This window comes from Microvirga zambiensis WSM3693, assembly GCF_016735695.1.
GTDB lineage: Bacteria > Pseudomonadota > Alphaproteobacteria > Rhizobiales > Beijerinckiaceae > Microvirga > Microvirga zambiensis.
The window spans coordinates 112,617-153,230 of record NZ_JAERQD010000009.1 but is presented as its reverse complement, the minus strand read 5'-3'; the positions used below and the strand labels follow the sequence as shown (position 1 = coordinate 153,230).

The window sequence follows — 40,614 nt, the reverse complement described above, 5'->3', positions numbered from 1 at the left end:
CCGCCGTCGGCAGCGACGACAACGACTTCTTCGTGGCGCGCGCAAAGCTGAACTTCAAGTTCGGCACCTACTAAGCGTTCACCACCACTCATAGAAAAGGCCCGGAGCATTCCGGGCCTTTTTTCTTTGATCGCAGTGTAAACCTGCGCGATTTTCAAAGCTGGAAAAGAAAAAGGCCGCGACCGTCCTGCGAGAGGATCTTTGGTCGCGGCCCCGGCCCGTGTTTGCCCCCACGGGAAGCTAAGCCAGACTCCGAAAACGTGACCTCAATGAGGCGTGGGCTTGGCTGTAATAATTTTTGAAAATTCTTTGGAACCTACTTCGGCGATCGGCGTTTATAGGGATCTCCGGTCTTTTTGCCCCTACGGCCGGACACCTTCGAGCACCCGAACGGGTGCTCTTTCTTTTTGAACTTATTGCCTTTTCCGGTCTCTTTCGAATCGCTGACAAGCTTGAGCATAGGAACAGCGTCTCTCCCGTTCAAGGCGCCGAAGCTTGGCCGCTCTTGCATCCCTGCAAAGCCGGCTTGCCGAATAACAGAGCGTATCAGTCATACTTGCGCTCGTCCGCGATGACCTTGCCGTCGTTGGGCAACGTCCCTGGAGCCGCAAAAGCGATCGTGCCTTTCAGTTTGGCGATGCTGTGAAGCGTCGCCCCGACTGCGGAAGCGAGTGCATCGCTCGGCGCGGTGGCCTCTGCATTGAGCGTCATCACATCCGTCTCGCCGTCGCGGGTGACGACGAGGCGCAGGCGGCCGAGTTCAGGGTGACGCCGGCCGATCTCGGCGACCTGCTCCGGTCTCACGAACATGCCCTTGATCTTCGTGGCCTGATCCGCGCGTCCCATCCAACCCTTGATGCGCATGTTGGTTCGTCCGCAGGCGCTCCTGCCCGCCATCGCCGCCGTGAGATCGCCTAACGCGAGACGGATGAAGGGATGATGCGGATCGAGCGTCGTCACGACGATTTCTCCAACCTCGCCTTCCGGCACCGGATCGCCCGTGCCGGGACGAACGATCTCGACGATGATGTCCTCGTTGACGACGAGGCCGTCGCGGGCGGCCGTCTCATAGGCGATGAAGCCGAGATCTGCGGTGGCATAGGCCTGATAGGCTTCGATGCCCTTTGCAGAGAATTCCTCCTGCAGCGATTTCGGGAACGCGGCGCCGGACACGAGCGCCCGCCTGATCGATGAAACGTCTCTGCCTGCAGCTGCGGCACCGTCGAGCAGGATCTTGAGGAAATCCGGCGTGCCGCAATAGGCGACCGGACGATAGGCCTCGATCAGCTCGAATTGCTGCTCCGTGTTGCCGGGACCCGCCGGGATGACAGCGCAGCCGAGAGCGCGCGCTCCGGAATCCATGATGAACCCGCCTGGCGTCAGGTGATAGCTGAAAGTGTTGAGCACCACGTCGCCCCGCCGGAAGCCGGCGGCATAGAGGCCGCGCGCGGAACGCCAGGGATCGGACGCCGCCGATTCCGGCTCGAAGATCGGACCGGGCGAGGTGAAGAGGCGGCCGAACGAGCCCGGCACATCGGAAACGAAACCTCCGAAGGGCAGGGCGGCCTTTTGCAAAGCCGGCAATTCGGCCTTGCGCAGCACGGGCAGCGTCGAGAGTGCGTCACGGTTCGTGATATCCGCAGGATCGATGCCTTTCAACCGTTCGGCATAGGCGGGCGCTCTGGCCGCATGCCGCAGGATGTCCTGCAGGCGCGTGAAAAGAGCGGCTTCGCGCTGGGCGGGATCGCGGGATTCGAGATCGTCGTAGTGATCTGCCAAGAGCCTGCCCTCGCTGAAAGGTTGTTTGCCTCGAGCCTGTCGTCGGCCGGATCCGGGCCCGACGACAGGCGAAAGATGGCGTGCTTCTGCGTCGCGGCAAGAGAATCAGATGCCGGCGCGAAGCGTGTTCGAACGGGATCCTTGCAGCGGGTCGGGTCCAAACCGGTTCGCACCCACCGTTCCTCGCTGGCAGAAGAACACGATCAGGACGATGATGCCGATCACCGGGACGAGGCTGATCAGGAGCCACCAGCCCGACTTGTCCGTGTCGTGCAGGCGTCGTATGCCGGCAGCGACGCTGGGAAGGATGAGCGCCAGTGTGGCGATCAGGTAAAAGACCGGCGTGTCGCCGAAGACGGCTGCATCCAATACGCTCGCCACGATGTTGACGGCCGCCGTGAACAGAAAGAAATACCAGTACTCGGAGCGCTGCGCGCGCCCCGAGAACGTCGCGTATTTGTTGAGACAGGTTTTGACCGCTTGTCCGAAGTCCATTGATTGCCCCCATGAAGAAACCGCGTGAGTCGTCGCGCGCTCACGGGTTTCGACGGTAGAAAATGTTATTATGAAGCGTCAAGTGCATCTCGGTGCACCGCACCCTCATGCCAGCCATCGCTTGCGGCGCTTGTAGCTTTTCACGGCACGGAACGACTTGCGGTCGCCCTCCGACACGCCGAGATAGAACTCCTTCACGTCCTCGTTCTCGCGCAGCATCTGTGCGGGCCCGTCCATCACCACGCGTCCCGTCTCCAGGATGTAGCCGTAGGTGGCGTATTTGAGCGCCATGTTGGTGTTCTGCTCCGCAAGCAGGAAGGACACGCCCTCCGTCGCGTTGAGCTTGTGCACGATCTCGAAGATCTCCTCCACGATCTGCGGCGCCAATCCCATGGACGGCTCGTCCAGCAGGATCATGGAAGGCTTCGACATCATCGCCCGGCCGATGGCGCACATCTGCTGCTCGCCGCCTGACGTGTAGCCCGCCATCGATGTGCGCCGCTGCTTGAGGCGCGGGAAGTATTCGTAGATCGCCTCGATGTCGCGGCGGATGGCGGCATTGCCGTCGCGGCGCGTGAAGGCTCCGGTGAGCAGGTTCTCCTCGATGGTGAGATGGCCGAAGCAGTGGCGGCCTTCGAGAACCTGGATGCAGCCGCGCCGCACCAGCTCGTTGGGCGAGAGCTTGTCGACGCGCTCGCCGTTGAACTCGATCGATCCCTTAGTGACCTCGCCGCGTTCGGCGCGCAGCAGGTTGGAGATCGCTTTCAGGGTAGTGGTCTTGCCGGCGCCGTTCGCGCCGAGCAGAGCGACGATGCCGCCCTTGGGCACATTGAGCGACACGCCCTTCAGCACGAGGATCACGTGGTCGTAGACGACCTCGATGTTGTTGACCGTGAGGACGGTTGCGGGGGCGGGTTGAAGGGCGGCGGTCATCAAATCCTCCCAGCCCTCTCCCCTTCGCGGGAGAGGGTGGCGAACGGAGTGAGCCGGGAGAGGGGCTGTGCTCGACGTCAAACGCCCCCTCTCCCGACCTGCTTTGCAGGTCACCCTCTCCCGCACACAAGTCGGGTGCTCCCGACTTGTGCACCTATCATGCCGATCCCGGGAACACCCGGGATCGGTGGGGAGAGGGTTTAGGTTGCGCTTAAATCAGCTCGCCTTGTCGCAGGCCTCGCTCCGCTTGGGCCAACCGGCGTTCTTCTCGGCATAGTCCTTCGCGGCCGCATCGAGCTGGCCCTTAACCCGGTCGGTCATCGGCTCGATGGGATTCGAGATCTTCACCCATTTCGTGCCGTCCCATTCCTGCATGAAGGCGGCGCGGTGGCCGTTATGGTCCGCGCAGGAGAGGACGAGCTGGTCGGTGAAGCCCTCGAGCCCGAGCGCCTTCAGGCGTGCCGGATCGAGCTTGATGTTCTCCATGCCGCGGCGCACGTCCTCGCCGGTCACGACCTTCTTGCCCGTGAGCTTCTGGGCCTGGGCAATGCCCTCCGCGATCAGCAGCGAGTTGTAGATGCCGCGGTTGTAGAGGAGTTCGCCGACCTTGTCCTTGGGCGCCTTCGACAGGCCCTTGTCGACCACGTGCTTCTGGATGTCCTGGATGGCAGGGAAGTTCGCGCCCACCGCATGCCAGTTGAGCATCTTGAATCCCTTGGCGCCGGCGCCGCCGGCTCGGGCGTCGTCCTCACCGGGCCACCAGACCGAGTAGAACTTGTCGATCGGATAGCCCGAGCGCACGGCTTCCTTCACGGCCGCGCCGTTCATCGAGCCCCAGCCCCACATGATCATGTAGTCGGGCCGGTCGCGGCGGGCGCTGAGCCATTGCGAGGACTGGTTCTGCATGTCCTGCGCGGCGACCGGATAGAGCGCCACCTCGAAGCCGAGTTCCTTCGACAGTTCCTGGAGCAGCGGGATCGGCTCCTTGCCGAAGCTGGCATCGAGATGCAGGAAGCCGATCTTCTTGCCCTTCAGCTTGTCGAGGCCGCCTTCCTTCTCGCCGATATACTTGATGAGCATCGACATGCCGTCCCAATAGGTGGCCGGCGGATTGAAGACCCAGGGGAAGATGTCGCCGCGGGCCGAGGCCGAGAGGCCGTAGGCCATGGACAGGATCGGGATCTTGTCGACGGAAGCGCGCGGGATCAGCGGCAGGGTGATGCCGGTCGACCATGGATTGACGACGACGGGGTTCTTGCCCTTCACCGCTTCATAGCATTCGACGCCCTTCTTGGTGTCGTAGCCGGTCTCGCATTCCTCGAGAACGAGCTTGACGCCGCCGATGCCGCCGTCGCGTTCGTTGAGCATGCGCAGGTAATCGTGCATGCCGTCGGCGATGGGGGTGCCGGATCCGGCGAAGGGGCCGGTGCGGTAGGTGAAGAGGGGCACATAGACGGAGTCCTGCGCAAAGGCAGGTAGCGCCATGCCGGCGAGCATCGTCGCAGCGGCTAATCCAAGACCTAACTTTCGAAACGACATTTCTTCGTTTCCTCCCGTTGCATCGGCCGAGGCCGAATTCTTGTTTCGTGTCTCGTCTCCTTGCGGTCCGCCGTCAGTAGGGGAACGGCCAGACCAGGAGCTTCTGCTTGCCGATCTGCCAGAGCCGCGCGAGGCCGTGCGGTTCGACGATCAGGAAAAAGATGATGAGCGCGCCCACGATCATGAAGCGGAGATGCTCGATGACGTCGGCGGCGACCGAGATTCCGAAGGGCTCGAACATGGCCGGCAGCACGATGCCGAGCACGATCGGCAGGATGAAGATGAGCGCCGCGCCGAAGAACGAGCCGATCAGGCTGCCCAATCCGCCGATGATCACCATGAACAGGATGAAGAAGGACTGGTTGATGTTGAACACGTCGTATTCCGCGCCGCCATACCAGAGGAAGACGAGGAGCGCGCCGGCGACGCCGCAGTAATAGGAAGAGACCGCGAAGGCCAGAAGCTTGGTCTGCAGCGGACGGATGCCCATGAGCTCGGCCGCGAGATCCATGTCGCGGATGGCGATCCACATGCGCCCGATGCGGCCATGGACGAGGTTCGAGGCGATCCAGGTGAGCACGATCACGATGGTCAGCACCACGAGATAGCGCGTCTGCGGCGTGGCGTTCGGACCGATGATCGGGATGCCGAAGAGCGTGCGAAGCGGCGCATCGAGGGCGCCGGAGACGTTGTAGTTGACCAGCCACGGAATGCGGATGAAGCACCATTGCAGGAAGAACTGCGCCGCAAGCGTCGCGACCGCGAGATAGAAGCCCTTGATGCGCAGGGACGGCAGGCCGAAGAGAGCCCCGATGGCGGCGGAGAAGAAGCCGGAGACGAAGATCCAGACGATCACGTTCACGCCCGGAAATGCCGTCATCAGCTTGTAGCAGGCATAGGCGCCCACGCCCATGAAGGCGCCCGTGCCGAGCGACAGCAGACCCGTATAGCCGGTGAGGATGTTGAGCCCGATGGCGGCGAGCGAGAACACCAGGAACGGAATCATCACCGCCTGCAACAGGAAGCTGTTGCCGAGGAAGGCGAGCGCGTAGGCGCCGAGAATGATGATTGCGAGGCCGATCCGGTCCTCGCGCAGGGGGAAGATCGCGCTGTCCGCAACGTAAGTCGTCTTGAACTGGCCGGCCTCGCGGTAGAGCACTGAGGAGGTCTCCCTAAATCCGTTCGATGATCTTTTCGCCGAACAGACCCTGCGGCCTGTAGAGCAGGAAGAGGAGGGCGATCACATAGGCGAGCCAGGTCTCGACACCGCCGCCGACGAGCGGACCCCAGTAGAACTCGCCGATCTTCTCGCCGATGCCGATGATCAGTCCGCCGATGATGGCGCCGGGGATCGAGGTGAAGCCGCCGAGGATGAGGACCGGAAGCGCCTTCAGCGCGATGATCTGGAGCGAGAAGGAAACGCCGGAGCGCGCGCCCCACATGATGCCGGCGACCAGCGCCACGATGCCGGCGGCGAACCATACGATCACCCAGATCTGGTTGAGCGAGATGCCGACCGAGAGCGCTGCCTTGTGGCTGTCGGCCACGGCGCGGAGCGCCCGGCCGATGCGGGTCTTGGAGAAGAAAACGGCCAAAAGGCCGATCATGATCGATGCGATGATGGCCGCGGCGATGTCGAGATGCTGGAAGCGGATCGAGCCGCCGAAGGCATCGATCTCCGTCGTGCCCTGCGGCAGGAAGAGCTGGTCCGTTATCATCTCGCGCGGACTGCCGCCGAAGATCAGCTCACCGAAGCCGATGAGAAAGTATGTCAGCCCGAAGGTCGCCATGAAGAGGATGATGTCGGGCTGGTTGACGAGGGGCCGCAGCACCACGCGCTCCACCACCATGGCGAGCACCAGCATGGCGAGGGCGGCGAGGATGAGCGCGAGGAAGGCCGGCACGCCCTTCTCGTAGAGGCCAACCAGGATCAGGGCCGCGAACACGACCATGATCCCTTGCGCGAAATTGAACACGCCGGAGGCCTTGAAGATCAGCACGAAGCCGAGGGCGATCAATGCATAGAGCACGCCGGAGACGAGGCCTTCCCAGAGAGTCTGGATCAGCAGATCGGGCGCCTCGACCATGAAGAGGAAGGGTTCGATGAAGACCTTGAAGAGCATGTCGATCATCGCGTCCTCAATGCGCCACGCCGAGATAGGCATCGATCACGCGCTGGTCGCCCTTGACCGCGGCCGGTGTGCCGTCGGCGATCTTGCGGCCGTATTCCAGCACCACGACCCGGTCGGAGAGGTCCATCACCACGCCCATGTCGTGCTCGATGAGGGCGATGGTGGTGCCGTATTGCTGGTTCACCTCGAGGATGAAGCGCGACATGTCTTCCTTTTCTTCCAGGTTCATGCCGGCCATGGGCTCGTCGAGCAGCAGCAGCTCCGGCTCCATGGCAAGCGCGCGCCCGAGCTCGACCCGCTTCTGCAGGCCGTAGGGGAGGCGGCCAACGGGGGTCTTCCTGATGTGCTGGATCTCGAGGAAGTCGATGATCTCCTCGACGAAGCGGCGATGCTCGACCTCCTCCTTCATGGCCGGGCCGTGGCGGAAGAGCTGCCAGAAGAAGTTCGAATGCATCTTGATCGAGCGGCCGGCCATGATGTTGTCCAGCGTCGACATGCTCTTGAACAAAGCGACGTTCTGGAACGTGCGGGCGATGCCGCCGCGCGCCGCCACATAGGGGCGCATCTTCGGCCGCTTCACGCCTTTGAAGGTGATGCGTCCTTCCGTCGGATAATAGAAGCCGTTGATGCAGTTGAGCATCGAGGTCTTGCCGGCGCCATTCGGCCCGATGATGGCGCGGATCTCGCTCTTGCGGATGTCGAAGGACACATCGGTCAGCGCCTTCACGCCGCCGAAGCCGAGAGACACGTTGTCGACGGCAAGCAGTACGTCGCCCTTGGCGAGCAGGGGATTATCGGGCGCTCTCATGAGTGGGCTCCCCAAATCCCTCCCCCCTTGTGGGGGAGGGTAGGGAGGGGGGTAGCGCGCGAGGCGCGCCTCGCGAAGCGAAGATCGTCTAGTAGACTGGCGCTAGACATATGACCGGCGGTGGATCCGTACCCCCCTCTCCATCTCTCCCCCACAAGGGGGGAGAGGGCTATGTCGTGGTTCGAGCGTGAGATAAAAACAATCATTCTGCGGCCTCCAGAACGTGCCCGGATGCCGATGCCGGATGAACCTTCATATCCCTGATCTTCACCCGCGCGGAGATCACGCCCTTGCGCCCGTCCTCGAAGGTGACTTCGGTCGAGATGTCGGCCTCTGACGAGCCATCGTAGAGCGCCTGGATGAGTGGCGCGTAGCGCTCCGCAATGAAGCCTCGGCGGACCTTCTGCGTGCGCGTCAACTCGCCATCGTCGGCATCGAGCTCCTTGTGCAGGATGAGAAAGCGCTTGATCTGCGCGCCGCCCATGCGCGGCTCCGCGGCGACCGAGCGGTTCACCTCGTCCACATGCTTCTCGATCATGTCATAGACGAGCGGATGGCCCGCCAGCTCTTGGTAGGAGGCATAGGTGACGCCGTTGCGCTCGGCCCAGTTGCTCACCGCCACGAGGTCGATGTTGATGAAGGCGGCGACATGGTCGCGCCCATCGCCGAAGCAGACCGCTTCCTTGATGTTGGGGTAGAACTTCAGCTTGTTCTCGACGTATTTCGGCGGGAACAGCGCGCCGTCGCGCATCTTGCCCACGTCCTTCGCCCGATCGATGATCTTCAAATGGCCGCTCGCGTCGAAGAAACCGGCGTCGCCGGAATGCACGAAGCCGTCCGGCGTCTTCGTCTCCGCGGTCTTCTCGTCATCCTTGTAATAGCCCACGAACACGCCGGGCGAGCGATAGAGAACCTCGCCGTTGTCGGCGATGCGGATCTCGACCTGTGGTGCGGGGCGGCCGACCGTGTCGGCGCGGATCTCGCCGTTCGGCTGCATGGTGATGTAGACGGAAGCCTCCGTCTGCCCGTAGAGCTGCTTCAGGTTCACGCCGATGGAGCGGTAGAAGCGGAAGATCTCCGGCCCGATGGCCTCGCCCGCCGTATAGCCGACCTTGACCCGGGTCATGCCGAAGCGATTGCGCAAAGGCGCATAGACGAGCACGTTGCCGACCTGCCAGAGGAGGCGGTCCCACAGGCCGACGCCGGGCTCCTTGTTCAGGATCTTCTCGCCGACCTTGTTGGCATGGTTGATGAAGGTGTGGAACATGCGCCGCTTGAGAGCCCCCGCATCCTCGATGCGCACCATGGTGAGCGTCAGCATGCTCTCGAAGATACGCGGCGGCGCGAAGACGTATGTCGCACCGATCTCGCGCCGGTCCTCCGCCACGGTTTCCGGGCTCTCCGGGCAATTCACGCACAGGCCGGCGAGAAACGCCTGTGCATAGGAGAAGATGTGGTCGCCGACCCAGGCGATCGGCAGGTAGGCCATGATCTCGTCGGTCTCGTCGAGCCTGTCGAAATCGCAGCCGATCTCGGCAGCGGCGATCACCGCGTCGGATGTCAGCATCACGCCCTTCGGGCGTCCGGTCGTGCCGGAGGTGTAGAGGATGATGGCGAGATCTGCGCCCTTGCCGTCCTGCAGCGCGCGCTCGATGTCTTCAGCCTCGTGCGGCTCGGTGAGACGCGCGCGGCCTTCCTCGACGACGGACTGGATCGAATGCAGGCGGCTGTGATCGTAGTCGCGCAGGCCCTTCTGTTCGTCGTAGAGAACATGCTTGAGCTGCGGCAGCTGCTCCGACACGGAGAGGATCTTGTCGACCTGCTCCTGGTCCTGCACGGCCGCGTGGGTCACCTCGGCATGATTGAGCACATAGGCCATCTCATCCGCGACCGAATCCGCGTAGACCGGAATCGGGATCGCGCCGAGCCATTGGGCTGCGGCTATGGTCCAGTAGAGATAGGGACGGTTGTAGCCGACGATGGCGATCTTGCCGCCGCGCTCCAGGCCGAGGGATCGCAGGCCGCTCGCATAGGCGCGGACGATCTCGTGCACCTCACCCCAGGTCCAGGATTGCCAGATGCCGAGATCCTTGTGCCGAAACGCGGTACGGTTCGCTCGGGTACGCGCGTTGCGCACCAGGAGCTTGGGAAATGTGTCCGCGCGCGCATCCGCAGCCGTCGTCAACGGCATTCCTCCCTGACACCCGCGCGCCGTGGCAGCGCGGTCTGGCTCCGTTCCCTCTGACGCATGATCGATGTCATGCGTCCCTGCCGATCTGACCCGGCAGTGCCCTTTTCGGGCTCGTTTGAAGGTATTCTGTCGTGCCGGTCAGGGGACGGCAAGGTGCCGTCACCCGCTACCATGGGCTAATAGTCGGGCGACGGAGGAACGCAGCGAATCCTAAGGCACGGCCGTGTGGGATGCCGGTTCGATTTCGTCGGGTTTGACGAGGTGCTCGATGCCGACCGTGTTCTTGATCCGATACAGGGGAGCATCGTCTTCTTCCGAGACGAGGCAGATGATGCAATAGGTGCGGTGGTCCCCGTGGCTCGAGGTAGATCTCGCGATCCGAACGAGCTGTCCGATATGGAATGCCTCTTTCACCGGCTCCTCCAAGACCCTGGGATGCGATGAACGGAAACTCGATGGCAGCAGGCCCATCAGGAATCTTGCCTGCCGACCGTCAAGCTTGATCGTTCTCCCCGACCCCTTCCGGGTTGCGGCTCGGATGAAGAAGGACGCCTGAGGCGAAACGATGGCATTGATCGTCTCTTCCCGGCGCTACGGCACAATGCCGCTCCTCGGTCCGAGGGTATTGGCAGGAGAATACGAACCGCCTCGGGGCGCATTAACATGCGATAATTCGCCTGCAACCTCAGCCAAGCGCGATGACGTGGAAGAAGCTGCCGGTGACCTGCCTGTTGCGATGGCCGGCGGAGCCAAGGTCGTTGCCCTCCGCATCCGTGATCGTGGCGAAGGCTGCCCCGGGTGATGTGTCGCTGGAGACCACCGAGGCGTAGTGGAACTCATGGCCGACGAGGCATTGTCCCGCTGCGCCCAGCATGCCGCCTTCGGCAAGACGTGCGACCCGGTAGCCGAGATGCATCCGGCGTTTGGCATAGCTCGTCTCGACCGGCAGGAGGCCGGCCATGGGATGCACGACCCCGTCGCCGTCCTCGAGAGAGCGGCCGAGCACCATGTAGCCTCCACATTCGCCATGAACAGGCTTCGCCTCAGCGAAGCTTCGCAGCCCGGCGAGGAAGCGCTCCGCAGCAGCGATGCGGCCGGCATGCAGCTCCGGATAACCGCCCGGCAGCCAGCAGGCATCGCAATCGGCGGGCGGAGGTTCGTCGGCCAGGGGAGAGAAGGGGACGATTTCGGCACCGGCCGCGCGCCAGCCGGCGAGCACATGCGGGTAGACGAAGGAGAAGGCGCGGTCGGCGGCGAGCGCGATGCGGTGTCCCGGCGGCGGCAGGGACTTGGCCCCGCCATCCGAATCGAGGCGCGTGGGACCGGCGAGAGCCATGAGCCGGTCGAGGTCGATGGCGCTTTCCACCGCATCGGCGAGGCGCTCGAGTCTGCTGTCGAGCTCCTCGGTCTCGCCGGCCTGGACGAGGCCGAGATGGCGCTCGGGCAGGGTCAGGTCGGCGTTGCGCATCAGCGCACCGAGCACCGGCAGCCCGATGCGGGCCATGCCGTCCTCCACCAGCCTGCGGTGGCGCTCGCTCGCGACCTTGTTCAGGATCACGCCGGCGATGTCGATGCGCGGGTCGAAGCGGGCGCAGCCGAGCGCTACCGCCGCGGCCGATTGCGCATGGCCGGAGACGTCGAGCACGAGAACCACCGGCCAGCCGAAGAGGGCAGCGATGTCGGCGCTGGCCCCCGTGCGGCCGCTCTCCTGGCGGATGCCGTCGAAGAGGCCCATGGAGCCTTCCGCGACGACGAGGCCGGCCGAGCGGGCAGCCTCCGAGACGATGGCGCCGAGGAGAGGGCGGCTCATGGCGAAGCTGTCAAGGTTGAAGCTTGGGAACCCGGTTGCCGCCGCATGGAAGGCGGGATCGATATAGTCCGGACCGCATTTCATGCCACGAATGCTCATTCCACGTCGAGCGAGCGCCCGCTGAAGGCCGAGCACGATTGTCGTCTTGCCCGATCCCGAGCGCGGCGCGGCGACGAGGAGGCCGGGACCGAGGCTCACTGGGCCGCCTCGCTGCCGAATTCGAGCAGATGATTGGCGATGGCTGAGCGGAACGCGGCGATGGCGCCGATGGCGACGATGGCCGGGGATCGGATGAGGCCCTCTTCCGCGAGCTTCGGCAGGGTCGCGAGCGTGGCCTCGATCACGCATTCCTTCGAAGTCGTGGCGCCATGCACGGCCAAGGCCGGCGTGTCGCCGGAAAGCCCGCCCTCCATGAGGCCCTTCACGATCGAGGGGAGGCTCGACACGGCCATGTAGAGCACGATGGGAGCGCCGGTGCGGGCAAGCGACGCCCATTCGATCTCGGCGTCAGGCGCGGCATGGCCGGTGGCGAGGATCACCGCATGGTTCGTCTTGCGGATCGTCGCCGGAACGCCATGGATGGCGAGCGAAGCAAGCCCGCTCGACACGCCGGGGATGATGCGGAAGGGAATGCCGGCGTCCGAGAGGGCAAGAGCTTCCTCGCCGCCGCGCCCGAAGATGAAGGGATCGCCGCCTTTGAGCCGCAACACCCGTTTGCCCTCGCGGGCGAGCCGGATCAGCCGCTCGCAGATATCCCTTTGAATGGCCGAGGGCTTGCCTCCGCGCTTGCCGGCAAATTCGAGCAGAGCACCCTCGCGGGCAAAGGACAGCACCGCCGGGTCGACGAGGGCGTCGTAGACGATCACATCCGCTGTAGCGAGAGCGTTCAAGGCATGGATCGTGAGCAGGCCGGGATCGCCTGGGCCGGCGCCCACGAGCCAGACCGTGCCCGGAGCGAAGGGAGGCGAGAGGCGGGACAGGGCGGTCATGCGGATCTCCGGTCGTGACCGGCTATCCCGGGATTGCTATCGGAATTCATGGGGACGTTGTAAGAGGGCGCATGGACGAGAGTAAACCCGCCGGACCGTTGCGCCGTGGCTGGACCACGGGCGCCTGCGCGACGGCGGCGGCCAAGGCGGCGTATCTGGGCTGGCAGACCGGCGGCTTTCCCGACCTCGTCGAGATCGCCCTTCCTGGCGGTGCAAGGCCGGCCTTCTCCCTCGCCATCCACGAGTTTTGCGAGGGCGGCGCGCGGGCCGGAATCGTCAAGGATGCAGGCGACGATCCGGATGTGACCCATGGCGCCCTGGTGATCGCCACGATCCGCTCCGGGGTGCCCGGATCCGGCGTGACCTTCCGGGCCGGCGAGGGCGTCGGCACGGTTACCCGCGCCGGGCTCCCCCTGCCGCCGGGCGAACCCGCCATCAATCCGGCCCCCCGCCAGATGATCCGCGACAACCTGGAGGAGGTCGCCCGCAACGTCGGTGGACCGATAGATATCGAGGTCGAGATTTCCATCCCGGGCGGCGAGGCGATTGCGCAGAAGACGCTCAATCCGCGTCTCGGCATCCTCGGCGGGTTGTCGATCCTCGGCACCACCGGCGTGGTGGTTCCCTATTCCTGCTCGGCCTGGATCCACAGCATCTATCGCGGCATCGATGTCGCCCGCGCCGGCGGCCTCGACCACGTGGCCGGAGCGACCGGCTCGACCTCCGAGAAGGCCGTGCAGGCCCTCTACGATCTGCCCGAGCAGGCCCTCATCGACATGGGCGATTTCGCGGGCGGCATGCTGAAATACCTGCGCCGCAACCCGGTGCCGAAGGTCACCATCGCCGGCGGCATCGCCAAGATGACCAAGCTCGGGCAGGGCCTGCTCGATCTCCATTCGCGCTCCGGCGCCGTCGATCTCGCATGGCTCGCGGAGCGTCTGGCGGAAACGGGGGCCGAGCCTGCCGTCGTCGAGCGGACGCGGGGCGCCAATACGGCGCTCGAGGTCCTGGAGATCGCGAACAGGTTGAACCTGCCGCTCGGCGATATCGTGGCGCAGTATGCCTGGCGCACGGCTGCGAAGGCCCTGCGCGGCGCCGAGATCGCCCTCGAAATCATCGTGTTCGACCGCGACGGACAACGCGTCGGCCGCATGCCGTTCCATCCGGTCGCCTAATCGTTCGTGGCTCATCGGACATCCCCGCCGGCATTGGGGCGGAAGCGCCGGTCGTAATCGGTCGAATAGAGGGCGCTGTCGCTAAAATCCTTCGCCGCAAGCGTCCGCCCCACCAGGATCAGGGCGGTGCGCTCGAGCTTCTCGGCGCGGACCATCGCGGCAATCGTCGAAAGCGTTCCCTTGATCACCCGCTCGTCCGGCCACGAGGCACGCCAGACGACGGCGGCGGGACAATCGGCGCCGTAGAACGGTAGCAGGTCCTCGACCACCTGTTCGATCACGTGGATCGACAGGTGAATGGCGAGCGTCGCCTTCGTCTGGGCGAAGACGGCAAGGCGCTCCGTCTCCGGCACGCTGGAGGCGCGGCCGGAGGTGCGGGTGAGCACCAGCGATTGCCCAACCTCCGGAACGGTCAGTTCGCGCTCCAAAGCTGCTGCAGCCGCGGCGAAGGCGGGAACGCCCGGAGTGATCGTATAAGGAATGCCGAGCGCATCGAGGCGCCGCAGCTGCTCGCCCATGGCGCTCCAGATCGAGAGGTCACCGGAATGGAGCCGCGCCACGTCCTCGCCCCGCTCGTGCGCCCGCACATATTCGGCGGTGATGGCGTCGAGATCGAGGGGAGCGGTGTCGACCAGCCTGACGCCGGGCGGGCACCAAGAGAGGATCTCCGGCGGTACGATCGAGCCGGCATAGAGGCAGACGGGACAGCGCTCGACGAGCGAGCGCCCGCGCACGGTGATGAGGTCGGCGGCGCCGGGGCCCGCTCCGATGAAGTGGACTTTCATGAGCCGGTCTCCGGGCGGGCGAGGGCGCAGGTGGCGGATGTGGAGGCGATGCGCTCCAGGATGAGGTAGGCATGCGGCCCGGCGGCGGCGAGCGCCGCCGCTTCAGCGACCGAGCCTACTCCATGCGCCGCGACGGAGCGCGCGGATTGCGTGCGCACGCGTGGCGCCGTTGCGGCGAGGGCGGGCGCGGCGACCGGCATCGCCGTTGCGTTGAGACGGTGCGCCGCTTCCCGGAACGCCGGCGTCTCCGCGAGGACATCGACGGTCGCAAGCCTGCTCAAGTCATCGCGCGCAAGCGACGCGCGGGCAAGGGCGAGCTCCACGAGAGCCACGATCTCGTCCGCTGCGACGCTGCGCCTAAATCCGATGCCGGCTACGACCATGGCTTCGTCACCACCCATTGCGTGACGGGCATCGCCGCCCGCCAGCCCTGCATGCCGCCGACGGGCTCGAGACGTGAGACCGCGAGGCGCCGCATCGTGCCGCCATGCTGCGCATAGTGCGAGCCGAGCAGCGTCTCGGTTTCCAGCGTGACCGCATTGACGACGAGGCGTCCGCCGGGCTTCAGCGCCGCCCAGGCCGTCTCGAACACGCCTGCTTCCGACGCGCCGCCGCCGATGAAGACCGCATCCGGCGCCGGCAGATCGGCCAAGGCTTCCGGTGCCTGGCCGACGCGGATATCGAGCGCCGTCGCGCCGAGTGCCTGAGCATTGCGGCGCGCCCGCCCTGCGCGCTCCTCGCGTTCCTCGATCCCTATGCAGCGGTTGCGCGGATGGCGCAGGCACCATTCGATGCCGATGGAGCCGGCGCCGAGGCCGATGTCCCACAGCAATTCGCCGGCCCTCGGCGCCAGGGCTGAAAGCGTGAGTGCGCGGATCTCCGCCTTGGTGAGCTGACCGTCATTCTCGAAGAAGGAATCGGGCAGGCCGGGTGAGAGGGTGACGACTCGCGCATCATGAGCGGCCACTACTTCTACGGCGACAGTGTTGAGTGCATCGATATCGGCGATGTCGAACCCATCCGCGACGGCGCTTCGGACGTGCTCGCGCGGTCCGCCCATGGCTTCGAGCACAGTGATGGCCGAGGCGCCCATCCCGCGCGCGCTCAACAGCTCCGCGAGCCTGCCTGGAGTCGAACCATCCCAGGAGAGCGTGAGGATGCGGGCGCCCGGCTGCAGGTACGGGACGATCCGCTCCAGCGCCCGTCCGTGCAGGCTCACGCAGTCGCAATCCGGCAGCGACCAGCCCATGCGCGTCGCGGCGAGGCTGAAGGCGGATGGCTGCGGATGGCAGAGGATCTCGTCGGCCGGGACGAGCCGCGCCAATTCCGCGCCGACGCCGTAATGGAACGGGTCGCCGGTGGCGAGGACGCAGGTCGGTCGGCCGCGGCGGGCGAGAACGATCGAATAGCCGTCGGCGAAGGGGCTTGGCCAGGTAAGCGTTTCGGCTTTGAGAGGTGCAGCCAGCGCGAGATGGCGCGCGCCGCCGATCACGAACTCCGCTCGATCGAGCGCGTCGAGCGCGGCTGGCGAGAGCCCGGCACGGCCATTCTCGCCGATGCCGATGATGGTGAGCCAGGGAGCGGTCGTCGCCATGCTCGACTCGATCCTAGAATTGAGGGAAAAGGAGGCCATGCGCATCCTCATTCTGGGCGGGACGACGGAAGCCTCCGCGCTTGCGGGGCTGCTCGCCGAAAATCCCTGTTTCAGCCCGCTCCTGTCCATGGCCGGACGCACCAGCGACCCGCGTCCCCTGCCGATCCCGACCCGCATCGGCGGCTTCGGCGGCGTGGTGGGGCTTGCCCGTTTTCTTCGGGACGAAAGGATCGAGGCGGTGGTCGACGCGACGCATCCCTTCGCGGCCGTAATGTCCCGCAATGCGGCTGCAGCCTGCGCTGAGACCGATGTGCCGCTGCTTGCCCTGCGTCGCCCGCCGTGGGAGCCGCAGGAAGGCGACCGATGGATCGAAGCCGCGTCGATGGAGGATGCCGTCCGGGCGCTGGGAGAGGTGCCACGCCGCGTCTTTCTCACTGTCGGACGTCTTGAACTCACGCCCTTCGCCTTCGCGCCGCAGCACACTTATCTCGTGCGCACCATCGAGCCCATCGGCGACGCGCTGCCGGTGCCGAACGTGATCGCTATCCGCGACCGCGCGCCTTTCGATGAGGTGGCCGAGCGCGCGCTGATGCGGCGCGAGCGCGTCGATGTGGTGGTGACGAAGAACTCCGGCGGAGCGGCGACCTATCCCAAGATCGCGGCGGCGCGCGCACTCGGCCTGCCGGTCATCGTCGTGGCGCGGCCGGAAAAGCCCCGCGACGTGGCCGAAGTCGCCACTGCGGAAGCGGCGTTCGATTGGCTGGAGACTCTTCATCGCGGCACTCCATAAAAGCGCGGAGTGTAGACGTAAGGCGAAATATCTTCCCCTCGATCGATCAGCCGCGTCGTGGTGGCGCCAATGATCACCAATGTCGACATATCGGCCATGGAGGCTTCGACTTTCGAGAGCGGCATGATCGCAATCCGCTCGTCCGGGCGCATCACGGCGCGCGCCAGGATGATCGGCGTGTCGGGGCCTCGCGTCTCCGTAGCGATCTTGAAAGCCGCGCCAAGCTGCCAGGGCCGGGCGGACGAGATCGGGTTGTAGAGCGCCACGACGAAATCGGCCGTGAGCGCGGCGCGCAGCCGTGCCTCGACGATTTCCCACGGCTTCAAATTGTCCGAGAGCGACATGGCGCAGAAATCGCCGCCGAGCGGCGCGCCGACGCGGGCCGCAGCCCCCAGCATGGCCGTGATGCCGGGCTCGACGCGGATGTCGAGGCTGCGCCATTCGGGATCGCCGCTCTCGACCGCCTCGAAGACGGCGGCGGCCATGGCGAAGACGCCAGGATCGCCGCCGGAAACCACGGCAACGCGCGCACCTTTCGCCGCGAGATCGAGGGCGAAGCGCGCGCGGTCGAGTTCGACGCGGTTATCGGATGAATGGCGGCGCTGGTCCGCCCGTTCCGGCACGCGGTCCACATAGGGGCCGTAGCCGACGAGATCGGTGGCGCAGGCGAGCGCCTCCGATGCCGCCGGCGTCAGCCAGCGTGGATCGCTCGGGCCGAGGCCGACGATTGTGAGAAGGCCCGTCATACGCGCCTCCCTTGCCCCGGCACCAGGATCAGCGAGAAATAGGGCGCGTCGAAATCCTCCGGCAATTGGGGCAGAGGAACGATCTTTTCCTCCGCCATGGTCGCGCGCTCGACATAGATCGCACGTTCCAGGAGGCCTGCGGATTTCAGCGCTGCGCGGACCTTCGGCAGGTTGCGACCGAGCTTCATCACCACGGCCGCGTCGGTGCCGGAGAGGCGGCGGGTCAGCTCCGCCTCGGGCAGGGTTCCGGGCACCACGGTAAGCACGTCGTCACCCCAGGTGATCGGCGCGCCGGCACGGGTCCAGGCGCCTGACATGGCTGTGACAGCCGGTACCACTTCAATTGGAATACGGTCCTTCAGCCGCCACCACAGATGCATGAAGGAGCCGTAGAAGAAGGGATCGCCCTCGCAGAGAACGGCCACGACGCGTCCGGCCTCGACCTCGGCGATGAGACGTGACGCCGCCTCCTCGTAGAAAGGATTGAGAGCGGCCGCGTAATCGGGATGCTCGGCCGGGATCTCGGTGGTCACCGGATAGGCGAGGGCGATTTCCCGTTCCGGGTTCTGGCCGACGATGGCATCGGCAATGCTGCGCGCGTTGCCGCGCCGTCCGCGCTTGCAGAAATGGACGAGCCGGTCGGCGCTCTCCAGCACCTTGCGGGCGCGCACGGTCATGTAGTCCGGGTCGCCGGGGCCGAGGCCTAGACCGAAGAGGCGGATGGGAGCCTGAGTCGTCATCGGCTCACTCGACCGGGTTGGCGAGGGCATTGACGGCCGCGGCCGCCATGGCGCTGCCGCCGCGCCGCCCGTGCACCACGAGATACGGCACGCGGCCGTCGCGGGAGAGCGCGTCCTTCGATTCCGCCGCGCCGATGAAGCCGACCGGGATGCCGATCACGGCGGCGGGCTTCGGCGCGGCGGCATCGAGCATTTCGAGGAGATGAAAGAGCGCGGTCGGCGCGTTGCCGAACACCACCAGCGCACCCTCGAGCCGCTCGCGCCACAGTTCCATCGCGGCGGCGGAGCGCGTGGTGCCCAGTTCCGCCGCGAGGGCGGGAACGCGTGGATCGTCGAGAGTGCAGATCACCTCGTTCTCCGCCGGCAGCCGCGCGCGGGTGATGCCGTTCGCCACCATCTTGGCATCGCACAGGATCGGTGCGCCGCGTCGCAGCGCCGCCTCCGCCTTGTCGGCGAAATCGGCGGAGAGGTCGACATCGCGGGGCAGGTCCGTCATGCCGCAGGCATGGATCATGCGCACCACGACCCGCTCCGCCGCGCCGGAAAAGCGCGAGAGATCGGCCTCGGCACGGATGATCGCGAACGAGCGGCGATAGATCTCGGCGCCCTCGCGGATATAGTCGCGGGTTCTGCTCATCGCATGCGCTCCGGAAAGGCGCGGCGCAGTTCGGCGGCGTTCGGCAATAAGCGGTTCATAATCTCGTCGATGGAAAGGTGAAGAGAGGAAACGTCGCGGGCGGTCCCGTTCGGCACGATGTCATAGCGGCCGTCGGCCCGGCCGACCAGCGTCAGATCGGCCCGACCGGGATGGGCGCAGCCCTTCGGGCAGCCGGAGACGTGAACGGTGGTGCCTTGCGGCAGAAGATCGCCACAGGTGCCTGCAAGGCGCGAAGCGTCGGCAGGCGCGGCAACCAGGGCATTGGCGCAATCCGGCTTGCCGGGGCAGGCGAGGAACGACAGGCGGGAATCGCTCGCTTCGGTGATGAAGCCGGCGCGGGATGCTTCCGCAATCAGCGTTGATGCATCCCTGTCCGCAATGCCCGGCAGCAGGATCCCGCGCGTAAACGAAAAATGGATCTCGCCATTGCCGAAGCGCTTGCTCCAATGAGCTGCCTGCTCCAGCTGATCGCTGCTGCAGCGCCCGAAAGTAAGCGCGAGCAGCACGGCTTTTCCGCTCCGGGTCTGGAATACACCCGCGCGTTGCGGCACCGGGCGTTGGGGCGGAACGGCGGGCGGTTCGAGCCCTGCCTGCTCGACGATCTCTCGAACGAGCTCCGGTGCCAGATCGCGCAGCCGACCTGCCTCGGTTCTCCCTTCGCGACGCATTCGCGCAAAGCCGGAAACGATGGAAGTCGCCGCCGCCGGAGCCCGCTTGAGGGAACATGTGCCGATATTGCGCGGGCCATCTGCAGAGGCTGTGCTGAAGGCTACGGTATCACCGCCCTCCGCCGCCAGATGAAGATCGGCGCCAATCGCGTCGAGAGGCATCGAGCCGCCGCCATCGACCGCAACGAAGAACTTGGCCGGCAGGCCATCGACGGAGACCGTCTCGCTCTCGATTGCTTCGGCCAGAACGAGGGCGTCGAAACGATCATGGGGATCGAGACCGGCGAGCGGCGAGACCGCGGTCAGCCGGTTCGGGCCGTCGCCCTCCGGTTCGGCAAGTCCCTCACTTTCGAGGAGCGCGAGCAACGCGGGATAGATCTCGTCATTCACCCCGCGAATCTGCAGATTCCCGCGGGCGGTGACGTCGAGATGGCCGTTGCCGAATTTGCCTGCAGCCTCCGCGATGAGGCGAGCCTGATTGGCTGTGAGCCTGCCGCCGAAGGGGTGCAGGCGCACGAGAAGGCCGTCGCCGGTTTCCATCGGGCGGCGGACTCCGGGGCACCATCCGCGGCGGCGGTTTGGGATCGACAGCGCGCTCATTCGGCCGCCTCCTTCCGACCATCGTCGAAAAAGGCTGCAACGGAATTGAGGCGGCTTTCCCACAGGCCGCGCCGGCGGGCATCGGCCAGGCGGTCGCAGATGGCCTGCGCGGCGGGAGGATTGGCGTCCTCGATCTGCTTCCAGGTCGGCTCGTCGGCGATCAGGGTGCTGAAGACGAGATCCAGGGTCGTCGAGGGGACGGAATCTGTCGTTGCGGCGAAAGCGAACAGCGCATCGACGCCCTGCGCGATCTCGGCCGCGCCGCACCAGCCATGGCGCAGCTGCCCTTCGATCCAGCGCGGATTGGTCAGGCGTCCGCGCACGAGGCGGTCGATATCTTCAGGCAGCGTGCGGGCTTTCGGCACCTGCGGATTGCTGGTGTCGAGGCTATAGAGGGCAGGCGAGGAGCCGAGCGCCTTGGCCGCTGCCGCGAAGCCGCCAATGGCGTCGGCGGCTGAATCGCCGTCGAGGATATCGCGCTCGGCGACGTCGCTCGCATGAACGAAGGCCTCGGCCTGTCCCACGCGCTGCGGAAAGCTTTCATCCGCATGGGCCTCGCCGGCGGAGCCGAAAGCGTGGGAGGTGCCGTCGAGATAGGTACGGCCGAGATCGTCCTTCGTCTCCCATTCGCCATCGAGCGCCTGTGCCGACACGCCGGCCCCGTAGGTGCCCGGCGCCGAGCCGAAAACGCGCGACAGCGTCTCGCCCCGCCGTCGGGCGGCGGCGAGCTCGTTCCATTCATCGTCCTCGCTCAGCGCCGCAACGGCGCGGGCGGCCCGGTCGAGCAGGGCGATCTGATCGGGGAAGGTGTCGCGGAAGGCGCCGGAGACGCGGAGCGTCACGTCGGCACGCGGCCGGTCGAGGAGCGGCTGCGGCACGATCTCGAAGCCGGTGACGCGGGTGGAGGCATGGTCCCAGGTCGGGCGCACGCCCATGAGCGCAAGCGCATGGGCGATGTCCTCGCCGCCGGAGCGCAGGGTCGGCGAGGCCCAGAGATCCATCACGATCCGGCGCGGCCAGTCGCCTTCCTCCTGCAGATGTCGGCGAACCACTTCGGCCGCCGCGCGCGCGCCGAGTTCGGTCGCGGCGCGGGTCGGGATCGCGCGCGGATCGAGGGTCGCAAGGTTGCGGCCGGTGGGCAGCACATCGGTCTGGCCGCGCGAGGGCGAGCCGGAAGGACCGGGGACGACGAAACGGCCGTCGAGGGCGTTCAGCAATCCCTCGCGCTCGCCTGCAGCGCATGCCTCGAAGCCGGCCGGGGCGCTGCCGAAGACGTGAAGCCCGTCACGGATCGTGACCTCGCCGAGATCGCACAGATGGGCGTCAAGGCGGGTCAGGGCCTCGTCCATGGGCATGCCGTCGTCGACGCCGCAGGCGGCGGCCAGCCCGCTTGCGCTGGCGCGCTCCAGGATCTCCTTCGCCACGAGTTCGGCGCGCCCGGGGTGCAGCACCTGCGCGGAGGAGAATTCCTCGACCAGTTCGCGCAAGGCGCCCGCCTCGCCATCAAGACCAGACTGCATCGTCGGCGGCGTGAGATGGCCGATGGTGACGGCACCGATGCGGCGCTTGGCGGGCGCAGCCTCGCCGGGATCGTCGACGATGAAGGGATAGATCACCGGCACCGCGCCCATGGTAAGGCGCGGCCAGCAGACCGTCGAAAGCGCCACCGCCTTGCCGGGCAGCCATTCGGTTGTGCCGTGGGTGCCGAGATGCACGAGTGCGTGGATGCGTTCGAGCGCGCGCAGGCCATAATAGAAGGCGAGGTAGCCGTGGCTCGGGGGACATTCGGGATCGTGATAAAAGCCCTTGCGGTCGAGGCCGTGCCCCCGGTCGGGCTGCAGCGCCACGAAAATCTTTCCCGCGCGGATCGCGCGGAAGCGGAAAGCACCGATGTCGAAGGCGGGATCGTTTTCTGGCCGGCCCCACCGCTCGTCGATGGCGGCACGCTGTTCGGCGGGAAGGGCGTCGAGCCATCTGCTGTAGGTGGATAGCGGCACCGCGAACGACGCCACCGCTTCGGTGAGACGCGGCATCAGCGCGTCGCCGGTGAAATCTCGCCTCGCGTCATAACCGGCTTCTTCGAGGCTATCCAGGATCGCGCAGGCGCTGGCCGATGTATCGAGCCCGACTGCGAAGCCGGCACGCCCACCGCGCGCAGGATAATCGGAGAGGATCAGTGCGAGCCGCCGCTCGTGCCGCGGCGTACGGGCGAGGCTTGCCCAGGCTGCGGCCATGCCCGCGACGCTGTCGATGCCGGCCAGATCGGGGGCCTGCACGCGGCGCGAGAAGGCGAGCGCCGGATCCGCGGTCTCTTCGGCCTTGAACGAAATGGGACCGGCGGCGATGCGGCCGTCGAATTCGGGGAGGGCGATCTGCATGGCGAGGTCGGCGGAGGAAAGACCGCGTGTCGACGCCGCCCAGGCCTCTTTCGCGCTGCCGACCGGGATCGCCTGGAGGATCGGGCAATCGGCCTCGTCGAGCACGAAGCTCTCGTCGTCGCGCGAGGAGAAGGCGGTTGTCGTCGCGATCACATCCGGGCGCCGTGCCTGAATGGCGCGCCGAACGACCGCGACCGCTTCCGGATCCTTCAGGCTCGAGACAGCAAGCACGAGCGGATCGATGCCGCGCTCGGCGAGGGCTGCCGAAAGGGCTTCGATGGCTTTGGTATCGCCTGCGAGAATGGCGGAGCGATAGACGAGGAGATGGGCGAGGGGGCGCTCGTTGGAAAGGCGGGCAAGAGCTGTTTCGGGTTCGATGATGGCGCCAAGCCCTCCTCCCCCTTTTGGGGAGGAGTTGGAGGTGGGGGTGTGAGCGCCATGCTGGTCCAGTTCAGCGCCGGCACCCCCTCCCTTAATCCCTCCCCACAAGGGGGAGGGAGAAGTCACTCTAACCTCATCCTGAGGAGGCTGCGCAGCAGGCGTCTCGAAGGATGATCCGGTGCACTCTGGAACCTCCTTCGAGACGGGCCTAGCGGCCCTCCTCAGGATGAGGTTGGAGTGATGGGAAAGAGGATTGGGCACCCACGCAAACGCACGCGGAGCGGCACGCGGCGGCTCTATCGCCTGATCGTTCTCACCGATCTCCATGCCAATGCGCGCAAGCAACCGGCGCATGTTGTCGATGCCGCCGGCCTGGAAATAGGCTTCCAGGTCGTCGCACAGCGCTTGGGGCACGGTGGCGTAGGATGCGAGCCGCGGATCGGGACGGTCGTCGCCCGGCAGCACGGCGATCTTCACGCCATAGGAGCGGCAGGCCTGGAACAGGTGCTCGATGCCATAGCGCCAGTAATCGAGGCCGCCGAGACAGCGCACGAGGACGAAGCGCGCCTTGGCGGCGGTCTTCTCGATGTAGAGATCGACCGAAAGGGGGTGGCGCAGGCGGCGCAGGGAGGCGAGGCGGAGCGATGCGCCGCCCGCCCTCAGCCGATGCGCCGCCGCGAGCGCGCCGAGGTCACTGTCCGCGAAGGAGAGGACGACGATATCCCCCGGCGGCTGCTGGAGGTCGATGGCCTCCGAGCCTTCGTCGAGGGAAATCGCTGTGACCGGAAGGAGGTGCATCTCATCCTGCGCGCAAGGCGATTTCGACGGCCTTCACATCGAAGCCTTTGAGGCCGATCACCACCAGGCGTCCGTCGCGCGCCTCGCCGGCCTTCCAGGGCCGGTCGAAATGATGCGCCACACGCTGTCCTACGCCCTGGACCACGAGACGCAGAGGCTTGCCGTCCACGGGCGCAAATCCCTTGATGCGCAGCACGCCGGCCGCTTCCGCAGCGCGCTCGACGCGGGCGACGAGCGCCTCCGGGGTCGCGACGGGGTCGACCGGGATCGCGACGCTGTCGAAATCGTCGTGGTCGTGGTCTTCGCCCGTTTCATGATGGGAGGGACGGGAATCGAGATCGGCTTCCGCCGCTGCGCCCATGCCGAGGAGAACGGTCGGGTCCACCTTGCCGTGCGCGGTCTCGATCACTTTTACGGCGCGGGGCAGGTGTTCCTCGATCTCGGCCAAAACCTTGCTTTTGTCGTCGGCCTCCATCTGGTCGGTCTTGTTGAGGATGATGAGGTCGGCGCAGAGGAGCTGATCCTCGAACACCTCCTCCAACGGATTCTCGTGATCGACGGAGGAATCCGCCGCGCGCTGCGCTTCGAGCGCCTCCGGATCGTCCGCGAAGGCGCCCGAGGCGACGGCCGGCCCGTCGACCACGGCGATGACGCCATCGACCGTGACGCGGGAGCGGATGTCCGGCCAGTTGAAGGCGCGCACCAGCGGCTTCGGCAGGGCGAGGCCCGAGGTCTCGATCAGGATGTGCTCAGGGGGATTGGGCCGGTTGAGCAGGGTGTTCAGGGCCGGGACGAAATCGTCGGCCACCGTGCAGCAGATGCAGCCATTGGGCAGCTCGACGATGTCGTCCTGCGTGCAGCCTTCGATGCCGCAGCCCTCGATGAAGGAGCCGTCGAAGCCGAGATCGCCGAACTCGTTGACGAGAACGGCGATGCGGCGTCCGCCCGCATTTTCCAGCAGGTGGCGCACCAGCGTCGTTTTTCCGGCACCGAGGAAGCCGGTGACGATGGTGCAGGGGATCTTTTGCAGATCGCTCATGTGAGTCGAGCCTTTCGGCGGCTCTGTTTAAGCCGCGTTTGTCTTGAAGGGAGGAATGCGGGCGACCACGCCTTTGCGGAAGGCTTCCGGACGCTCGCGCCATGGCACGAGGCCGTCGGTCGTCGCCGCATAAAGGCGAAGCCCGTCGAGGATGGTCTCGACCGAGGTGTCCGGGTTCAAATCGCCATAGATATAGGTCCAGCGTCCGGGACCGGAGACGGCGACGGTGCATGGGCGCTTGCAGACGGAGAGGCACTCGACCGCCTCAACGCGCACCTTCGGGGCGTCGGGACGGGCGAGCGCGTCCGTCAGCGCCCGGTGAAGGATCGCACCGGGCCGGAGCGCCTTGTCGTCCGGGCCACCCGCCTGACGGCAGGTGACGCAGACATGCAGGCAGATCTCCTCATGGGATGAGGTCATGGGCTAAACGGCCTTGCGTTCGCCGCTGACCGGAAGCGCCTGAGAGCGGAGTCCTGATGTCGTCCGGTCTTCCTGCCGAACCCAGTACCAGCCGAGGCTTAGTCCAAGGGTCGCCCAGAAGGCGAACGCGACGGCAAGCGAACGCGCCGCGAATTGTGCGGCAAGGACGGCCGGAACGTCACTGGCCGCAGCCGCCGCATGAGGTGCCCCGATGATGTGAGGGAACACGATCGCCAGGAGGCCGATGGCGATGGCCGCGTGATGGCGCACATTCGTCACGAGGTAGAGGCCGAGGCCTGTTCCGAGGGCGGTGCAGACCCACCAGATCTGCCGTTCGGCGAGATGCGCGCCTCCCATGCCGGGAAGCTCCGGGGGAAGCCCGACCGCGGGCGCGAGATTGACGGCGACAAAGCCGCCGATCGCCCACCGCAAGGCGGTTTGCGGGTTGAACTCTCGACCCGAGGCGAGAAGCAGGGCTGCGAGAATCGCCGCATAGCCGACACCGCTGACCAATGTGGCAAGGGCCGTGAACGCTATCCTAGGAAAGCCTTCGCCGGGTTCCCATCCGCCTTCTTCCGCATCGGCGTGGGCCTCTTGCCCATGAGCCAAGTGCAGTTGGGCGGAGTGCAGTTGGGCCGAATGCACGTGAGCCAACTGCACCAAGCCGCCATATCCGGTGGCCTGGGCCTGCGGCCCGGCGGACTTTTCGAATGTCTCGGCCTCGAGAATCAACGGAGACGTCAGGAAAGTTTGGAGGGTCGCAGCCACGCAGGCAGCCAGAAACCCAGCGACCAAGGCCGCTTTCAGAACTCGCATGATCATGGGAGCCCCTCTCAGTGGCAGGGGAAGTTATGCGAGTGGCGCCAGTCATGCGCCGCGTTGTGCAGCGTTTCAGGCGAAGCGAATCCCGAAATGAAAACGAGAGCGATGCCGAAGGTCGCGGCTGCGAGGATGGCCACGAGACGTTGGGACGACGCGGCGACGGGAGCTTGCTTGATCAGAGTCGACATAGATACCTCTTGGCCACCCCTCCGGCGGCATTTGGGTTGCACGATGACGGCAGGTCTCCTGGCTCGCGGGTCGATGCATTTCGCCGCCTTCCCGGGCTTTTTTGCCCAGTGGCATTGGGAGCGAAGGCTCGCCGCTTACAGTTGCGGGGGCAGCCGCGGTTTCTCACCGCATTCCCTTTTCACCCCGTCTCCGGGGCACCGTCTGTGACATCCTTACCGGTGCGAAGGAGATCTTTCAAGCCTGACCATGTGGGAGGCAGCCTTGAAATCGGCCGCGCGGCTGTTCATGGTGCGGCCCATTCATGCGAAGGCAGGTCGGGATGAGCCAGGACGAAGAGGCGCGACACCGCGCCAAGATGATCAAGCGCAAGGAAGTCCAGGACCGCGAGGTCGCCTCGAAGACCGTCGAGAAGGGGCTTCTCATCGTCCACACCGGCCCGGGCAAGGGCAAGTCGACGGCTGCCTTCGGGCTCATGCTGCGGGCGCTCGGCCGCGGCTTTCATGTGGGCGTGGTGCAGTTCATCAAGGGCGCCTGGGAAACCGGCGAGCGACTGGCGCTCGAGCGGTTCTCCGATCAGGTCGAGTGGCACACCATGGGCGAGGGCTTCACCTGGGAGACGCAGGACCGCTCCCGCGACGTGGCGGCCGCCGAGCGGGCCTGGGCGAAAGCCAAGGAGCTGATGGCGCGAGAGGATATCCGCCTCCTCGTGCTCGACGAGCTCAACATTGCGCTGCGCTATGAATACCTGGACTTGGCAGAGGTGGTTGAAACCCTGCGGCAGCGCCGGCCGAATCTCCATGTGGTCGTTACCGGTCGCAACGCGAAGCCGGAACTGATCGAGGCCGCGGACCTCGTGACCGAGATGAATCTGGTGAAGCACCATTTCGCCGCCGGCGTGAAGGCGCAGGAAGGCGTGGAGTTTTAGATGCGCGCCCTGATGGTGCAGGGCACCGGCTCCAACGTGGGCAAGTCGCTCCTGGTGGCGGGCCTGTGCCGGGTCTTCGCGCGCAGGGGCATGAAGGTACGCCCCTTCAAGCCGCAGAACATGTCGAACAATGCCGCCGTGACGGTCGATGGCGGCGAGATCGGCCGCGCCCAGGCGCTGCAGGCAAGGGCGGCGGGCGTCGCGCCCAGCGTCCACATGAACCCGGTGCTGCTCAAGCCCCAGAGCGAGATCGGCTCGCAGGTCGTCGTGCAGGGACGGGTCGTCGGCTCGGCGAAGGCGCGCGAATATCAATCCTGGAAGCCGCGCCTCATGGAGGCGGTGCTCGACAGCTTTTCCAGGCTTTCCGAAGAGGCCGATCTCGTGCTCGTCGAAGGCGCGGGCTCGGCCTCGGAGGTGAATCTCAGGGCAGGCGACATCGCCAATATGGGATTTGCCCGCGCCGCGAACGTGCCCGTGGTGCTCGTCGGCGATATCGACCGGGGCGGCGTGATCGCAAGCCTCGTCGGCACGAAGGCGGTGCTCGACGAGGCCGATGCCGCAATGATCAAGGGCTTCATCGTCAACCGCTTCCGTGGCGATCCGGCCCTGTTCGACGGCGGCATGCGCTTCGTTTCCGAGCGCACCGGCTGGCCGGCATTGGGCCTCGTGCCGCATTTTTCCGACGCCGCACGCCTGCCGGCGGAGGATGGTCTCGGGCTCCGCCGTGAAGGGCGCAAAGGTTCGATCGTCATCGCGGTGCCGGTGACGCCCTGGATCTCCAATTTCGACGATCTCGATCCTCTGCGCGAAGAAGCCGGCGTGAAGGTGATGCTGGTCGAGCCCGGTCAGCCGCTTCCGGCGCAGGCGGCGCTTGTCCTGCTGCCCGGTTCGAAGACCACCATCGACGATCTTCTCTTCATCCGGCAGCAGGGCTGGGACATCGACCTGAAAGCCCATATGCGCCGGGGCGGGCACGTGCTCGGTCTCTGCGGCGGCTACCAGATGCTGGGGATGCGCATCGAGGATCCCCTCGGCATCGAGGGCGAGGCCGGCCGCTCCATCGAGGGACTGGGCCTGCTCCACGTCACGACCACGCTCACCGCGAGGAAGCGGTTGGAGTCGGTGACGGGAAAGACGCTCGCCGATGACACGCCGCTTTCCGGATACGAGATGCATATCGGCGAGACATCGGGGCCCGATGCTTCGGCACGTCCCTTCTCACGACTGGCGAATGGGCAATGCGACGGTGCGGTCTCAGCGGATGGGCGCGTGACCGGAACCTATGTCCATGGCCTGTTCTCAAACGACGGGCAGCGATCGCGATGGCTGCAGATGCTCGGAGCCGAGACGAGCGATCTCGCCTATGAGGCGCTCGTCGACGACATCCTCGACCGCTTTGCCGATCACCTGGAAAGGCATCTCGACTGCGAGCGCCTCTTCGCCCTCAGCGCAAGATAGTCCACGCGCTCAGCGCCGCTCCTGCCGCCAGTGCGAACAGCAATCCGCACGCCGTCCGGTAGAGCGCGAGCGCCCGGTCGATATCGTCCGCATTCGCCTCGGCGCGTCCGTCGCCCATCCAGCGATCCTCGACACGCACGTCGCCATAGACGCGCGGTCCGGCAAGCCGAAGGCCCAGCGCTCCCGCCATCGCGGCTTCGGGCCAGCCGGCATTGGGCGAGCGATGGTGGGAAGCGTCGCGCCGGAGGGCGCGCCACGCGCCTCGCGGTGAGGTTTCCCGATGCAGGCAAGCGGCCGCAACGAGCAGAAGCGCGGTGAGGCGCGAGGCGGGGAGATTCACGAGATCGTCGAACCTTGCCGCCGCCCAGCCGAAGGCCTCGTGCCGCGGCGTGCGGTGGCCGATCATGCTGTCGGCGGTGTTGGCGGCCTTGTAGAGCACGGCGCCCGGCAAGCCGCCGAGCCCGAGCCAGAAGGCCGGCGCGACGATGCCGTCGGAAAAGTTTTCGGCAAGGCTTTCGATCGCGGCGCGCGACACGCCCGCCTCGTCCAGGCTCTGCGGGTTTCTGCCGACGATCATCGACACGGCCTTGCGTCCGCCCGCGATCCCGCCCTCGCGCAGTCCGTTCGACACCGCCGCCACGTGCTCATGCAGGCTGCGCTGCGCGATGAGGCTGCTCGCGAGGATCGCCAGAACCGCGATGCCGATCACGCGGAGCGGCAGGAGGAGAGCTTGCAGAGCCCAGGCCGCCGCGCCCGTGATGGCCAGAAGGATCAGGAGAGCCAGGATCCCGGCGGCGCGACGGCGGCCGAAAGACCACTCATCCCGGTTGAGGACTCGGTCGAGCCCCTTGATCAGCCGACCGATCCAGGTGACGGGATGGCCGATCCGCGTGTAAAGGCCATCCGGATAGCCGATGGCCGCCTCTGCCGCGAGAGCGAGGGGCAGGATCAGGAGGCTGTCGGGAAGAACCATGGGTGCATCGAATGGGTGAGGCGCGGATCTGGCATGGGGGCGATCTCGACGAGGCCCGGCGGCTCTGTCCGCACGCGCCCGAGCCGTGGATCGACCTGTCGACGGGGATCAATCCCATAGCTTATCCCATGCCCGCCTTGCCAGCCTCCTCGTTCGAGCGGCTGCCGTCGCCCGCCGATCACCGGGATCTCGAGGCCGCCGCTGCCGAGGCCTATGGCGCGACGGATCCCGCGCAGGTGGTGGCCGCGCCCGGGACGCAGATCCTGATCAGCCTGCTGCCGTCCCTGTGGCCGCGCTCTCGCGTTGCCGTGCTGGGCCCGACCTATGCGGAGCACGCCCGGGCCTGGCGCGGAGCAGGGCATGACGTTGATGAATTGACCGCGTTTGAAGCGGCTCGCGAGGCCGGCATTGTCGTCCTCGTCAACCCGAACAACCCCGACGGCAGGACGCTCGAGCGTCCGGCCTTGATCGAAGAGGCAGACCGTCTTCGTCGGCGCGGTGGCTGGCTCGTGGTCGATGAGGCCTTTGCTGATTTCGATCCGGGCGAGACGCTTGTGCCGGTTCTGCCGGAGAACGCCATCGTCCTGCGCTCCTTCGGCAAGACCTACGGGCTCGCCGGGATTCGGCTCGGTTTCGCGGTGGCCTCGGCCGGCATGACGGAGCGGCTGCGGATGACGATGGGCCCATGGGCGGTTTCAGGGCCGGCCATCGACATCGGGCGACAGGCGTTGCGGGATCGCGCATGGCGACAGGCGGCGGGCAGGGCGCGGGCGGAGGATGCTGCCCGGCTCGACAGATTGCTTGCGCCGCTCGCGGATGGGGCGCCTCGCGGCACGAGCCTCTACCGTCTCATGGAAAGCCGGCGGGCTCCCGAACTGTTCGTCCATCTGGCGCATCGCGGCATCTGGCTGCGCCGCTTCCAGCACGATCCCAGGCTCCTGCGGTTCGGCCTGCCTGGGAATGAGGCGGCCTGGCAGCGTCTCGAACAGGCGCTCGATGCTTTCCTCGCCATGTAAACCACACAAAAGAAAAGCCGCGAGCGATCTTCCGATCGACTTCGCGGCCTGTGACCGTGCTCAGCCCCGAAACACGGCAGTGTTTTTCAATTATATCTTTGGTGAGCGTTGTCTTTAATTTTCGCACATCAATAATTGCATTCTATAGGCAGATTTATTGCGAAGCGAAATAGCGGGAAATACGTATTTCTCACGGCCAAGCTTGGGAGGGCTTCGCTCGCGGGACGTCGCAAATCTGGAATTGTTGTGATTTCCGTTATCCTGCAAGCGGTTGATCGCTTGGAATTGCTCAGGAATACTTGTCGAGAAAAGACGATTTGCCGCATATAGTCCTAAGGGCGCCGCTTCAGCCGCTTCACGTTGGCGCGCACCTTGCGACGGTATCCTCTGACGACCTTATGGGGCGACCCACCCGTCGCGATGGTGACGGCCGCCTCGGCGAGGGCCGTGACCTTCTCGGTGACCATCAGCAGGTTTTCAGCGGGTGAGCCCTGGCCCATGGCGGCGCGAGAGACGCGGGTCCAGATTACCGACTGAGCCTCCAATGCGAGCATCGTGGTGTCGGTCGCCAGTTTCATCCATGGCAAGATCATCGAAACTCCGGGTGGTGGTTAGGTAACTCCCAAGCTCTATCACACGATCGCACCAAGGCGGAGGGAATGACGGCATCGCGCGCAGGTTGGCCCCGCGTCATGAAGCCTCTCCTGGGGCGCTCCTTTCGAATAGGGCTTGGGGGATTCAGGGTGAATTTTCCCGATTCAGGATGTGGACTACCATCAATCGATAAGATGGCGGAAAGATCCGCCGTCGGTGCAGAGTTCCCGAGGCCAACGATCGTGCCGCGCTACTATATCGATGTCAGAAGCCATTTCGGCATCAACGAAGATCCAAGCGGCATCGAGCTGCCCGACGTCGCCGCCGCACGGATGGAAGCCTTGAAGGTCGCGGAGAAGCTCCTGAAGGGCTGGGCCGCGATGCCGCCGGATTACAGCAGCGACATCATGATCGAGATCGTTGGCGAGGATCTTCGTCCGGTCCTGGTCATTCCCTGCTCGGATATCAGGACGACCACCGGCGACTGACTTTCGCTCAGGGAAGTTGCCCGCATAGGAGAACGGCCGCCACGGCAGCGGTCATCGCTGCGGCGATGAGCCCTCTGTCGACGAGATGCTCCGGCAGGGTGACGCGATCGAACAACCGCTTGATCAAAACATGGCTCGCTCGCAGGCATGAGGTTGGTTCCTCTACCTGTGGCGGGCTTGACCGGATTCAATGTCCCCGCGCGCAGAAGACCGGCAAGAGCCTATCGAACTTTCGACGGATAATTTCATAACATTGCGGGAGCGGATTTTCCCGAAGCCGTTTCAGGGTTTTCCCTAAGTGCTGCAGTCGAGCTTTCACGGTATAGAAGAAGCTCGCGGAGGCATGCGGGCCCATGACGCGTATCCTGATTGCCGACGACCATGATGTTGTGCGCTCTGGCTTGAGCACGATCCTGGGCGGTCAGCCGGGCTGGGAGGTGGTGGCGGAGGCCGAGGACGGGCGCCAGGCGGTGCAGCTTGCCGCCGAGACCAAGCCGGACGTGGCCATCCTCGACTACCAGCTGCCGTCGATGAACGGGGTCGACGCGACGCGCGAGATCCGCGCCGTGCAGCCGCAGACGGAAGTGCTGATCTTCACCATGCACGAGAGCGAGCCTCTGGTGCGCGAGCTGCTCGAGGCGGGGGCGCGCGGCTATCTGCTGAAATCGGACGCGCGCCGCTTCCTGATCGCGGCGGTGGAATCGCTTGCCCGGCACAAGCCGTTCTTCACGGGCCGCGTGTCGGAGACGCTGCTCAATGCCTATCTGGCCCAGGGCCATACCGGCGACGGGGTGCTGACCGCGCGCGAGCGGCGGGTGGTGCAGCTGATCGCCGAGGGGCATTCGAACAAGGAGACGGCGCAGATCTTGGGCCTGAACCTGAAGACGGTGGAGAGCCACCGCTCCTCGGCGATGCGCAAGGTCAACGCCAACTCCACCGCAACGCTCGTCCGCTACGCCATCCGCAACAAGCTCGTCGAACCGTAAGGCGACGCGCGATCAGGGTTTTGCGGGAGGTCGTGTCAGGGTTTCTTTCAGCAGAGGCGAGGGTTTATTCCCGCCGTGGCGGGGTTGCTTCTCATCCTAGGAGGAAAGATGCTTTCGACGGACCAGGGCTCGCGATAACGCCCCCGTTGCGCGAGCGCATGGCGGCACGACGATCCAATTCACGGCCTGATGACAGGAATGCGGAGAATGGAATGCCGAAAGAGCCATCGAAGCCGTCCTCGGAGCCCGACGATGTGGAGGCCGATCGCGAGTTGGACGAGCAACTCGCCGATACCTTCCCGGCCAGCGATCCACCGAAGGTGACGCGCGTTCCGCGCCAGAGCCAGATCGTCGGTGACGAGGACGGCAAGGAAACCGGCGAGGGAGGCCGCTGAGGCGATGATTCATCACGGCACGGGATTAGGTTGAGAGACTTGGCGATGGCTGTACGGGGTGCTCTCGCGGTCGGTTTCATCGCCTTCGCCCTGCCCGTCGGGGCCCAGACCCCAGGGGTTGTGGTGCGGGAAGTGCTCGACCCCGCGCAGGGAGCCGTTATCGGCCAATCCGTCAGCCTTTATGTGGACGTGCTCTTTCCCGACACGATGCCGCGGCCGCCGAGGGTGAAGATCCCGGACGCGCAGGGCGTCCAGGTCATGCGCTTCGAGAGCCAGGGCGTAACGCTCACCGAGAATACGGGCGGGCAGACTTACGTCGGTCAGCGTTTCACCTTCGACATCTTTCCCCGCCGCGGCGGGGCGCTGGCGCTCCCGCCGGCGGAAGTCACCCTGCTCAACGCGGCCGGCGACGTTACCGGATCGGCCAAGGGCAATCCGGTAACGTTGAATGTAACCGTGCCGCAGGGCGTCGACGCGTCCGGGCCCGTGATCGCCTCGACTCGCGTCACGGCCGTGCAAAGCTGGACGCCCGATCCCAGGACGCGCCTCGCGCCCGGCGGCGCCGTCGTCAGGACGATCACGCGCGAGGCGGCGGATGTGCCGGCGCTCGGCATGCCCGAACTCCGTTTCGTGGCGCCGGACGGCGTACGTGCCTATGTCGACCCGCCCGTCAGCGAAGACCGCGCCAACCGGGGCGCCATTACGGGGCATCGCACGGACAAGGTCACTTATGTGTTCGAACGCGCCGGGGCCTTCGAGCTTCCGGCATTGTCGCAGCCCTGGTGGGATCTCGGCACGAAATCGGTGCAATCCGTTCCTCTCACTGGCGCGACGGTGACGATTGCCGCCGCGCCGGATTCGGCCGCATCTCCGGCTGCGGGCCCTTGGAACACGCGCGCGTGGCTGACGGCGGCTGCGATCCTGGCGGCCTTCATCGCGGGCATCGCCATGATCGTTCGCTATGGCTGGCCGTGGGCGCACGAAGCATGGCTCGCATGGCAGCGTCGCCGAGCCGGCTCCGAGCATGCGGCACGGCGCGATCTGTGCCGCGCCGCCCGAACGGGCGATGCGGCTGCGACCTATCGCGCGCTCGGCGTGTGGCGGTCGAGGATGTCGCTGTCCGACGCCGAGGAGGTCGCGGGTCACGAGCCGCTGCGTGCCTTGACGATGCAGTTGGAGCGCTCGCTCTTCGGCCACGGCGGAGAATGGACGCCTGACCTCGGACGGCAACTGGCACATGCCGTGTCGTCCATTCCCAAGCGCACGCCGCGCGCGGCACACGGCTCGGCGCTGCCTCCGCTCAATCCGGTTGCCGGATCATGAGATGCAGCGTCGTACAGCCCTTTCGGAGGACCTCGCCATGAATGGTATCGCCCGTCGAACGCGGCGCGGATTCATCGCCGCTGCCGCCTTCCTTGCCCTGGCATTCACGGCGAGTGTGCCGCAGGCGCAGACCGATCCTCTTCCGTCGTGGAACGACGGCGGTGCCAAATCCTCCATCACCGCTTTCGTCGAACGAGTGACGCGACAGGGCGGGCCGGATTTCGTGCCGGTCGAGGAGCGCATCGCCACCTTCGACAATGACGGCACGCTGTGGATTGAGCAGCCGATGTACGTGCAGGCGGCGTTCGTGCTCGATCGCGCCAAGGTGCTCGCTCAATCCAACCCGGAACTGGCGAACAGGCAACCCTTCAAGGCGATCCTGACGTCTGACCACGCTGCGCTCGCCGCTCTGGGCGAACAAGGCCTCACCGAACTCGTGATCTCGACCCATAGCGGCATGACCACGGCCGCATTCGACAAGATGGTGAGCGACTGGCTCGAAACCGCGCGGCATCCGCGCTTCAACCGGCCCTACACGGATCTCGTCTACCAGCCGATGATCGAGCTGCTGGCCTATCTGCGCGCCAACGGGTTCAAGACCTTCATCGTCTCCGGCGGCGGCGTCGAGTTCATGCGTCCCTGGACGGAGAAGGCCTACGGCATCCCGCCCGAGCAGGTGGTCGGCTCGAGCGGCAAGACCGCGTACCGTCTCGAAGGCGATACGCCGGTGATCGAAAAACTTCCGAGCGTCGAGTTCGTGGACGACGGGCCGGGCAAGCCTGTCGGCATCAACCGCTTCATCGGGCGCCGCCCTGTCTTCGCGGCCGGCAATTCGGACGGCGACCTGCAGATGCTGCAATGGACGACGCTGAATACGGGTCCGCGCTTCGCCCTCATCGTCCACCACACCGACGCGGAGCGCGAATACGCCTACGACCGGCAATCGCATGTCGGAAAGCTCGACAAGGCTCTCGACGAGGCACCGAAGCGCGGATGGCTCGTCGTCGACATGAAGAACGACTGGAAGACGATCTTCAAGCCATGACTAAGAACAGCCGCCGAGCGGCCATGTCGCATTCCTGAAGCAACGAAGGAGCGGACCATGAGTGATCATCATCGCCGACCGGATGACGAGAAGGATGCCACCAAGACGAGCGTCAATCGGCGCGACCTGCTGCTGTCGGGAACGGCCACCGTGCTCGCCACGGTCGCGGCAACCTCCGCCCAGGCCCAGACCCAGCCGCAGGCCGCACCAGCCCCCGCTTCCGGTCAGAAGCCCAATATCCTGATGATCATGGGCGACGATATCGGCTGGTTCAACCCGAGCATCTATCATCGCGGCATCATGGGCTACCGCACGCCCAACATCGACCGCATCGGCAACGAGGGCGCGTTGTTCACCGATTGGTACGGCGAGCAGAGCTGCACCGCGGGGCGCGCCGCCTTCATCACGGGACAATCGCCGATCCGCACGGGCCTCACCAAGGTCGGCCTGCCAGGCGCCGATATCGGCCTTCGGGCGGAGGATCCCACGGTCGCCGAGCTGCTGAAGCCACTCGGCTATGTCTCGGGCCAGTTCGGCAAGAACCATCTCGGCGACAAGGACGAGTTCCTGCCGACGGCGCACGGCTTCGATGAGTTCTTTGGCAACCTCTATCACCTCAATGCCGAAGAGGAGCCGGAGAACCCCGACTATCCCAAGGATCCGAATTTCCGCCGGCGTTTCGGTCCGCGCGGCGTCATCCGCTCGAGCGCCGACGGCAAGATCGAGGATACGGGGCCGCTGACACGCAAGCGCATGGAGACCATCGACGACGAGACCTGCGCCGCGGCACTCGATTTCATCGATCGCCAGCACCGCGCCAGCAAGCCCTGGTTCTGCTACTTCAACTCGACCCGCATGCACGTCAACACCCATCTGAAGCCCGAATCCGACGGCAAGACAGGCAAGGGCCTCTATCCCGACGGCATGGTCGAACATGACGGCCATGTCGGCCAACTCTTGAAGAAGCTCGACGATCTCGGCGTCACCCAGAACACCATCGTCGTCTACACGACCGATAACGGCGCCGAGGTGATGACGTGGCCGGATGGCGGCAATACGCCGTTCAGAGGCGAGAAGGCGACGAACTGGGAGGGCGGCTACCGAGTGCCGACGCTGATCCGCTGGCCCGGCGTGATCCGTCCCAACACGATCCACAACGAGGTTTTCTCGCACTATGACCTGATTCCAACCTTCTGCGCCGCCGGCGGCGAGCCGGACGTCGTGGCCAAATGCCTGAGAGGCCATCAGGCCAACGGGAAGACCTTCAAGGTGCATCTCGACGGCTACAATCTCATGCCTTTCTTCACGGGGAGCTCAAAGGAATCGCCCAGGCGCGACTTCCTCTACTGGAACGATGACGGCGAACTCGTCGCGATTCGGGTCATGGACTGGAAGGTGGTCTTCAAGGCGCAGGAGAGCACAGGCATCGGCGTCTGGAGGCGCGAGTTCACCAATCTTCGCGCGCCCTTGCTGTTCAATCTGCGGGCGGATCCATTTGAACGTGGCGACGAGTCGATCGAATACGAGAAATGGTTCTTCGACCGGGCCTTCGTGGTGGTGCCGTCGCAAGCCGTTGTGGCCCAGTGGCTGTCGAGTTTCCAGGAATTCCCGATCAGGCAGAAGCCGGCGAGCTTCAATCTCGACGAGGTGATGGCGAAGCTCTCACAGCCGGGAAGCAGTAAATAGGCCGCGCGTGCGGAGCGCCTGGTGGCAGGCGCTCCGCCTTCCCGGAACGCCGGCTGTTCGATGCGTCGAATGAGACATTCTGAGACACTTCGGCAACACATAGGGAGATTGGGACGGAGTAGCAAAAACGCGATTTATCTCGCACATGCATCGCGCCATGCTGCCCTCGGACGATCAGCGTGGGAGCTGCTTCATGAATTGGCGCTCGATGACGACCGCACTGGCTGTGGGCTGCGGCAGCCTTCTGGCAGACGCGGCACTGGCGACGGAAGGTGGCGCCGGTCTCTATGTTCCCGGCTTTCACGGTCCAGGAGCCGGCATCGTTCCGCCGCCGGGCTTCTATTTCGAGAACGACTTCTACACCTATTCCGGCGAGCTCAGCGGCGGGCGCCAGATCCAGATCGGCGGCGCCGTGCTGGCGAACGTGAAGGTCGAGGTGCGGGCCGATTTTCTGACGGGAACCTGGGTCACGCCGGCCGAGATCTTCGGCGGCAGCCTGGCCTTCGGTTTGAGCCTGCCCTTCGGCGTTCCCCGGGTCAGCGCAGGCGCGGTGATCGCGGCGCCGCGCCTCGGCCGGGTTTTCGCCTTCAGCAGCCGGGATGCCACCTTCAACATGGGCGATCCGATCGCGACGGCAATCGTCGGCTGGCACTCGGGAAATTTCCACTGGAACGTCAGCGGCTCGGTCAACATCCCGTCCGGAACGTATCAGGAGGGCGAACTCTCCAACATGTCGTTCAACCGCTGGATCGGCGACATCTCCGGCTCCATGACCTGGCTCAACACCGATTTGGGCATCGATATCTCCGGCACGGCCGGATTTGAATTCAACGGCGAGAATCCCGATACCGACTACGACAGCGGCAATGCATTCCACCTGGATGTTTCCATCAGCAAATACCTGACCAAGGAACTCTCGATTGGGCTGCTTGGCGGCTATTACGACCAGCTCTCCGGCGACAGCGGCGCGGGCAATCGCATCGGGCCGTTCAAGGGGCGGGTGGCCGCCGTCGGCGGCACCGTCGGCTACGACTTCACCGTTGCCGGCACGCCGGTGACGACGCGCATCAAGGTTTTGCGCGAGGTCGATGTGGAGAACCGCCCCGAAGGGACCATCGGCCTGTTCACGGTGGCCTTCCCCTTAGGCGTAAGCGCCCCGCCTGAGCCGGTGCGTCCGGTTGTCGCGAAATACTGAAGTGCTCACCGCGCTGCACCGACCGGCCGCATGAACGCGCCCCCATGTGCGGCAAGGCACAGAGACCCTCCGCCTCCTGCTGCATGATGATCCAGAGGGGCGGGCGTGATTCCTGATTCCAACGGTCTCCCAGCCTGCTGATGACTGCAGCCGCCGGCATATGGGCGGGGGCCGGGTTTCACTCGGCCAAGAGGACGCGACGGATACAGGTTATGAGACAGGTTACGGACGGCTCAGACAACAGAAGCTCATTTTGGGCCACTGCCACGGCGGTGCTCGCAATTACCGTTGCGCTCGGCGCGCTCTACCTGCCACTCGTGCTCTGACGGTCTCCCTCGCCGATGTCGCGCCGCACGCACCGAAATCCGATGTGGCTCGTCGACGTGTCGATCGGATGCGGGTGGCGGGCAGCCGGGCGGTAGCGGCGGCAGTAATTGGGCGCGCAGAGATGTGAGCCGCCCTTCACGACCTTCCGCGGAATCCTGATCTCCGGCTGGCGCGGATCGTAGCTGCTCCCCTCGCGCCCGCCGCGCGGGTTCTCGGGGATGCAGCAAGCCTTCGGCGCATCCTCCGGGTGCTTCGGCGCGTACCAGTCGTTCGTCCATTCCCAGACATTGCCGATCATGTCCGACAGGCCATAGCCGTTCGGCGGGAATGTGCCGACGGGCGACGTGCGCTCGTAGCCGTCGAGCATGGTGTTCTGGAATGGGAACTGCCCCTGCCATGTATTCGCCATCTGCCGGTCGCCGGGCGCGAATTCGTCGCCCCAGGCGAACTCGGTTCCCTCGAGCCCGCCGCGCGCGGCGAATTCCCACTCGGCCTCGGAGGGCAGGTCCTTTCCGGCCCAGCGCGCATAGGCGAGGGCGTCGGTGTAGCTGACATGAACGACGGGATGATCTTCCAGCCCCTTGAGATTGCCGTTCGGTCCGTAAGGCCGCTTCCACGTGACGCCGAAGGCGAAGGTCCACCACTGGCTCCAGTCGCGCAGATCGACGGGATGGGGCGGCGGCGTGAAGAGCAGGGAGCCGGCGCGCAGCATCTCGCGCTTGGCGCCGGGATAATCCTTCGCATCGGGGACGATCTCGGCGGTGGTGACGTGGCCCGTTGCCAGAACGAAAGCCTTGAACTGGCGGTTCGTCACCGGCGTCGCATCCATCCAGAACCCGTCGACAGTGACGCGATGAACGGGCGCCTCCTCGGGATAGTGATGGTTCGACCCCATGGCGAACGTGCCTCCGGGGATCCAGACCATGCCGCTGCCGGTCGTCGATGGTTTGGGGGAAACGACGGAATGCTTCATGGGCGGGGCACCGCGTTGGGAGATGATTGGTTCTGGAGCTGGTAGGCGAATTTCGAGCGCAGGAAATCGGCAGGCCTCGTCTGGACGCCGCGCAGCCATAGCGCCCGCACGGCCGCGTCGGACATCGGCTCGCCGCCGGCCACCTGATCGTCCTTGCCCTCGCCCTTCGGCTTGCTCGCATCGAAGACGACCTCGTCCGGCTTCGAGTCCGTGTCGCCCATGTCGCCGCCGGTCGTCTTCATGCGCTCGGCGCGCAGCTTCGCCAGATTCCGGTTGGCCTCCGCCTCCGCCCAGCCCGGGCGAAATTCGAGCGCGACGTCGTAGCGACCGACTGCGTTGTCATACTGGCCGAGCATCACGAGTGCGTTGCCCTGATCGTAGGCCGCCTCCGCCGTCTCGATGGCCGCCAAGGCCTGCGCCGCATCCTTGAAATCGCCTGCCCGGAACAGGGCGACACCGCGCCATAGGGGATCCGCGAAGGCATCCGCGGCCTCTTTGTAGCGCTCCTGGCGCATGTCCCAGGCGCCGCGCTGATCGGGTGTCAGCAGCATGTTCCGCCAGCCGGTCAGGAAGCCGAGCACGATGAGCGCGACCGCCACGGCGCAGGCGATTGCCGCATAGGCGTGGCGGGCCAGGAGCGAGAAGAGGCGATGGATCTGGTGCATGGCGTCAGCCCCCCAAGACCCAGCCGCGCCGGAACCAGGCGAGGGCGAGGAGGGCGATCAGCGGCGTCAGCCAATAGCCCGCCTCCTGCCAGCGCTCGCCTTCTCC

At 65.7% G+C, this 40,614-nt stretch carries 40 protein-coding genes and 1 riboswitch (1 of these 41 cut by a window edge); of the genes, 12 read left to right on the top strand and 28 right to left on the bottom strand.

Annotation, left to right across the window (positions count from 1 at the left end; genetic code table 11):
• Positions 1-546 precede the first annotated feature (546 nt).
• The 11 genes from JKL46_RS09925 to cobA all read right to left on the bottom strand — a co-directional run bounded on the left by JKL46_RS09925 (position 547) and on the right by cobA (position 12,676).
• Positions 547-1,779, bottom strand: a complete 1,233-nt coding sequence (locus tag JKL46_RS09925; RefSeq protein ID WP_201832420.1) for a phenylacetate--CoA ligase family protein — start codon at positions 1,777-1,779, stop codon at positions 547-549.
• 105 nt (positions 1,780-1,884) lie between these two features.
• Positions 1,885-2,274 carry a DUF805 domain-containing protein gene (locus JKL46_RS09920; RefSeq protein WP_201832419.1) on the bottom strand — a complete coding sequence of 130 codons (390 nt, stop codon included), beginning with the start codon at positions 2,272-2,274 and terminating at the stop codon, positions 1,885-1,887.
• Positions 2,275-2,379: 105 nt separating this feature from the next.
• A complete protein-coding gene (locus JKL46_RS09915; protein WP_201832417.1) occupies positions 2,380-3,207 on the bottom strand; it encodes an ABC transporter ATP-binding protein in 828 nt (275 codons plus the stop codon).
• A 216-nt stretch (positions 3,208-3,423) separates the two neighbouring features.
• The gene (locus tag JKL46_RS09910) at positions 3,424-4,746 is read right to left on the bottom strand and encodes an ABC transporter substrate-binding protein (RefSeq protein ID WP_201832415.1); all 1,323 of its coding nucleotides are present in this window, start codon (positions 4,744-4,746) and stop codon (positions 3,424-3,426) included.
• Between the two features lie 73 nt (positions 4,747-4,819).
• A complete protein-coding gene (locus tag JKL46_RS09905) occupies positions 4,820-5,905 on the bottom strand; it encodes an ABC transporter permease subunit (RefSeq protein WP_201832412.1) in 1,086 nt (361 codons plus the stop codon).
• 13 nt (positions 5,906-5,918) lie between these two features.
• Positions 5,919-6,869, bottom strand: coding sequence for a branched-chain amino acid ABC transporter permease (locus tag JKL46_RS09900; protein WP_246529236.1), 951 nt, complete (start codon positions 6,867-6,869; stop codon positions 5,919-5,921).
• A gap of 16 nt (positions 6,870-6,885) precedes the next feature.
• Positions 6,886-7,686 carry an ABC transporter ATP-binding protein gene (locus tag JKL46_RS09895; RefSeq protein WP_201832410.1) on the bottom strand — a complete coding sequence of 267 codons (801 nt, stop codon included), beginning with the start codon at positions 7,684-7,686 and terminating at the stop codon, positions 6,886-6,888.
• Positions 7,687-7,888: 202 nt separating this feature from the next.
• Positions 7,889-9,877 (bottom strand): AMP-dependent synthetase/ligase, encoded by a 1,989-nt coding sequence (locus JKL46_RS09890; RefSeq protein WP_201832409.1) that lies wholly within the window; start codon positions 9,875-9,877, stop codon positions 7,889-7,891.
• Between the two features lie 210 nt (positions 9,878-10,087).
• Complete coding sequence (locus tag JKL46_RS09885; protein ID WP_201832406.1) at positions 10,088-10,291, bottom strand: hypothetical protein; 204 nt, start codon at positions 10,289-10,291, stop codon at positions 10,088-10,090.
• 271 nt (positions 10,292-10,562) lie between these two features.
• A complete protein-coding gene (locus JKL46_RS09880; protein WP_201832404.1) occupies positions 10,563-11,885 on the bottom strand; it encodes a cobyrinic acid a,c-diamide synthase CobB in 1,323 nt (440 codons plus the stop codon).
• Positions 11,882-12,676, bottom strand: a complete 795-nt coding sequence (gene cobA / locus JKL46_RS09875) for a uroporphyrinogen-III C-methyltransferase (protein WP_201832403.1) — start codon at positions 12,674-12,676, stop codon at positions 11,882-11,884. Before cobA ends, JKL46_RS09880 begins: the two co-directional genes overlap by 4 nt.
• 71 nt (positions 12,677-12,747) lie before the next feature.
• Between cobA and JKL46_RS09870 the strand changes: the two genes are divergently transcribed.
• Positions 12,748-13,851, top strand: a complete 1,104-nt coding sequence (locus JKL46_RS09870; RefSeq protein ID WP_201832402.1) for a cobalt-precorrin-5B (C(1))-methyltransferase — start codon at positions 12,748-12,750, stop codon at positions 13,849-13,851.
• 11 nt (positions 13,852-13,862) lie between these two features.
• On the opposite strand, the gene cobM is transcribed toward JKL46_RS09870, so the two are convergent.
• Genes cobM through cbiE form a run of 3 tightly spaced genes read right to left on the bottom strand, consistent with a single transcriptional unit; the run spans position 13,863 to position 16,230 of the window.
• Positions 13,863-14,636, bottom strand: coding sequence for a precorrin-4 C(11)-methyltransferase (cobM, locus tag JKL46_RS09865; RefSeq protein ID WP_201832401.1), 774 nt, complete (start codon positions 14,634-14,636; stop codon positions 13,863-13,865).
• Entirely contained in the window at positions 14,633-15,019 is a 387-nt protein-coding gene (locus JKL46_RS09860) for a cobalamin biosynthesis protein (RefSeq protein ID WP_246529229.1), read from the bottom strand. The genes cobM and JKL46_RS09860 overlap by 4 nt, the downstream gene beginning before the upstream one ends.
• Positions 15,010-16,230 carry a precorrin-6y C5,15-methyltransferase (decarboxylating) subunit CbiE gene (gene cbiE / locus JKL46_RS09855; protein ID WP_201832399.1) on the bottom strand — a complete coding sequence of 407 codons (1,221 nt, stop codon included), beginning with the start codon at positions 16,228-16,230 and terminating at the stop codon, positions 15,010-15,012. Before cbiE ends, JKL46_RS09860 begins: the two co-directional genes overlap by 10 nt.
• Positions 16,231-16,267: 37 nt before the next feature.
• Here cbiE and JKL46_RS09850 point away from each other — a divergent pair, with 37 nt between their 5' ends.
• On the top strand, positions 16,268-17,020 hold the full coding sequence (locus tag JKL46_RS09850) for a cobalt-precorrin-6A reductase (RefSeq protein ID WP_201832448.1): 753 nt from the start codon (positions 16,268-16,270) through the stop codon (positions 17,018-17,020).
• On the opposite strand, the gene cobJ is transcribed toward JKL46_RS09850, so the two are convergent.
• Genes cobJ through JKL46_RS09805 form a run of 9 tightly spaced genes read right to left on the bottom strand, consistent with a single transcriptional unit; the run spans position 17,002 to position 26,458 of the window.
• Positions 17,002-17,766, bottom strand: a complete 765-nt coding sequence (cobJ, locus tag JKL46_RS09845) for a precorrin-3B C(17)-methyltransferase (protein WP_201832398.1) — start codon at positions 17,764-17,766, stop codon at positions 17,002-17,004. The genes JKL46_RS09850 and cobJ overlap by 19 nt on opposite strands.
• Positions 17,763-18,506 (bottom strand): precorrin-2 C(20)-methyltransferase, encoded by a 744-nt coding sequence (locus tag JKL46_RS09840; RefSeq protein WP_201832396.1) that lies wholly within the window; start codon positions 18,504-18,506, stop codon positions 17,763-17,765. The genes cobJ and JKL46_RS09840 overlap by 4 nt, the downstream gene beginning before the upstream one ends.
• A 4-nt stretch (positions 18,507-18,510) precedes the next feature.
• Positions 18,511-19,143 carry a precorrin-8X methylmutase gene (locus tag JKL46_RS09835; RefSeq protein WP_201832394.1) on the bottom strand — a complete coding sequence of 211 codons (633 nt, stop codon included), beginning with the start codon at positions 19,141-19,143 and terminating at the stop codon, positions 18,511-18,513.
• The gene (gene cobG, locus JKL46_RS09830) at positions 19,140-20,432 is read right to left on the bottom strand and encodes a precorrin-3B synthase (RefSeq protein WP_201832392.1); all 1,293 of its coding nucleotides are present in this window, start codon (positions 20,430-20,432) and stop codon (positions 19,140-19,142) included. Before cobG ends, JKL46_RS09835 begins: the two co-directional genes overlap by 4 nt.
• Positions 20,429-23,989 carry a cobaltochelatase subunit CobN gene (cobN, locus tag JKL46_RS09825; RefSeq protein ID WP_201832390.1) on the bottom strand — a complete coding sequence of 1,187 codons (3,561 nt, stop codon included), beginning with the start codon at positions 23,987-23,989 and terminating at the stop codon, positions 20,429-20,431. The genes cobG and cobN overlap by 4 nt, the downstream gene beginning before the upstream one ends.
• A 1-nt stretch (position 23,990) precedes the next feature.
• Complete coding sequence (gene cobW, locus JKL46_RS09820; protein ID WP_201832388.1) at positions 23,991-25,028, bottom strand: cobalamin biosynthesis protein CobW; 1,038 nt, start codon at positions 25,026-25,028, stop codon at positions 23,991-23,993.
• Positions 25,029-25,055: 27 nt separating this feature from the next.
• Entirely contained in the window at positions 25,056-25,448 is a 393-nt protein-coding gene (locus JKL46_RS09815) for a DUF1636 family protein (protein WP_201832386.1), read from the bottom strand.
• Positions 25,449-25,451: 3 nt separating this feature from the next.
• Positions 25,452-26,270 carry a CbtA family protein gene (locus tag JKL46_RS09810; protein ID WP_201832384.1) on the bottom strand — a complete coding sequence of 273 codons (819 nt, stop codon included), beginning with the start codon at positions 26,268-26,270 and terminating at the stop codon, positions 25,452-25,454.
• Between the two features lie 11 nt (positions 26,271-26,281).
• Complete coding sequence (locus JKL46_RS09805; RefSeq protein WP_201832383.1) at positions 26,282-26,458, bottom strand: CbtB domain-containing protein; 177 nt, start codon at positions 26,456-26,458, stop codon at positions 26,282-26,284.
• Positions 26,459-26,489: 31 nt separating this feature from the next.
• A riboswitch (cobalamin riboswitch) is annotated at positions 26,490-26,674 on the bottom strand.
• A gap of 104 nt (positions 26,675-26,778) precedes the next feature.
• On the opposite strand from JKL46_RS09805, the gene cobO reads away from it, so the two are divergent.
• Together cobO and JKL46_RS09795 are read left to right on the top strand one after the other, a co-directional pair.
• A complete protein-coding gene (gene cobO, locus JKL46_RS09800; RefSeq protein ID WP_201832381.1) occupies positions 26,779-27,384 on the top strand; it encodes a cob(I)yrinic acid a,c-diamide adenosyltransferase in 606 nt (201 codons plus the stop codon).
• Positions 27,385-28,842: a cobyric acid synthase gene (locus tag JKL46_RS09795; RefSeq protein WP_246529228.1), complete on the top strand. Its 1,458-nt coding sequence runs from the start codon at positions 27,385-27,387 to the stop codon at positions 28,840-28,842.
• Here JKL46_RS09795 and cbiB read toward each other — a convergent pair.
• Complete coding sequence (gene cbiB, locus JKL46_RS09790) at positions 28,829-29,815, bottom strand: adenosylcobinamide-phosphate synthase CbiB (protein ID WP_201832373.1); 987 nt, start codon at positions 29,813-29,815, stop codon at positions 28,829-28,831. The two genes, JKL46_RS09795 and cbiB, sit on opposite strands and share 14 nt — an antisense overlap.
• Before the next feature lie 11 nt (positions 29,816-29,826).
• Between cbiB and cobD the strand changes: the two genes are divergently transcribed.
• Positions 29,827-30,831, top strand: a complete 1,005-nt coding sequence (gene cobD, locus JKL46_RS09785; RefSeq protein WP_201832364.1) for a threonine-phosphate decarboxylase CobD — start codon at positions 29,827-29,829, stop codon at positions 30,829-30,831.
• 332 nt (positions 30,832-31,163) lie between these two features.
• Here the strand turns inward: cobD and JKL46_RS09780 are convergent, their stop codons facing one another.
• Positions 31,164-31,424, bottom strand: coding sequence for a hypothetical protein (locus JKL46_RS09780; protein ID WP_201832356.1), 261 nt, complete (start codon positions 31,422-31,424; stop codon positions 31,164-31,166).
• A 195-nt stretch (positions 31,425-31,619) separates the two neighbouring features.
• On the opposite strand from JKL46_RS09780, the gene JKL46_RS09775 reads away from it, so the two are divergent.
• From JKL46_RS09775 to JKL46_RS09745, 7 genes are all read left to right on the top strand, one after another.
• Positions 31,620-31,913: a DUF6894 family protein gene (locus JKL46_RS09775; RefSeq protein ID WP_201832355.1), complete on the top strand. Its 294-nt coding sequence runs from the start codon at positions 31,620-31,622 to the stop codon at positions 31,911-31,913.
• Between the two features lie 353 nt (positions 31,914-32,266).
• Entirely contained in the window at positions 32,267-32,899 is a 633-nt protein-coding gene (locus JKL46_RS09770) for a response regulator (RefSeq protein WP_201832350.1), read from the top strand.
• A 212-nt stretch (positions 32,900-33,111) separates the two neighbouring features.
• Entirely contained in the window at positions 33,112-33,294 is a 183-nt protein-coding gene (locus JKL46_RS09765) for a hypothetical protein (RefSeq protein ID WP_201832348.1), read from the top strand.
• A gap of 45 nt (positions 33,295-33,339) precedes the next feature.
• Complete coding sequence (locus tag JKL46_RS09760; RefSeq protein WP_201832342.1) at positions 33,340-34,617, top strand: BatD family protein; 1,278 nt, start codon at positions 33,340-33,342, stop codon at positions 34,615-34,617.
• A gap of 37 nt (positions 34,618-34,654) precedes the next feature.
• Positions 34,655-35,662, top strand: a complete 1,008-nt coding sequence (locus tag JKL46_RS09755; RefSeq protein ID WP_201832444.1) for an HAD family hydrolase — start codon at positions 34,655-34,657, stop codon at positions 35,660-35,662.
• Positions 35,663-35,719: 57 nt separating this feature from the next.
• Complete coding sequence (locus tag JKL46_RS09750) at positions 35,720-37,348, top strand: arylsulfatase (protein WP_201832341.1); 1,629 nt, start codon at positions 35,720-35,722, stop codon at positions 37,346-37,348.
• 193 nt (positions 37,349-37,541) lie between these two features.
• Entirely contained in the window at positions 37,542-38,543 is a 1,002-nt protein-coding gene (locus JKL46_RS09745) for a SphA family protein (protein ID WP_246529226.1), read from the top strand.
• Positions 38,544-38,847: 304 nt separating this feature from the next.
• Here JKL46_RS09745 and JKL46_RS09740 read toward each other — a convergent pair whose 3' ends face one another.
• The 3 genes in view from JKL46_RS09740 to JKL46_RS09730 are tightly spaced (at most 4 nt apart) and all read right to left on the bottom strand, a layout consistent with a single transcriptional unit that may run on beyond the window.
• Complete coding sequence (locus JKL46_RS09740) at positions 38,848-39,843, bottom strand: formylglycine-generating enzyme family protein (RefSeq protein WP_246529225.1); 996 nt, start codon at positions 39,841-39,843, stop codon at positions 38,848-38,850.
• Complete coding sequence (locus tag JKL46_RS09735; protein ID WP_201832339.1) at positions 39,840-40,508, bottom strand: hypothetical protein; 669 nt, start codon at positions 40,506-40,508, stop codon at positions 39,840-39,842. The genes JKL46_RS09740 and JKL46_RS09735 overlap by 4 nt, the downstream gene beginning before the upstream one ends.
• A 4-nt stretch (positions 40,509-40,512) precedes the next feature.
• Positions 40,513-40,614, bottom strand: the end of a protein-coding gene (locus tag JKL46_RS09730; protein ID WP_201832338.1) for a VWA domain-containing protein. 837 nt of this gene lie beyond the right edge of the window; 102 of the gene's 939 nt are visible here — the last part of the coding sequence; the start codon falls outside the window, past its right edge — the gene reads right to left on this strand; the stop codon is at positions 40,513-40,515.

Excerpts from the sequence above, each read along its gene's own strand:
- JKL46_RS09745 (WP_246529226.1), top strand. The coding sequence starts at position 37,542 with ATGAATTGGCGCTCGATGACGACCGCACTGGCTGTGGGCTGCGGCAGC.
- JKL46_RS09860 (WP_246529229.1), bottom strand. The coding sequence starts at position 15,019 with ATGGTCGTAGCCGGCATCGGATTTAGGCGCAGCGTCGCAGCGGACGAG.
- cobD (WP_201832364.1), top strand. The coding sequence starts at position 29,827 with ATGGGTGAGGCGCGGATCTGGCATGGGGGCGATCTCGACGAGGCCCGG.
- JKL46_RS09870 (WP_201832402.1), top strand. The coding sequence starts at position 12,748 with ATGGACGAGAGTAAACCCGCCGGACCGTTGCGCCGTGGCTGGACCACG.
- JKL46_RS09735 (WP_201832339.1), bottom strand. The coding sequence starts at position 40,508 with ATGCACCAGATCCATCGCCTCTTCTCGCTCCTGGCCCGCCACGCCTAT.
- JKL46_RS09815 (WP_201832386.1), bottom strand. The coding sequence starts at position 25,448 with ATGACCTCATCCCATGAGGAGATCTGCCTGCATGTCTGCGTCACCTGC.
- cobN (WP_201832390.1), bottom strand. The coding sequence starts at position 23,989 with ATGCACCTCCTTCCGGTCACAGCGATTTCCCTCGACGAAGGCTCGGAG.
- JKL46_RS09805 (WP_201832383.1), bottom strand. The coding sequence starts at position 26,458 with ATGTCGACTCTGATCAAGCAAGCTCCCGTCGCCGCGTCGTCCCAACGT.
- JKL46_RS09750 (WP_201832341.1), top strand. The coding sequence starts at position 35,720 with ATGAGTGATCATCATCGCCGACCGGATGACGAGAAGGATGCCACCAAG.
- JKL46_RS09760 (WP_201832342.1), top strand. The coding sequence starts at position 33,340 with ATGGCTGTACGGGGTGCTCTCGCGGTCGGTTTCATCGCCTTCGCCCTG.
- JKL46_RS09835 (WP_201832394.1), bottom strand. The coding sequence starts at position 19,143 with ATGAGCAGAACCCGCGACTATATCCGCGAGGGCGCCGAGATCTATCGC.
- cobA (WP_201832403.1), bottom strand. The coding sequence starts at position 12,676 with ATGACCGCCCTGTCCCGCCTCTCGCCTCCCTTCGCTCCGGGCACGGTC.
- JKL46_RS09740 (WP_246529225.1), bottom strand. The coding sequence starts at position 39,843 with ATGAAGCATTCCGTCGTTTCCCCCAAACCATCGACGACCGGCAGCGGC.
- cobW (WP_201832388.1), bottom strand. The coding sequence starts at position 25,028 with ATGAGCGATCTGCAAAAGATCCCCTGCACCATCGTCACCGGCTTCCTC.
- cobO (WP_201832381.1), top strand. The coding sequence starts at position 26,779 with ATGAGCCAGGACGAAGAGGCGCGACACCGCGCCAAGATGATCAAGCGC.
- cbiE (WP_201832399.1), bottom strand. The coding sequence starts at position 16,230 with ATGGCGACGACCGCTCCCTGGCTCACCATCATCGGCATCGGCGAGAAT.
- cbiB (WP_201832373.1), bottom strand. The coding sequence starts at position 29,815 with ATGGTTCTTCCCGACAGCCTCCTGATCCTGCCCCTCGCTCTCGCGGCA.
- JKL46_RS09755 (WP_201832444.1), top strand. The coding sequence starts at position 34,655 with ATGAATGGTATCGCCCGTCGAACGCGGCGCGGATTCATCGCCGCTGCC.
- JKL46_RS09780 (WP_201832356.1), bottom strand. The coding sequence starts at position 31,424 with ATGATCTTGCCATGGATGAAACTGGCGACCGACACCACGATGCTCGCA.
- JKL46_RS09810 (WP_201832384.1), bottom strand. The coding sequence starts at position 26,270 with ATGATCATGCGAGTTCTGAAAGCGGCCTTGGTCGCTGGGTTTCTGGCT.
- JKL46_RS09890 (WP_201832409.1), bottom strand. The coding sequence starts at position 9,877 with ATGCCGTTGACGACGGCTGCGGATGCGCGCGCGGACACATTTCCCAAG.
- JKL46_RS09895 (WP_201832410.1), bottom strand. The coding sequence starts at position 7,686 with ATGAGAGCGCCCGATAATCCCCTGCTCGCCAAGGGCGACGTACTGCTT.
- cobG (WP_201832392.1), bottom strand. The coding sequence starts at position 20,432 with ATGAGCGCGCTGTCGATCCCAAACCGCCGCCGCGGATGGTGCCCCGGA.
- JKL46_RS09920 (WP_201832419.1), bottom strand. The coding sequence starts at position 2,274 with ATGGACTTCGGACAAGCGGTCAAAACCTGTCTCAACAAATACGCGACG.
- JKL46_RS09840 (WP_201832396.1), bottom strand. The coding sequence starts at position 18,506 with ATGACGACTCAGGCTCCCATCCGCCTCTTCGGTCTAGGCCTCGGCCCC.
- JKL46_RS09850 (WP_201832448.1), top strand. The coding sequence starts at position 16,268 with ATGCGCATCCTCATTCTGGGCGGGACGACGGAAGCCTCCGCGCTTGCG.
- JKL46_RS09770 (WP_201832350.1), top strand. The coding sequence starts at position 32,267 with ATGACGCGTATCCTGATTGCCGACGACCATGATGTTGTGCGCTCTGGC.
- JKL46_RS09795 (WP_246529228.1), top strand. The coding sequence starts at position 27,385 with ATGCGCGCCCTGATGGTGCAGGGCACCGGCTCCAACGTGGGCAAGTCG.
- JKL46_RS09915 (WP_201832417.1), bottom strand. The coding sequence starts at position 3,207 with ATGACCGCCGCCCTTCAACCCGCCCCCGCAACCGTCCTCACGGTCAAC.
- cobJ (WP_201832398.1), bottom strand. The coding sequence starts at position 17,766 with ATGACGGGCCTTCTCACAATCGTCGGCCTCGGCCCGAGCGATCCACGC.
- cobM (WP_201832401.1), bottom strand. The coding sequence starts at position 14,636 with ATGAAAGTCCACTTCATCGGAGCGGGCCCCGGCGCCGCCGACCTCATC.
- JKL46_RS09765 (WP_201832348.1), top strand. The coding sequence starts at position 33,112 with ATGCCGAAAGAGCCATCGAAGCCGTCCTCGGAGCCCGACGATGTGGAG.
- JKL46_RS09900 (WP_246529236.1), bottom strand. The coding sequence starts at position 6,869 with ATGCTCTTCAAGGTCTTCATCGAACCCTTCCTCTTCATGGTCGAGGCG.
- JKL46_RS09775 (WP_201832355.1), top strand. The coding sequence starts at position 31,620 with ATGGCGGAAAGATCCGCCGTCGGTGCAGAGTTCCCGAGGCCAACGATC.
- JKL46_RS09910 (WP_201832415.1), bottom strand. The coding sequence starts at position 4,746 with ATGTCGTTTCGAAAGTTAGGTCTTGGATTAGCCGCTGCGACGATGCTC.